This window comes from Candidatus Methylomirabilota bacterium, from assembly GCA_036005065.1.
In the GTDB taxonomy this organism is placed as follows: domain Bacteria; phylum Methylomirabilota; class Methylomirabilia; order Rokubacteriales; family DASRDR01; genus DASYQW01.
In genome coordinates, this window is record DASYQW010000137.1 from 1 (window position 1) to 42,334 (window position 42,334).

General features: G+C 71.6%; 36 protein-coding genes. 8 read left to right on the forward strand and 28 right to left on the reverse strand.

Annotation, left to right across the window (positions count from 1 at the left end):
• Together VGW35_09930 and VGW35_09935 are read right to left on the reverse strand one after the other, a co-directional pair.
• Positions 1 to 959: iron ABC transporter permease (locus tag VGW35_09930; GenBank protein ID HEV8307974.1), on the reverse strand; the 959-nt coding region annotated here is incomplete at its 3' end.
• A 27-nt stretch (positions 960 to 986) separates the two neighbouring features.
• Positions 987 to 2,009 carry an ABC transporter substrate-binding protein gene (locus VGW35_09935; GenBank protein HEV8307975.1) on the reverse strand — a complete coding sequence of 341 codons (1,023 nt, stop codon included), beginning with the start codon at positions 2,007 to 2,009 and terminating at the stop codon, positions 987 to 989.
• Positions 2,010 to 2,124: 115 nt separating this feature from the next.
• Here VGW35_09935 and iolD point away from each other — a divergent pair, with 115 nt between their 5' ends.
• Complete coding sequence (gene iolD / locus VGW35_09940; protein ID HEV8307976.1) at positions 2,125 to 3,975, forward strand: 3D-(3,5/4)-trihydroxycyclohexane-1,2-dione acylhydrolase (decyclizing); 1,851 nt, start codon at positions 2,125 to 2,127, stop codon at positions 3,973 to 3,975.
• 207 nt (positions 3,976 to 4,182) lie between these two features.
• Positions 4,183 to 5,082, forward strand: coding sequence for a myo-inosose-2 dehydratase (iolE, locus tag VGW35_09945; GenBank protein HEV8307977.1), 900 nt, complete (start codon positions 4,183 to 4,185; stop codon positions 5,080 to 5,082).
• Here iolE and VGW35_09950 read toward each other — a convergent pair.
• From VGW35_09950 to VGW35_10010, 13 genes are all read right to left on the reverse strand, one after another.
• Positions 5,069 to 7,492, reverse strand: coding sequence for an SBBP repeat-containing protein (locus VGW35_09950; GenBank protein ID HEV8307978.1), 2,424 nt, complete (start codon positions 7,490 to 7,492; stop codon positions 5,069 to 5,071). The two genes, iolE and VGW35_09950, sit on opposite strands and share 14 nt — an antisense overlap.
• Before the next feature lie 190 nt (positions 7,493 to 7,682).
• Entirely contained in the window at positions 7,683 to 8,783 is a 1,101-nt protein-coding gene (locus VGW35_09955) for a metallophosphoesterase (GenBank protein ID HEV8307979.1), read from the reverse strand.
• Between the two features lie 109 nt (positions 8,784 to 8,892).
• Positions 8,893 to 9,648, reverse strand: coding sequence for an SDR family NAD(P)-dependent oxidoreductase (locus VGW35_09960; protein ID HEV8307980.1), 756 nt, complete (start codon positions 9,646 to 9,648; stop codon positions 8,893 to 8,895).
• A gap of 6 nt (positions 9,649 to 9,654) precedes the next feature.
• The gene (locus VGW35_09965; protein HEV8307981.1) at positions 9,655 to 10,731 is read right to left on the reverse strand and encodes an ABC transporter ATP-binding protein; all 1,077 of its coding nucleotides are present in this window, start codon (positions 10,729 to 10,731) and stop codon (positions 9,655 to 9,657) included.
• Positions 10,732 to 10,881: 150 nt separating this feature from the next.
• Entirely contained in the window at positions 10,882 to 13,083 is a 2,202-nt protein-coding gene (locus tag VGW35_09970) for an iron ABC transporter permease (GenBank protein HEV8307982.1), read from the reverse strand.
• A 36-nt stretch (positions 13,084 to 13,119) separates the two neighbouring features.
• Complete coding sequence (locus tag VGW35_09975) at positions 13,120 to 14,166, reverse strand: ABC transporter substrate-binding protein (protein HEV8307983.1); 1,047 nt, start codon at positions 14,164 to 14,166, stop codon at positions 13,120 to 13,122.
• A 29-nt stretch (positions 14,167 to 14,195) separates the two neighbouring features.
• The gene (locus VGW35_09980; protein ID HEV8307984.1) at positions 14,196 to 15,245 is read right to left on the reverse strand and encodes an ABC transporter ATP-binding protein; all 1,050 of its coding nucleotides are present in this window, start codon (positions 15,243 to 15,245) and stop codon (positions 14,196 to 14,198) included.
• A 63-nt stretch (positions 15,246 to 15,308) separates the two neighbouring features.
• Complete coding sequence (locus VGW35_09985; GenBank protein HEV8307985.1) at positions 15,309 to 16,133, reverse strand: ABC transporter permease subunit; 825 nt, start codon at positions 16,131 to 16,133, stop codon at positions 15,309 to 15,311.
• Between the two features lie 119 nt (positions 16,134 to 16,252).
• Entirely contained in the window at positions 16,253 to 17,077 is an 825-nt protein-coding gene (locus VGW35_09990) for an ABC transporter permease subunit (protein HEV8307986.1), read from the reverse strand.
• Positions 17,078 to 17,344: 267 nt separating this feature from the next.
• A complete protein-coding gene (locus tag VGW35_09995; GenBank protein HEV8307987.1) occupies positions 17,345 to 18,499 on the reverse strand; it encodes an extracellular solute-binding protein in 1,155 nt (384 codons plus the stop codon).
• Between the two features lie 96 nt (positions 18,500 to 18,595).
• Positions 18,596 to 19,405 (reverse strand): Cof-type HAD-IIB family hydrolase, encoded by an 810-nt coding sequence (locus VGW35_10000; protein ID HEV8307988.1) that lies wholly within the window; start codon positions 19,403 to 19,405, stop codon positions 18,596 to 18,598.
• Positions 19,406 to 19,616: 211 nt separating this feature from the next.
• Positions 19,617 to 19,928, reverse strand: coding sequence for a BON domain-containing protein (locus VGW35_10005; protein ID HEV8307989.1), 312 nt, complete (start codon positions 19,926 to 19,928; stop codon positions 19,617 to 19,619).
• 233 nt (positions 19,929 to 20,161) lie between these two features.
• Positions 20,162 to 20,419 (reverse strand): hypothetical protein, encoded by a 258-nt coding sequence (locus tag VGW35_10010; protein HEV8307990.1) that lies wholly within the window; start codon positions 20,417 to 20,419, stop codon positions 20,162 to 20,164.
• Between the two features lie 589 nt (positions 20,420 to 21,008).
• On the opposite strand from VGW35_10010, the gene VGW35_10015 reads away from it, so the two are divergent.
• Both VGW35_10015 and VGW35_10020 read left to right on the forward strand, forming a co-directional pair.
• Positions 21,009 to 21,722 carry a hypothetical protein gene (locus tag VGW35_10015; GenBank protein ID HEV8307991.1) on the forward strand — a complete coding sequence of 238 codons (714 nt, stop codon included), beginning with the start codon at positions 21,009 to 21,011 and terminating at the stop codon, positions 21,720 to 21,722.
• Positions 21,723 to 22,465: 743 nt separating this feature from the next.
• On the forward strand, positions 22,466 to 22,648 hold the full coding sequence (locus VGW35_10020) for a hypothetical protein (GenBank protein ID HEV8307992.1): 183 nt from the start codon (positions 22,466 to 22,468) through the stop codon (positions 22,646 to 22,648).
• A gap of 343 nt (positions 22,649 to 22,991) precedes the next feature.
• On the opposite strand, the gene VGW35_10025 is transcribed toward VGW35_10020, so the two are convergent.
• The 11 genes from VGW35_10025 to VGW35_10075 all read right to left on the reverse strand — a co-directional run bounded on the left by VGW35_10025 (position 22,992) and on the right by VGW35_10075 (position 35,513).
• Positions 22,992 to 25,226: an LmeA family phospholipid-binding protein gene (locus tag VGW35_10025; protein ID HEV8307993.1), complete on the reverse strand. Its 2,235-nt coding sequence runs from the start codon at positions 25,224 to 25,226 to the stop codon at positions 22,992 to 22,994.
• Positions 25,227 to 25,228: 2 nt separating this feature from the next.
• Positions 25,229 to 25,378, reverse strand: coding sequence for a hypothetical protein (locus VGW35_10030; protein HEV8307994.1), 150 nt, complete (start codon positions 25,376 to 25,378; stop codon positions 25,229 to 25,231).
• Positions 25,379 to 25,669, reverse strand: a complete 291-nt coding sequence (locus tag VGW35_10035) for an AbrB/MazE/SpoVT family DNA-binding domain-containing protein (protein ID HEV8307995.1) — start codon at positions 25,667 to 25,669, stop codon at positions 25,379 to 25,381.
• A 185-nt stretch (positions 25,670 to 25,854) separates the two neighbouring features.
• Positions 25,855 to 27,339: a hopanoid biosynthesis associated radical SAM protein HpnJ gene (hpnJ, locus tag VGW35_10040; protein HEV8307996.1), complete on the reverse strand. Its 1,485-nt coding sequence runs from the start codon at positions 27,337 to 27,339 to the stop codon at positions 25,855 to 25,857.
• On the reverse strand, positions 27,336 to 28,349 hold the full coding sequence (locus tag VGW35_10045) for a lysylphosphatidylglycerol synthase domain-containing protein (protein ID HEV8307997.1): 1,014 nt from the start codon (positions 28,347 to 28,349) through the stop codon (positions 27,336 to 27,338). The genes hpnJ and VGW35_10045 overlap by 4 nt, the downstream gene beginning before the upstream one ends.
• A gap of 178 nt (positions 28,350 to 28,527) precedes the next feature.
• Entirely contained in the window at positions 28,528 to 29,784 is a 1,257-nt protein-coding gene (locus VGW35_10050) for a CDP-alcohol phosphatidyltransferase family protein (protein ID HEV8307998.1), read from the reverse strand.
• A gap of 145 nt (positions 29,785 to 29,929) precedes the next feature.
• Positions 29,930 to 30,616 (reverse strand): ABC transporter ATP-binding protein, encoded by a 687-nt coding sequence (locus VGW35_10055; protein ID HEV8307999.1) that lies wholly within the window; start codon positions 30,614 to 30,616, stop codon positions 29,930 to 29,932.
• A gap of 82 nt (positions 30,617 to 30,698) precedes the next feature.
• Positions 30,699 to 32,186, reverse strand: a complete 1,488-nt coding sequence (gene tcuA / locus VGW35_10060) for an FAD-dependent tricarballylate dehydrogenase TcuA (GenBank protein HEV8308000.1) — start codon at positions 32,184 to 32,186, stop codon at positions 30,699 to 30,701.
• Complete coding sequence (locus VGW35_10065) at positions 32,186 to 33,379, reverse strand: ABC transporter permease (protein ID HEV8308001.1); 1,194 nt, start codon at positions 33,377 to 33,379, stop codon at positions 32,186 to 32,188. The genes tcuA and VGW35_10065 overlap by 1 nt, the downstream gene beginning before the upstream one ends.
• Before the next feature lie 36 nt (positions 33,380 to 33,415).
• A complete protein-coding gene (locus VGW35_10070) occupies positions 33,416 to 34,585 on the reverse strand; it encodes a methyltransferase domain-containing protein (GenBank protein HEV8308002.1) in 1,170 nt (389 codons plus the stop codon).
• A 49-nt stretch (positions 34,586 to 34,634) separates the two neighbouring features.
• On the reverse strand, positions 34,635 to 35,513 hold the full coding sequence (locus VGW35_10075; protein ID HEV8308003.1) for a lysophospholipid acyltransferase family protein: 879 nt from the start codon (positions 35,511 to 35,513) through the stop codon (positions 34,635 to 34,637).
• Positions 35,514 to 35,929: 416 nt separating this feature from the next.
• On the opposite strand from VGW35_10075, the gene VGW35_10080 reads away from it, so the two are divergent.
• The 4 genes from VGW35_10080 (at position 35,930) to VGW35_10095 (ending at position 39,932) form a co-directional block, all read left to right on the forward strand.
• Positions 35,930 to 37,255: an amidohydrolase gene (locus tag VGW35_10080; protein ID HEV8308004.1), complete on the forward strand. Its 1,326-nt coding sequence runs from the start codon at positions 35,930 to 35,932 to the stop codon at positions 37,253 to 37,255.
• Positions 37,256 to 37,321: 66 nt separating this feature from the next.
• The gene (locus VGW35_10085) at positions 37,322 to 38,317 is read left to right on the forward strand and encodes a hypothetical protein (GenBank protein ID HEV8308005.1); all 996 of its coding nucleotides are present in this window, start codon (positions 37,322 to 37,324) and stop codon (positions 38,315 to 38,317) included.
• Complete coding sequence (locus VGW35_10090) at positions 38,206 to 39,102, forward strand: SDR family oxidoreductase (protein HEV8308006.1); 897 nt, start codon at positions 38,206 to 38,208, stop codon at positions 39,100 to 39,102. The genes VGW35_10085 and VGW35_10090 overlap by 112 nt, the downstream gene beginning before the upstream one ends.
• Positions 39,103 to 39,173: 71 nt before the next feature.
• Positions 39,174 to 39,932, forward strand: coding sequence for a class I SAM-dependent methyltransferase (locus VGW35_10095; GenBank protein HEV8308007.1), 759 nt, complete (start codon positions 39,174 to 39,176; stop codon positions 39,930 to 39,932).
• Positions 39,933 to 40,002: 70 nt separating this feature from the next.
• Here VGW35_10095 and VGW35_10100 read toward each other — a convergent pair whose 3' ends face one another.
• The gene (locus VGW35_10100; protein HEV8308008.1) at positions 40,003 to 41,286 is read right to left on the reverse strand and encodes an NAD(P)/FAD-dependent oxidoreductase; all 1,284 of its coding nucleotides are present in this window, start codon (positions 41,284 to 41,286) and stop codon (positions 40,003 to 40,005) included.
• A gap of 10 nt (positions 41,287 to 41,296) precedes the next feature.
• On the reverse strand, positions 41,297 to 42,058 hold the full coding sequence (locus VGW35_10105) for a glycosyltransferase family 2 protein (GenBank protein ID HEV8308009.1): 762 nt from the start codon (positions 42,056 to 42,058) through the stop codon (positions 41,297 to 41,299).
• Positions 42,059 to 42,334 lie beyond the last annotated feature (276 nt).

Sequence of the window (42,334 nt, forward strand, 5' to 3'; positions counted from 1 at the left end):
GCCCCGACGCCCAGCGGGCCGAAGAAGGCGCCGCTGTCGAGGCCGAGGAGCCCGTGGGTCACCGAGCCGCGCCGCCCGAAGAGGTAGATGAAGGCGAGGCCCAGGACGAACGCCGGCGTGATGATGGGCAGCACCGAGAGCGGGGCCAGGAGGCGGCGGGTCGGGAGACGGCTCCGCGCGTCGAGAAGCGCGAAGGCGAGGCCGAGGCCGGTGGCGATCACGCCCACCAGGAGGGCGAGGAGAAAGCTGTTGCGGAGGGCGCCCCGGGCCGCCAGGAGCAGGCCCGCCAGGCCGCCGATCGCGACGAACGCCACCACCCGCGCGGCGCCCGCGCCGCGGCGCCGGCCGTGGAGCGTCCACGCGAGAGCCGCGGCGAGGCCCGCCGCGCCACCCCACAGGGCCGCCACGCCGGGCGCCACCGGCAGGGCCTCGTGCGCGACCAGCAGGAAGATCGGTGAGCCGAGCGTCTTGAGGAAGACGTCGGGTGTGACGTGACCCTGGACCACCACGCTCGCGTGCAGCATCGCCACCAGAGGGTAGACGACGAAGAGGCCCACCAGCAGGCTCGCCCAGAGAATCGCCGCCCCCACGAAGCCGCCGCCCCGCACGAGCCCGGCCCGGGCCAGCCCGAGCCCGCTGACGGTGAGGAGGCTCAGCGTGGTGACGAGCGCCCCCACGCCGAGCGGCGCCTCCGAGGCCACGACCCAGCCGAGCGCCAGCAGTGTGCCACCGCCGGCCGTCACCACCAGGGCCCGGCCGGTCCGGCGCGTCGGACGGGCCAGGGCCACCAGGAAGGTCAGGAGGAGGGTGAGGCCGACCGTGGCGGCGAGCCGGTGCGACGCTGCGAGGGCGAGCCCCGACGCCACGGGTCCGCCGACGGCCGCGCCTCGTGACCAGGGCAGACCGGCGAAGGCCCCGAGGCCCAGCGCCGCCCACCAGGTGGCCGCGCGGCGGGTCATGGCCCGGGACGAGGCCCGGCGCGCCCGTCAGCGCGGGATGGGGAACACCTGCTCCGTCCAGCGCTTGATCAGCGCGTCCCGGACCGCCGGTGTTCCGTACTTGCCGAAGTCGTAGGCGATGACCTTGGCGTCCTCGAATCGCGGCACGTCCCTGTCGACGGCCGCGCGGCTGTGAGACTGGACGCTCACCTCGCCGTTCTGGGGCCCGAGCTTCTGGTTCTCCGGGTCCAGCGCCCAGTCGATGAACCGGAGGGCGCTGACCCGGTTGGGCGCGCCCTTCACCAGGCTGAGGGCGCCGATCTCGTAGCCGGTCCCGTCCCGGGGCGCGACGAAGCGGATCGGGAAGCCCTTCCGGGCCCGCTCCACCACGTCATTGGCGAAGGAGACGCCGACCGCGACCTCCCCCCGGCCCGCCAGGAGGCTCGGGTCGCCGCCGCTCCGCGTGTACTGGGCGACGTTCTTGTGGATCGCCTTCAGCAGCTCGAAGCCCGGCTCGTCACCGTAGATCTGCACGATCGTCGTCATCATCACGTAGCCGGTGCCGGACGTGTTGGGGTTGGGCATGGCGACGAGGCCCTTGTACTTCGCGTCGCCGAGATCCTTCCAGGTCTCGGGTACCGGCAGGTTCTTCTCCCGCAGAATCTGCTCGTTGACGCCGAAGCCATGGAGGCCGGTATAGAGTGGGATGTAGTGACCGTCCACCGCCCGGACGAGCTCCCGCCGCAGCTCCGCCCACGCCTTCGGCTGGAAGAACTCCAGGAGTCCGTCGGCCTGCGCCACCCAGTGGGAGTCGCCGCTGCCGCCGAACCAGACGTCGAAGGTCGGGCTCGCCTTCTCGGCCCGGACCCGGGCCAGGGCGGCTCCCGAGCTGAGCCGGACGAACTCCGTCTGGATCCCGGTCGCCTTGCCGAACTCGCGCTTGACGGCCTCGCACCAGGCCGGGTCGGGACTGCACAGGAGGTTGAGCCGCCCCTGGGCACGCACCGGGGTCGCGGCGGCCCCGAGCAACCCCAGGAGTACCAACGCGATCAGGCCGAGTCGGGTGCGCATCGTTTTGCCCTCCGCCCGGATGTGGGGAGTCGCCGGCGTTGAGGTTGCCACGATAACGCAATATAGTATCCGAAACCAGTGGCCTGGCGTACCGCCCCAACCCCGGAGGGCCGCGATGAGCACCGTTCGACTGACCATGGCCCAGGCGCTCGTGCGATACCTGTGCGCGCAGCGGAGCGAGGTGGACGGCGCCGAGGGCCCGCTGGTCGCCGGGGTCTTCGCCATCTTCGGCCACGGCAACGTGGCCGGCCTCGGCGAGGCGCTCTACGCCGTGCGGGGCGAGCTGCCGACCCTGCGGGCGCACAACGAGCAGGCCATGGCCCTCGCCGCCATCGCCTTCGCCAAGGCGTCGAGCCGCCGGCGTCTCCTGGCCTGCACCACCTCGATCGGCCCGGGAGCCACCAACCTGGTGACGGCCGCCGCCGTCGCCCACGTCGACCGCCTCCCGCTCTTGCTGCTGCCCGGCGACGTCTTCGCCGGCCGTGGCCCCGACCCCGTCCTCCAGCAGGTCGAGGACTTCGGCGACCCGACCGTCACCGCCAACGATTGCCTGAGGCCGGTGTCGCGCTACTGGGACCGGATCACGCGGCCGGAACAGCTTCTCAGAAGCCTCCCCGCCGCCATCGACGTCCTCACCGACCCGGCGGCCTGCGGGCCGGTGACGCTGGCCCTGCCCCAGGACGTCCAGGCCGAGGCCGCCGACTATCCCGAGTCCTTCTTCCAGCCGCGGATCCACCGCCTCCGGCGGCCGGGCCCCGACCCGGCCGAGCTGTCGGCCGCCGCCGAGTCACTGCGTCGCAGTGCCCGGCCGCTCCTCGTCGCGGGGGGCGGCGTCCACTACTCGCTCGCCTGGGAGGCGCTGCGCGCGTTCGCCGAGCGCCACGGCGTCCCGGTGGCCGAGACCCAGGCCGGCAAGGGGGCGCTCCCCTGGAATCACCCCTGTGCCGTCGGGCCCATCGGCGTGACCGGGTCGAGCGCGGCCAACGCGCTGGCGGCCGAGGCCGACGTGGTACTGGCCGCCGGCACCCGCCTCGGCGACTTCGCGACCGGGTCCCGCGCCCTGTTCCAGAACCCGGACCTCGCCATCGTCGGTCTCAACGTCACCGCGTTCGACGCGCGGAAGCACGGCGCCCTCTCGCTCGTCGCCGACGCCCGCCGCGGCCTGGCCGACCTCAGCGCGGCCCTCGGCGGCTGGCGGGCATCCGAGGCGTGGACGGCGTCGGCGGGGCGTCTGGCCGCCGAGTGGAACCGCGCCGTCGACGCTGCCACCACCCCGGGTCACGCCGTCCCGCCGAATGAGGGCCAGGTCATCGGCGCCGTGAACCGGGCCGCCGGGCCCGGCGGCATCGTCGTCTGCGCCGCGGGCGGCCTCCCGGGCGAGCTCCACAAGCTCTGGCGCGCGACCGACCCGAAGGGCTATCACCTCGAGTACGGCTACTCGTGCATGGGGTACGAGATCGCCGGGGGGCTCGGCGTCAAGATGGCCCTCCCGGAGCGCGAGGTGTTCGTGCTGGTCGGGGACGGCAGCTACCTGATGCTGAACTCGGAGATCGCCACCTCGGTGATGCTGGGGAAGAAACTCGTCATCGTCGTCCTCGACAACCACGGCTACGCCTGCATCCACCGGCTCCAGCAGGCGTGCGGGGGCGCGCCGTTCGGGAACATGCTCCACGGGGAGGGCGAGGACGGCTCGCCGCCCGCCATCGACTTCGCGGGCCACGCCCGAAGCCTGGGCGCGGCGGCCGAGCAGGTCAAGTCGATCGCCGACCTCGAGGCGGCGCTCGCGCGGGCCAGAGCCGCGGACCGAACGTCCGTCATCGTCATCGAGACCGATCCTGCCGCCCCCTCGGCGATCGGCGGGGCCTGGTGGGACGTGCCGATCCCCGAAGAGTCGGCTCGGCCCGAGGTGCGCGCCGCTCACGCGCGCTACGCGGAGGCCCGGCGCCGGCAGCGGCGCGAGGGGTAGGTCATTTCGGGGAGGTCTCGGAAGACCCCCCCGAGGCCCCCCCTTCGTGGCGGCGGCGAAGCCGCCGCTCGGAGCACCCCCCGACGCACCACGCGCTCGGTGGTCGGCCCCGGGTTACTCCGACGGAGATTGCGCGGGCGAAGCCCTGTACCGTGAGCGCGCGGTCAGGCTGCACACTGCACGCGGTTAACCCGAGAGGCTACTGATATGGCGGTACGGATCGGCGTCAACCCGATCGGCTGGACCAACGACGACCTCCCCGAGCTCGGCGGCGACATCCCGCTCGAGGTGTGTCTGCGGGAGGCGCGCGAGGCAGGGTACGAGGGCATCGAGCTCGGCCGGAAATTCCCGCGCCGGGCGAGCGAGCTCCGGCCGATCCTGGAGCGTCACGGGCTGGCCCTGGTCTCGGGCTGGTACGGGGCGGAACTGCTCACGCGCTCCGTCAAGGACGAGATCGCCGCCGTCCAGGATCATCTGGACCTCCTCGCCGACATGGGCGCTCCCGTCATGGTCTTCGCCGAGGTGAGCGGCTGCGTCCACGAGCGGCGGGGGATCCCGCTCTCCCGCCGCCCGACGCTCGAAGGCGACGAGGCGTGGCGACGCTTCGGCGACGCGCTGACCGAGGTGGCCGAGCACCTGCAGGGGCGCGGGGTCCGGCTCGCGTATCACCACCACATGGGCACCGTGGTCGAGACCGAGGCGGAGATCGACCGCCTGATGGGGGTCACGGGCGAAGCGGTCGGGCTCCTGCTCGATACCGGGCATCTCAGCTACGCGGGCGGCGACGTGCTCGGCGTGGCCCGCCGTCATGCCGGGCGGCTCCGACACGTGCACTGCAAGGACGTGCGCCCCGCCGTGCTGGCCGAGGCGCAGCGGAAGGATTGGAATTTCCTCGACGCGGTGGTGGCGGGCATCTTCACCGTGCCCGGGGACGGCATCGTGGACTACCCGGCGCTGATGCGGATCCTCGAGGCCGCCGGCTACGCCGGCTGGCTCGTCGTCGAGGCGGAGCAGGATCCGGCCGTGGCCCACCCCCTCACCTACGCCCGCCTCGGGTTCACGCACCTCCAGCGCGCCGTGACGGCCGCGGGCCTCAGCGGACCGTGAGCGTGACCGCCCGGTCCTCCCAGGTGTAGAGGGTGCTCCAGTCCGCGTCGAAGACGCCCACCTTGAGCGTGTAGCGGCCGTCCGGCAAGCCCGCGGGCACGCGCCAGGGCCACAGGTAGGGACGAGCCTGGCCGGGCGTGAAGCCCTGCCGCTCGTAGACGCGTTGGGCGACCCGCCTTCCAGCCGTGTCGTAGATCTCGAGGTCGACGATGATCCCCGACGCCGCGGTGCTCGCGCTCACACGCGTCCGGATCAGCAGGACCGACCCCGGGCCGGCCGTCGGGGGCACGGTCGTCGTCGGCCCGATGGCGAAGCTCGGCGCCCGCCGGCCGCCCGGCCCGATCTTCGCGACGAAGGCGTCCCGGCCGCCGCGACGTGTTCCCTGGAAGGCGCGGGCGGTCGGGAAGTTACCCGAATCGGTGAAGCCGGCCACATAGGCGTTCCCCGCCGCATCCACCGTGACGCCGAGCGCCTCATCGGCCGCGCTCCCCCCCAGGTAGGTGGCGTAGGTGAGCCTGGCGCCCGCCGGATCGAGCCTGGCCAGGAACGCGTCCGAGCAGGGCCCGTCGATGCAGGTCCCGCCCCCGAGCCTCGCCTGCACGGGGTCCGCGATCGGAAAATCGCTCGAGCGAGTGGAGCCCGCGACGTAGGCATGCCCGGAGGCGTCCACCGCGATCCCCTGGCCCCGATCGTCCCCTCGCCCGCCCAGGAAGGTGGCGTAGACGAGGGCCGACCCCCCCGCGTTCAGCTTGGCGACGAAGGCGTCGTACACGTCGAGGCGGCACCCACAGACCGGCTGGAGTGGATGGGCCACCGGAAAGTCGGGGGACTCCGTCAGACCGGTCACGTGGGCCTGACCGGCGCCGTCCACCGCGATGCCGAGGCCCTGATCGAAGCCGCTTCCCCCGAGGTAGGTCGAGTAGACGAGTCTGGTGCCGGAGGGGTCGAGCTTGGCCACGAACGCGTCACCGAACCGGCCACCGAACGTCGCCTGGAGCGCGTTCACCGTCGGGAAGCCCTCCCAGGCGACACCCGTGACGTAGGCCGCCCCGGCGCCGTCCACCGCGATGCCGTACCCCGCCCCGACGCCGAAATCGGCCGAGTAGGCGAGCGAGCCGCCCGGGGCGAGCTTGAGGACGAAGGCGCCGCCCCGGCCGGTCGGGTGGAAGTGGCTCCGGGCCGAGAACACGACGCGCCCTGTGCCCGAGAGGCTGCCGGTCACGTAGGCGAATCCCGCGCCGTCCACCGCGACCGCGTAGGCCGCGTCGCCGAGCGAGCCGCCCACGTACGTCGCGTAGACGAGCCTCCCGCCCGTCGGCCCCAGCTTGGCCACGAACGCTTCGCCGCAGAGCCCGTGGCCGCACGACCCGCTGCGGTTCCCGGACTGGAGCGCGTTCACGGTCGGGAAGTCGGCCGAGTACGTCTCCCCCACGACGTGGACGCTGCCGTCCCGACCCACCGCGATGCCGCGGCCCACGTCGAGGCCGCTTCCGCCGAGGTAAGCGGCGTAGACCAGGCCGGAGCCGTCGGCCCTGAGCTTCGCCACGAAGGCGTCGCCGCCGCCCGCCGGGATGCCGGCGCCCGGGAAGTCCGCGGAGGTGGTCACGCCCGTCACGTACGCGTACCCCGCCGCGTCGACCGCGATCGCGGAGGCTACGTCCAGCCCGCCGCCGCCGAGGAAGCTGGAGTAGACGAGCCGGGGATCGATGACGAGGGCTCGGCGCCGGTCATAGCTGCCGAGTCGGAAGCCGACCTCGCGCGGACCTCGGCGCTCGAAGCCCCCGGAGATCCGGCGCCGGGCACCGCCCACCTCCTGGTAGATCACGGGCCGCTCGATGCGGATCTCGCCGCCGGGGCTCCTCAGCACCAGATGCCCGGCGGCGTCGAGGGTCAGCGCGTCGAGGCCGTCGAAGGCCAGCCGGATGCCCCCGGCATCGGCCCCGGGGGCGACGACGAAGTCGTACTCGAGCTGCCCCTGGCGTCCGTAGTAGACGAGATCCACGCCGGGATAGACGCCCCGGTACACGACCCGGGCATAGGTCGGAATGTCGGTCCGCCAGCCGGCCGGGTCCCGCCCCACGAGATAGTGCGCTCTGGCGGGGAGCTCGTCCCGGCCCGAAACGACCGGCGCCGGGTTTGCCCCCAGCAGCCGCATCCGCACCACGCCGGCCGGGCCCCGACTCGTGGCGACGACGAGCGCCGCCTCGGTGGGCGTCAGGAAGAGCGTGTGACCGGGTGCGCGCGCGAGAAATCGGACCCGGGCGTCGGTCTGCCCCTCGTTCGCCTCGAAGAAGAGCGGGAGCCGGAGATCGTTCGCGGGCGGGCGCGCCGACGCCGTCCCGGCCGGGCCCGTCAACCCGAGGCCGACCGCGAGTGCCCACGTCCCGGCGATTCGACCGAAAGCTCGCATGGCACCTCCCTGGATGTGCTCCTCTCCAGAGGAGCAACGGCTGTGCCAGCTCGGCGGCCCGCGCGCTGGCACGCCGTCGCCGCGGCGGCGCTGCCCGCGACATGCTCGGGCCGGAGATCTCCTTAGAAGGGGCGGGACGGGATGTGCAAGTTTTGCCGGTCGGTGGAGCCGGGCCGCGGCCCGGGCCGTCTCACCGGCGGCGCCAGACGGGGACCTGCTCGATCTCCACCTGCCGGCCACGGACGCGGAGTACGGCCATGCGCTGGCCGTGAGTGGTGCCCTTGGGGGACTGGTACCCCTCGCCGCTGACGACGAACGGGATCCCTTGCTCGACCCAGAGGTGGTGGTCGTGAACGTGACCGGTCAGCGCCGCGTCCAGCCGCACGCGGACGAAGTCGCGCATGAGCTGGGTGGCGAAGGGCTCGTCGTCCAGGTACGCCTCGTGGGTGGGACGGCGGTCGAAGAGCGGCTTGTGCATGGCCACGAACAGCGGCCCCTCCCGGGGGACGTCCAGGATCGCGGCGAACCACCGGTACTGTGTGCTGCGCCGCCAGAACGTGGGCAGGTAGTTGCCGGCATTGTCCAGGACGATGAAGGTGGCGCCGCCCACCACGAACGCGTAGTACGGCGGGCCGAGGGCGCGCATGAACTCGATCCGCTCCGTATTCCGGTAGTCGTGGTTCCCTCGCACGATGAAGACGGGAATCGGCGACTGGGCGACGATCCGCGCGATGTTGGGCATCTGCTCGTCGCCGTAGATGAGGTCGCCCACGTGGAGCAGGAACTCGGCGCCGAGCTCGTCGGCCCGCCGAAGCGCTTCCGGGAACGTCGGGTCGTCCCCGGTGTCCCCGAGGACGGCGAAGGTGACCTCACGACCCCGGTCGACGAGCAGGAGCTGACGGGTCTCCCCGGGCGCGAAGCGGAGGATCCGCGTCTTCCCGGTGCGGTTTTCCTCGACGGGCCCCGAGGCGCGGAGACCGATCCGGCCGGGGACGTTCTCCAGCTCGATCGTGACCGGCCCGGCGCCCGGCTCCGCGACGTGGATCGTCGGGGTCGGCTGCCAGGCGCGGAGGACGAGCCGGTCGGGCCGCGCCTGCCTGACCAGGGCTCCCGTCACGATGAGCGTGTGCCCGGCGTACCGGACGAGGGCGTGGGCCGGCGGCGGATCGAGCTGGACCAGGGTCCTCAGCCGGATCCGCCGGTCCCGGAGGTGGTAGGCTCCGACTTCCACCAGGGGCGCGGCGGCCAGCGCGACCGCCAGGAGCAGGACGACCCACCGGATGATCCGCAAGGCCCGGGGCGGTCAGGCAGAGCGCGGCGGGGCCGTCGCCGGGCGACTGGCTGCCAGCGCGATGTAGCGATTGGTGGCGTCGAAATTGGTCACGATGATCCGGGGCAGGTCACATCATGGTGAGGCCGCCGGAGACCGACACGGTCTGCCCGGTGACGAACTCGGCTTCATCGGAGGCGAGGAACACCACCGCGCCGGCGACGTCCTCCGGCGTGCCCAGCCGGCCCCACGGAATCGCCTTCTTGAGGGCGTCGGCGAGGCCGGGCCGCGCCGCGCTGAACTCGCTCTGGAAGAGCGGCGTCTCCGAGGGTCCCGGGCACACGCAGTTCACGTTGATCCGGTAGCGCGCCATCTCGCGGGCCAGCGTCTTGGTGAAGGCGATGACGCCGCCCTTGGCGGCGGAGTACACGGCCTCGCCGGAGGAGCCGACCCGACCCGCGTCCGACCCGATCGCCACGATCCTGCCGCCGCCCTGGCGGATCATGTGGGGGAGGACCACCTGCGCCAGGTGGAAGTGGGCCTTGAGGTTCAGCGCGATGATCCGATCCCAGAAGGCCTCGTCCGTCTCGAGGAACGGCATGGGCCGGTCCCAGCCGGCGTTGTTGACGAGGATGTGGATGGCCGCCGAGCGCCGCACCACCTCGGCCACGGCCGCCTCGACGTCCGCGCGCACCGTGACGTCGGTCCGGATCGCGTCCGCCTCGCCGCCCGCGCCGCGGATGTCCTCGGCGGCCGCCGTCGCCCCCGCTTCGTTCGAGTCGAGGATCGCGACCCGCGCGCCCTCCCGGGCCAGCGCCCGCGCGATCCCCAGCCCGAGCCCGCTGGCGGCGCCCGTCACGATGGCCGTCCGATCCCTCAGACGCATGACGGTTCAGCCGGAGACGACCGTGACGCCGTGGTCGGCCAGCCGCATCCAGACCGGGCTGCCCACCGGGATGGGATGCGTCACGGCGCGGTCGACGACGAACAGCTCGCCGAGCGCGGTCGCCACGGTGTATTCCATGTGGGTGCCGAGGTACGCGGCCTTGGCCACCGACCCCTTGATCGCCGCTCCACCCGGGGACTCGGTGGCGAGCAGCAGCGACTCCGGACGGATGGAGACCTTCACCGGGCCGGGCGCCGCCCCCCGGTGCGGGAGGCGTCCCTCGACGTCCCCGATCCGCACGCGAGCCTGCTCGCCGTCCCGGGCCATCAGCTCGGCGCTCACCAGGTTGGCGTCGCCGACGAAGTCGGCGACGAAGAGGTTCGCCGGCGCCTCGTAGAGGTCGCGGGGCGTCCCGGCCTGGGCGATGGTGGCGTTGGCCATCACGATGATCCGGTCCGAGACGGCCAGCGCTTCCTGCTGGTCGTGAGTCACGTAGGCCACGGTGAGGTTCAGCTTTTGCTGGAGCTCCCGGATGTCATCCCGCACGCGCCGGCGGAGCTTGGCGTCCAGGTTCGAGAGCGGCTCGTCGAAGAGCAACACCAGCGGCTCGAGCACCAGCGCTCGGGCCACCGCCACCCGCTGCTGCTGGCCACCCGATAGCTCCGAGGGAAGCCGGCGGTCCAGCCCTTCCAGGCCGATGAGCGCGAGCTGCTCTCGGGCCACCGCGTGGGCCCGGGACCTGGGCATCCCGGCGACGATGGGGCCGTAGGCCACGTTCTCGACCACGGTCATGTGTGGGAACAGGGCGTAGGACTGGAAGACCATGCTCACGTTCCGGTCGGCGGCGGACAGCCGGGTCACGTCCCGGCCGCCGATCAGGATCTGCCCCTCGCTGGCGATCTCGAGCCCGGCAATCAAGCGGAGCGTCGTGGTCTTCCCGCAGCCGGAGGGGCCCAGCAAGGTCACGAGCGTGCCGGGCTCGATCGTGAAGGAGACGGCGTCGACGGCCACCACCGGGCCGTAGCGCTTCGTCACCCGCCGAAACTCGACCGAGGCGGCGGCGCGATCCCCGGGCTGCGCCATGATCCCTCCCACGTCCCGCTCCCAGCGCTCGATGCGGCCCCGGCGCTCGGCCGAGCGGCCAGCGCCCGCGACTCCGCGGTCAGCGCCCATCGTACCACTCGGGCGCGCGCTCGGGGTTACCGCCATGCTGGAATCGAGCCGATCGCTCGCTCAGCCGGCCCCCGGCTGGAGTGTCAGCTCTCCGGCGGCGCGCCGGCCGAGGCGGCGCTCGCCGACGGCGACCTGGATCAGGAGGATGGCCAGCAGCATGACGACGATCAGCGCCGAGGAGTACGCGATGGCGAGGCCGAACTCCCCGGCCTCGACCCGTCCCACGATGTAGGCGGTGGCCAGGTTGTACTGGGCGCTCACCAGGAAGATCACCGCGCTGACCGCGGTCATCGCCCGGACGAAACTGTAGACCAGCGCCGCCACCAGGGCCGGGCGGAGGAGCGGGAGCACCACCCGGCGCACCGTGGTGAGCGAGCGGGCGCCCAGGGTGAGCGACGCCTCGTCGAGACTCCGGTCGATCTGGCTCAGGGTGGCGATCCCGGACCGGACGCCGACCGGCATGTTCCGGAACACGAAGCAGATCACCAGGATGGCCCCGGTCCCGGTCAGCTCGACCGGCGGCACGTTGAAGGCGAGGATGTAGCTGACGCCGATCACCGTGCCCGGAATGGCGAAGCTCAACATCGTGCCGAACTCGAACGCGCGCTTGCCGGCGAACGACTGGCGGGCCAGGAGGTAGGCGGTGAGCAGCCCGGCCGCGGCCGTGAGCGGGGCCGAGATCGCCGAGATCTCGAGCGTCGTCCAGAAGGAATTCCAGGCGGCCCCCGTGAAGTGGAGGCCGCGCGGGGTGGCCTCGACCGCGAAGCCGGTCAGGTAGTGCTGGAAGGTCAGCGTGTAGTCGCGCCCGATGGCGCGGACGAAGCCGCCGGCCAGGATCACCCCGTAGATCCCCAGGGTGAACACCGTCCAGGGAACCGTGACCGCGTAGCAGACCCAGGTGAGCCAGCGGGGCAAGGCCGCCGGCAGGCCGGCGTCGCCCTTGCCCGTCACCGTGGTGTAGGCTCGCCGGCCGAGCCAGCGATGCTGCGCGTAGAAGGCGCCCAGCGTGAACCCGAGGAGGACGAGGGCCAGCACGGCCGCCCGGCCCTGGTCGTGGGCGGCCCCCACGACGGCGAAGAAGACCTTGACCGAGAGCACCTCGTAGTTGCCGGACAACACCAGGGGGTTCCCGAAGTCCGCCATGCTCTCGACGAACCCGAGGAGGAACGCGTTGGCGATGCCCGGCCGCATGAGCGGCCATGACACCGTGCGGAATGTCGTCCAGCTCCGTGCCCGCAGCGTCTGGGCGGCCTCCTCCAGGGACGGGCTGATCCCCTGCACCACCCCGATGAGGACGAGGAAGGCGATCGGCGTGAAGGCGAGGACCTGGGCCAGGAACACCCCGGGGAACCCGTAGAGCCAGCGCGTCCGGGGCAATCCGAAGGCGTCGGACAGGAAGGCGGTGACCGCCCCCGAGCGCCCGAAGAGCAGGATCAGCGCCACCCCGATCACGAACGGCGGCGTGATGATGGGGAGCACGGTGAGGGCGCGGAAGACGCCCTTGAGCGGGAACGCCGTCCGGGTGGCCACCAGGGCGAAGGCGAGGCCGAGGAGCGTCGTGCCCGCGCCGACGACGCTGGCCAGGAAGAGCGTGTTCCAGGCGACGCCGCAGCGGACCGGGCCGGTCAGGCAGTCGAGCCCCCACACCGAGCGGTCGAGGAGCTTCTCGAAGAACACCGACGGCGCCACCGCGCCGGCCTCGTCGCGGACGGCGCTCACCAGCACGCTGACGATGGGGAAGAAGACGAACAGGGTGATCAGGGCGACGACCAGCCCCGTCGCCCCGGTCAGGAAGGCGTCGCCGCGGAAGCAGCCCCGCGCCGCGAAGCCGTGGCAGAGCAGCATCAGGAAGGCGAGCGCGACCAGCCCGGCGCCGTAGCCCATGGCGGGCTGCTGCGGTCCCGGCCCGCCGAAGAGACCGGCCAGCCAGCCGGTAGACCACCCCCGGAGCCCGATGGCGAGCCCCTGGGCGGCCATCCAGGCGAGGCCGAGGGCGCCGGCGCCGAGGAGGATCGCGCCGACCCGGGGGTCGTCCCGCGGGCGCCGCCAGGCCAGGAGCGACAGGACCAGCGGCAGCGCCAGCGGGAGGAGCCAGGGCCGCCCGTGAGCCAGGCCTTGCCAGAGCGCGGGGGCGGTCGTGGGGCCGGGGTAGTTCCGGAGCCAGGCCGGGTCCGTCAGGCCGCCATGCGGCAGGCCGTACCATGGCAAGACGGCAAGGCCGAGCCAGCCGAGGACGGTCCACCAGGCGGCGACGCGGGTCATGGCCTCTCGCCGGCCGGAGCCAGGCGCATGCGCGGCCTACTTGGGGAGCGCTTTGACCTCGCGATCCCACTTCTGGAGGAGCCGCCGGCGCTCGGCCGAGGAGCCGTACTTGGCGAAGTCGTAGTTGATCAGCTTGATCTCGGAGAACTTGGGCGCCTGGGGCGGGGCGGCGGCCTTCTTGTTGGAGGGCACCTGGTAGGACCTGGCCTGGGCCCCCAGCGCCTGGGCCTCCGAGGTGAGCGCCCAGTCGTACCACTTCCGGGCGTTCTCGAGGTTCTGCGCGCCCTTGATCAGGCTCATGGAGCCGATCTCGTAACCCGTCCCCTCGCAGGGCGCCACGGCCTTGACCGGATCCCCCTGGACCACATACACGACGATGTCGTGCATGAACGTGATCGCGACCAGGGTCTCGCCGAGTGCCATCGCCTTGGCTGGAGCCGCCCCCGACTTGGTGTACTGGTTCACGTTCTTGTGGAGCTTCTTCAGGTAGTCGAACCCCTGGTCCTCCCCGAAGAGCTGGATCACGGTGGCCAGCAGCGTGTAGGCCGTCCCCGACGAGTTGGGGTCGGCCACCTGGACCTCGTCCTTGAAGCGGGGGTCGAGGAGGTCCTTCCAGCACCTGGGCGCCGGCAGCCCCTTCTGGGCGAGGAGCTTCGCGTTGTAGCCGAACCCGAGGGCGCCGGCGTAGACACCGATCGTCCGGTACTTCGCCTGCTCGGCCTGGCGGACCGCCCAGTCGTGCAGCTCGGGAAGCTTCGGGGACTTGTACTCCAGCGTCAGGCCTTCTTCGGCCGCCTGCAGGTGCGGGTCCCCGGTGCCGCCCCACCAGATGTCGCCCTTGGGATTGGCCGCCTCCGCCTTGACCTGGGCGTAGAACTCGCCAGAGCTCTTCCGGGTCATGTTGACCTTGATGCCGGTGGCCTTCTCGAAGGCCGTGACCATCACCCGACACCATTCCTCCTGGGGTGTGCAGTAGAGGTTCAGCTGCCCCTGGGCCTCGCCCGGCGTCACGGCAGCGCTCAGTCCGAGCGCGGCCACGACGAGGCCGAGAACGAGCGCGCCCATCGTCTTCAGAACAGGCATGGTCGCCTCCTTGGCGCCGGATGGAATGCTCATCGCGCGCCGTCGTACGAGTAGACCTGGAGCTTGCCGTCGGGGATCCGGACGGTGACCGGCCCCGGCTCGACCGGCTCGGACGCATCCACCATCAGCGTCTCGCCTTCGATCCGGACGTAGTGGCGGTAGACCGAGCCGAGGAACAGCCGCTCCTCCAGAACGCCGCGGAGCGCGGCGCCGGCGCCGGCCGCCCCTTCTCCGCCGCGGAGCAGCACCGCGTCGCTCGCCTTGAAGACGAGCGTCGCCGGGCCGCGGATCGGACCCCCGTAGGGAACGCGCTGGCTGCCGACCGCGAGCGCGCCGTCATCGGCGGTCCCCCGGAGCTGGTTGCTGACTCCCAGGAACTCGGCGGCGAAGGCGCTCCGGGGACGGAAGTAGATCTCCTGCGGGCTCCCGCTCTGGACCACCTGGCCGGCGTTCATGAGCACTACCGTGTCGGCGATGGCGAGGGCTTCCTCCTGGTCGTGGGTCACATAGATGGCGGTGATGCCGACGGTCTTCTGGAGCCGCCGCACTTCCACCCGCAGACGCTGGCGCACCTTGGCGTCCAGGTTCGAGAGCGGCTCGTCCATCAGGAGGACGCGCGGCTCGACGACCAGCGCCCGCGCGAGCGCCACCCGCTGCTGCTGCCCGCCCGAGAGCTCGGCGGGCTTCCGGCGCATGACCCCGGCGAGCTGACCGATCTCGACCAGATCCAGGACCTTCGCGACGCGGGCCCGGACCTCCGCCTCCGGCCGCCGCTTGAGGCGGAGCCCATAGGCGACGTTGTCGAAGATCGTCATGTGGGGCCAGAGCGCGTAGTTCTGGAAGACCATGGCCGTGCCGCGCGCTTGCGGCGGGACGCCCGTCACGTCCTCGCCGCCGAACAGGATGCGGCCCTCGTCCACCGCCACGAAGCCGGCCAGGCTCCGGAGCAGCGTGGTCTTGCCGCAACCCGACGGCCCGAGGATCGCGCTCAGCTCGCCGCTCGGGAAGCCGATGCTCACGCCGCCGAGCGCCGCCACCGCCCCGTAGCGCTTGGTCAGCCTCTCGACCTTGACCTCCACGAGACTAGCGGCTCCCTGTGCCGGGCCGCGAGCGCCGAGCGGCGACGGTCAGCGTCATGGCGCTCACAGGCGACCGAACATGGACAGATACTCCGACTTCATGTAACGCTCCAGGAGGACCAGCAACGCGATCCCGGGCAGCATGAGGATCAGGGCGGCGATCGACGCCACCTGGAGCTCGTAGCCGACCGAGGTCCGGTACATGTAGACGGGAAGGGTCAGGACGAACGGACTGCCCACGAGGAGCGTCCCGGTGAACTCGTCGAGCGAGTAGAGGAAGACGAGCAGGGTACTGGCGACGATGCCCGGGGTCGCCAGCGGGAGCGCCACGGAGAAGAAGGTCTTCGCCCGCGACGCGCCCAGGTTGATGGCGGCCTCCTCCAGGCTCTCCGGGATCGACTTGAAGACCGCGGTCATGGTCCAGACCGCGTACACCAGGGCGCCCACCAGATGGATGAGCACCACTCCCGACAGCTTGGCGGCCAGGTTGGCCCGGTAGAGCAGCGTGGTGGCGTTGACGAAGACCGGGAGCTGGGGGAAGGCGTGGGGCAGGAGGAAGATCAGCAGGATGACCGCCTTCAGCGGGATGGGGTAACGCGCCAGCAGATAGGCCAGGGGAACGGTCAGCACCAGGGTCAGCGCCGTCACGATCACCGCGATGAGAAAGCCCGAGTGGAGGGCTCGGAAGAGATCCCCCTCCAGCACCTTCCGCCAGTAGAACAACCCCATCTCCTGCGGGAACGGATGGGGCCAGAACCACTTCTGGGTGAACGACCAGATGACCAGGCTCGAGAGGGGGGCCAGGATGACGAACGACGCCAGGACCGTGCCCGCCATCCGGAGGCTGGCCCGCCAGAGGTCCTGGGCCGCGGGCGACGTGTCTCGCATCAGCTCAATTTGGGGCGGGAGCGCCTGCTGCCGCTCCCCCCCAAACCCCCCCACCAGCAGCCCGCCGCTCCCCGTCGTCCCCGCACGGCCATGTCCCCCGTCAATTCCGGCACCGGGCCTCAGGCGGCCTTGGCGGTGATGGTCCGGAGGTAGTAGCCGGCCACGCCCATCGCCAGAAGGTAGGAGACCATGCCCAGGGCGTTGGCCGTTCCGAGGTCGTCCTGGTAGTTGATCCGGTAGTACACGTCCACCATGAGCATCTGGGGAGGCTCGCCCGACCCGATCATGAGGGGGATCGAGAACGACGCGAGCATCGAGGTGAACATGAAGGCGGAGGCCACGACCAGCGAAGGCGCCGCCATGGGCAGCAGGATATCCGTGATCTGGCGGAAGGTCGACGCGCCCACGTTGCGGGCGGCTTCCAGGAAGGCCTCGTCCACGGCCCGATAGGCCCCGAGCACCAGGAGCACGGCCAGGGCCAGGTTCTTCCACACCAGCGAGACGACGATGCCACCCCAGCCGAACGCGATGGAGGGCGGATCGGCCAGATCGATCAGGCCGACCTGGGCCAGGGCCGAGTTCAACGTCCCCCGCGGCGCCAGCAGCACGCGCATCCCGTGGCCGACGACGACGAACGGCACGAAGAGGGGAACCTTGAACAGGAACTCGACGGCCCGGTGCCCGACGATCCGGAGGTACCCGCACAGGAGGACTGCGATCCCGATGACGAGGATCAGGCTGACGACCGACAGCCCGAGGGTGTAGAGGACGTCGAACTTGTAGAGGCGCCAGACCAGGTAGTAGTTGCGCAGGGTCCACTGCCCATCGCGGAGGAAGCTCAGGTGGACGGAGGAGAGGAACGGGATGAAGAAGAGCCAGATGATGATGGCCAGGGGGGGCGCCGCGATGGCCAGGCTCAGGAGCCGGGGCGACGACCTTCGCATCCCGTCGTCCTCAGTCGTCGGCAGGCCTCGGACGGCGGGTCCTCAGCCCCGCGACGTCCTGCGGCGCGCCCCTCGGACCTGCCTTCCAGGTGTGTGTCGGAGTAACCTCGGCGCCGACCACCGAGCGCGTGGTGCATCGAGGAGTGCTCCGAGCGGCGGCTTCGCCGCCGCCACGACGGGGGGGCCTCGGGGGGGTCTCGGAAGACCCCCCCGAATGACCTAGGGCTGCTCGGTCCTCGCCCCGGCCGGACGGTCACCCGTATTGCTTCAGTTCTCCTCGTAGGCCGTCATCAGGTCCTTGAAGTAGGGGCTCAGCGGGAACGAGAGCCCGTTCTTGGCCAGCGCGTCGGGCGGCACGTCCTGGAACAGGAGCCCCTTGGCCTTGTCCGACACGTGCGGCAACACATGCTGGCCGTCGATCCCCGGGTACCAGCCGTTCCGCTCCACGATCACCTTGGCCTGCATCTCCGGGGAGGTGATGAACTCGACGTACTTCTTGGCCACGTCGTAGTTGGCGGCCTTGCTCGGGACGACGAGGTACATGGGCTGGCCGGGGAAGCCTGGCGAGACCAGCTTCATGCGGATCTTGGGATCCATGCGGCCCTGGTTCTTCAGGTCGATCAGCATGTCGACCCAGACGGGGCCCATGGCGATCTCGCCCCGGTTGAGCCGATCCAGCGTGTCGTTGTTCCCGGTCGTCAGCGTGACCGGGAGGCTCTTCAGCTCCTTGATGGCCGCCGGCCAGGCGTCCTGCGCGTTCTTGTCGTAGGGTCCCTTGGCGTACTTGTCGTATTGCCCCGTCTTCCAGTACACCCAGGCCGTGGTGAAGGCGACGCCGCTCATGCCGCCCTTCACGCCGTTATAGCCGAACTTCCGGGGATTGGCCTTGATCCACGCGACCAGCTCGTCGAAGGTGCCCGGGGGGTTCTTCACCATCTCGGGATTGTAGGCGAGGACCACCTGACTGTGGAACATCGGCATCACGTAGCCCTCGACGTTGAAGCCGAGGGCGTTCCGGCCGTCGGGCGCGGTCATGAGCTTGTACGTCCCGATCTCGGGACCATACCGGGCGACCAGCCCCTGCTGGATCAGCTCCGGCATCACGATCTGGTGGACGATCGCCACGTCCACGTCCCACTTGGCCACGCCGGCGTCCTTCTGGCTCTTGATCTTGTTCACGATCACGCGGCTCCCCGCCTCCCCGGGGCCGCTTCCCACCGCGTTCACCTTGACGCCGGGGTTCCGCTTCTCGAACTCTGGCCCGAAGACGGTCCGCTGCAGGTCGTGCATGTTGGTGTCACCGGCCGTGACCACGTTGAGGGTCACCTGAGCCGCCCCCGGGCCCGACCACCCGAAGACGAGCACGACCAGGATGGCAAGCATCCAGCGGACTGGCCAGCGCACGGGGACGACGCTGCTCATGGGGGCCTCCTTAGCCGGCGCGGAAAGCGGTCGCGGATGACGCTCCATCCGGGTCGCCCGGATCGCCCCCACTCTATGCCACAGGCAGGGCGGGAATCAAGCGGGCGGCCCCTCGAGGACGAATCGCTCGATCACCTCCCGGAACCCCTCTTCCTCGCTGGTCCCGCACACGGCCGCGGCTCGCGCACGGACCCCGGCCGGGGCGTGTCCCATCGCGACCCCCAGCCCGGCCACCTCGAGCATCTCGAGGTCGTTCCAGTTGTCCCCCACCGCGACGACCTCCCGGGGCGCGATGCCGAGCGTCTCGAGCATGGCCTCGAGCGCCCGGCCCTTCGAGACCCCGGCCGGAAGGATCTCGAGGTAGGTCGGCTCGGACTGGACGGCGTGAACCGCCACGCCGTCCTCGCGCACCGCCCCGCCGAGGGCGCTCATGCGCTCCGGCGTCCCGATCACCAGCAGCTTGAATGGATCCTCGGCGAGAAGCTGCTCGAGTGCCGGCACCAGGTCGACCTGGACCCCGTCGTCCGCGGCGTAGGCGTCGGTGAGCGGATCGGGCCGCTCCACGTAGACCCGGTCGTTCAGGTAGAGATGGATCTGGGCCGTGGGATCGCGCCGCAGGACGGTGAGGACGTGGCGAGCGACGTCCCGAGGAAGCCGCCGCTCGTAGAGGATCCGGCCGGCGGTGAAGTCGAGCACCTGGCCGCCGTTGTAGAGGATGACCGGCGGGTCGGCCCCGAGCAGGCGGACCCAGGGGGCGGCCGACTTCCACATCCGCCCGGTCGCGACGCACACCCGGACTCCCTGCGCCTGAGCCCGGGCGACCGCCACCCGCACCCCCTCGGTGACGCCGAGCGCGCGCGAGCGCAGGGTACCGTCCAGATCGGCCACCACCAGCCGGTAGGGCACCGGCGATGACCGATCAGCGCGAGGCCGCCGGGAGCGGCCCCGGCAGCGGGAGCGGAAAAGGGCCGGCGCCGGCGAGCCGGAGACGACGCCCCATGGCGGGCTCCGAGCCTACCGGCGGCCGGCCCGATCGTCAAGGGGCCCGGGTCATTCTGTCGACACCTCGTCCCAGCCCGGCTCAGGCCGGCGTCAGCGCGAACGGGAGCCGGCGCCGCTACTGAGCCTGGATCTTGAGGTTGTTGACGACCTCGCGGACGCCGGCGACCTGCCGCGCGATGTCCGCAGCCCGCAGCCTCATCGACTCGTTCTCGACGTTCCCGGTGAGGTACACCGAGCCGCGGTTGGTGTTCACGCTGATTTTCGTCAGCGTGGCGACCTTCTCGGCGGCGAGCTTGGCCTTGACCTCGGTGGTGATGGTGGAGTCGTCGATGCTCTCGCCCATCGTCTTCCCCTTCACGGCGGAGCACCCGACCAGCAGGCCGACGATGAGCGGGACGACCCAGAGTGACCGCAAAGCGCGCGACATGGCGAGACCTCCTCGATCGAGCACCGGTAGACGGCCGGCTGCTCGGCGGCGTGAGGGTCCCCGGCCCGGGGCGCGGGCGGGTCTCTGCCGTCTCGCGCCGGGAGCGTGGGTTCCCTCAGTGTCACGATCTAGAGGAAAACACGATCCGCCGAGCGGGGTAGCAAGGCGGGTGCCGGGAGGGTCCAGATGCCCCCGCGCCGGGCGCGGCTCACTTTCGCCGGCGCGCGGTCAGCCTACCAGAGGCGCGGCAGCCAGGATGGGATCGGCCGGAGATAGATCGGCACCTCCGGCAACATGATGCGCGACGGGGCGTCACTCGGGCGCTCGGCGCCCGGAGGCGGGGCCGTCGGCGGTCCGAGCCGCTTGGGACGGGCCCGGCCACCCTGGAGGAGCTTCAGCTCGGGCCGGGGCCAGTCGACGCGGCGGTCCGGGTCGGATCCTGGGGTCGCGTCGGCGGGGCGGCTCACGAGGAGTTCCAGGTTTGCGCTCATGGCCCTCGGAGAGAGCAGGACCCGTGCCAGCGCGGCTGTCGGAAGAATCCCATGAAATTCACCACATTTCCGGCACTTCGCCCCAGCCGACTCGGCGGGAGGGCCTGCGGGCGGAGACTTTCTAGCCGGTGTCGTGGCCGGTTTCTGATCGGCCGAGGGCGACCGCGAGGCTCCTGAGGCAGGCCGGTATCAGGTCGTCGAGACCTACACCCACGTCCTGAACCGTGGTCCGGCTGCCGTTCGGAGCCCAGCGGACCGGATGTTCTCCCCCATGACCCCGCCCCCCTCTTCCTCAGCGAGATGCGCCAAGATACGCTGCCGAGCCACGTCGCGTGTCTTGGTGTGTCACCGTCCCGCCAATGGGCGCAAGGTCGCGAATCGCAAGGACCGGAGGTCCGTACAGGAAACTGGCGGACCGTCGAGATAGGCCGCGTGGCCTCGCAGCGTTTGCCGTCATACGCAGACCTGGGTATCCTGTGGCCGAATTCGAGTTAGCCGTAGCCACTTCTAGCGCGATACTTCTAGCGCGATAAGGACATGTCTAATGGGAAGGCCGTTGGGTCGCGCAAGTCGATACCTTCCGGAACCGTTGTCCAGCTGGACCGCACTGATTCTGGTGGTCGGTGCCTTCGGCCTCGCCGCGGCCTGCGTGGCGCACGGCGCCGGCGTTGAGGGTCAGGTCTTCGAGGTGGTGAACCCCGAGGCGCCGAGGAGCCAATGGACGCGCGTTCCTTCCGCCGACGCCTATGTGATCGTTCATTGGCAGGGTACCATCCCTCGGCTCGGACACGCAGAATCTGTGTGCCTGCACGCGGCCATCGGCAAGACGGACGCGCGCGGCCGTTTCGAGGTGTCGGGTTCGTGGGCCGCGCCACAGGGCTTCCCGGTCATTCGGAGAGATCCGGCCGTCATGGCGCACAAACCCGGCTTCGACCAGCAATCCGACTTTCGCAGCGGGGGCGCCCCGGTCGTGCGCACGCTCGTCCGCTCGAAGCTTGCTGCCGAGGAGCGGGTCGCGCTGCTCTCGATGTATGCGGAAACCGGCTGCCGGGATCACGATACTTTCAAGATGATCCCGCTCGGGGACCCGCAGGGGGTTGCCACCCGTTTCTATCGCGCACTCTACGAAGAAGCGCAGGCGCTCGGCCCGCTGCCGCCCGGGTTGAATCACCTCCTCGTGCCCCTTCGCGAGAAGGCGGGCGTCCCGCAGCCGGCGGAGCCGCCTTGGCAAATCCGCGCCATTCCCCCTCAGGGGGCACGTCCGGTCGCACCCGCGCCGGCCGCTCCGGCCGACCGTCCGTGACCCGGCGGGCGAGCGCATGACGGCTAACCCGGCGATCGAGCGGACCGCCCAACGGCGTTGCCGTTGGGTACCCTCGGCGCTTTGCGCCTCGGCGGCCGCTCATCGCGACCGTTGATATGACTTCCACTGTCAAGAGCCACGAAGACCCCCGGATCGCGGGTGCCGTTTGCCTTCATGGGGGTTGCTCGAGCCATCGGAAGAGGCGGAGCCTGTAACTGCGACGGTTGATCATGCTGATATCCGTGGGTTGGGTACCACCGTACAGGTGTCCGTCGCGGCGCCTGCTTCGCTCTTGGGGGCGAGGGTCGTGATGATGTCTCCGAGTTCGGCCATCAAGATGATGGCGCCGGTGAGCTCCACGCCCCGCAGCGCCTGGATCGCCTCGACCACTGACTCGCGAAGAATACGACGCCTGGCTTCTCTCTACCGTTGAATCGTCGTGCTGGGAATCCTATTCGCGCAACAGCCTTGATGACGATCGCTGGGCGTACTTTGCGAAGCTCGTCAACATCGTGGTCTATGAGATCGTGGCGAATCGCGAACTCTTCCCGAGTCAGACTGGCAGCGCCTGAGTGACCCGAGGAGGTGTGCGAGACATCGGCTAACAACATGGTGGAGCGGCCCGGCCCAGGGCGGCCGGCCGCTCACCATGCGCGTTCGCCGCATGGGCAGACCGTCCACGACGATCGGCAGCGGGGTTCGATTGTCCTGAACATGCTGCGCGATGCAGCTCGGAGGTTCCGATGCCGGACGGGAGCGTCAAAGAGAAAGTCCTCGAGGTGATCAAGAAACTTCCAGCCGACGCCACGCTTGAGGACGCCATCGAGCGGTTGGTGCTCTTGGCAAAGACGGAGCGCGGATTGGCGGAACTTGATGCCGGAAAGGGCGTCGACCACGCAGAGGCAAAGCGTCGCCTTCTCCGGTAACCCGTGTAATCTGGGCGCCTCAGGCGATCCAAGACGTCGAGGCGATACGTGCGCACGCGGCTCGCGACTCCCCTCACTATGCCGACCTCGTCGTTGAACGGATCATCACGACCGTGGAGCGCCTCACGGAGCATCCTCGCTCCGGACGTGTGGTGCCCGAGCTAGGCGACGACTCGATCCGCGAGGCAACTACGCACGCGGGAGGTGCCCCGCGTGGCCGGCGAGTTTCTAGCCGCCACCGTGGCCCGTTTCTGACCGGCCGAGGGCGACCGCCTGGCTCCTAAGGCAGGCCAGGATCAAGTCGTTGAAGGCCGCGGCCGGGAGCCGCGTCCGGGGGCCAGTCTCAGTGAAGACGCAGGAGCCCCTCCTCCAGCGTGACGCGGGGCACCTCGATGACGACCGGCTGGTTCTCGAGTCGGGCGAGCGGATCGAGGGACCCGAGGACGCGGTTCAGGAGGCCCGCGGGGAGCGGCACCGGCCCGAGCCGGAGCCCTGCCAGCCGGAAGCCGAGGCGCCCGTCGGCCCCCGGCCCGCGGTCCGGCGCCAGCGCGATCCGGAGCCGGACCGCGAGGACACCGCCCGCCACCTCGAGGCGGCCGGGCCGGATCGTCACCGATGGCGCCGTCACCCAGCGTGCGGCACCGGCCAGCGCCTGCTCGAGGTCCTCCTGGAGGATCGTCGCCCGCCGGATGGCGATGCGTGTCACGTCGAGCAGCTCGACCTCGCCCCGCGCGGCAAGCGCGTACGGGTTGAGCTGGACGTTCTCGAGTACGACCTCGACGTCCCGGACGCGAAGCGCCTGGGGCCGCCGCCGGAAGTCGCCCAGCCGCGCCGCGTCGGCCATGATGACGAGCCGTCTGAAGCGCCCGCGCGCGGTGTCGGCGGGCGACACCGGCTCCACCTCGACCCGCAGGCCGCGGCTGTCCGCGATGGCCCAATCGAGACCGAGCGGCGGCGTCGCCTGGAGACGCGCCATCACCGCCTCATCGGACAGCCCCGGCGCCGGGCGCGCCCCGACCCGGTAGAGCGTGGCGCGGGTGGCGTCCGGGAGCGGAAGCTCCGCCATCGGGCGAAGGAGCGGGACCAGCGTCGGGTCACCGGCCTCGAGACGCGCCATGACGGCCCGAGCCTGTCGGGTGGTGTGGGCCGGTCCCTGATCGCCGGTCTTGACGAGGACGTAGTCGACGAAGAGCGGGGCGTCCCCGCTCCACGCCTTGGCCACGTGGACCGGGAGCTCCTTCAGCCGGGCGTAGTAGCGGAAGGTCGACCGGGAGAAATAGGGATCGTCGGGCACGACGCTGAGTCGGAGGTGCTCGCCGGGACGGTCGCGGACCAGGAGGTCGAGGAGCTCCGCGGTCGGCCAGTGAACCGCCATCGGCGGCTCCGAGCGGAAGAGGAGCTGGCGATTCGTGCGGCCCCGGGCCCACTCCGGGGCCGGCCATCCCCACCCGAGGAACGCCATGTGCGCGAGGACGATCAGGGCGAGGCCCCCGAGCACGAGGCGCTCCCGCCGGGACCCCAGGCCCGCGATCCAGGCCGTGCTCAGCAGGGCGACCGCGGGCAGGATCGGCATCGTATGGCGGTAGTCCCGGTTCCGGAGGAGCGTCAGGACCACCATCGGCACCAGCACCCACACGACGAGCACGCCCAGCCCGCGGAGGCTCCGGCGCCGCCAGGCGGCAAGGAGCCCCAGGGCGAAGAGGGCCGCGAAGAGCCCGCCGAGCTGGTAGACGAGTGCTCGGACATAGTAGAGCGGGGACGGGTCGCCGTACGGCACACCGCCCGCGTACGCGTTGTGGAGGAGGGAGAGCGGGAGCAGGGGGTGCCGGAGATACCAGGGAGCCGCGACGACCGCCGTCACCGCCAGCGCCAGCAGGAGATGGCGACCTCGGCCGCGCCGCTCCGGGACTCGCTCCTCCGGGCTCTGGCGGGCCCCAAACCAGCAGTAGAGCCCGATCGGGAGGAGGAAGAAGGGATACGTCCACTTGGTGAGGAGGCCCAGGCCACCAAGCATCCCCGCGACCAGAGACCAGAACCGATGTGTGAAGCCCTCGCTCCGCAGGAGAGCCAGCACGGTCAGCGCCACGACCGCCGTGAGGGGAACGTCGAGCATGAAGACCCGTGACTCGAGGAAGATCTCCGGATAGCCCGCGACCAGCAGCGCCGCGGCCACCCCCGCCGCGGCGGACCCGAGGCGCGCGCCGATCCCATACGTCGCGAAGACCAGGAGTCCGAGGCACCCCTGGATCCAGAGCAAGGCGACGAGGTGGGAGGGGCCGAGGAGTCGGTGGAGAAGGCCGGCGGCGCAGTGGGTCAGCGGCGGGTAGTAGGGGGAGAGGTCCAGGATCTGCCGCCACGCCCCCTCCCGGAGGAAGCGGGCGCAGAGGAGCGCGCGCTCGAGATGGCCGGCCCGGTCCCAGCTCGGGGGGCGCCCGTCCCCCGCAGCCCACAGGAGGTGGCCGGTTCCGACGAGGAGGACGAAGGCCAGGAGGCCACAGATCGGCCCCCACCACAACTCCGACGGGCCCCGTTGGGCCCGACGAGCCGCCGGCAGGCGAGCGGCCGGCCGGGGGGCCATGGCTATTTCGTCTCGTCGTATTTCTTGGCCCGGAGAGAAGGGTGGCGGAGGTTGGCGAGGAGGAGCACGAGCTTCCGATCGAACGCGCGCCGGGCCTCGAGGGGAGCACTCTCGTAACTCTGGACGAAGCGCTCGGAGAAGTGGGCGCGCATTTATGAGGCTTTGGGCTTCTTCGACCTCCTGCGCTTTACCTCGGCATGCAGAAAGCGAGCCGCCTCCTTGGCCGAGCTGAACGGCCCGTGAGCGCGGCCCCGCCGGAAGTCCTCGAAGCTCTCACGAAGACCCTGCTCGATTCGCTTGTCCACGAGGGTCTTCGGGGTGAGGACCAGCTTGCCCTTGTCGAGCTCGACCTCGAGGTAGTCGCCGGGGCTGAGCCCGAGCTCGTCGTGGAGCTTCTTCGGGATCACCACCTGGCGGCTGACGCCGATCTTGACGGCCGGCATGTGCAAAAGGCGCTCCCTTTCCCGGGATTGTATTTTCATATATTTGGATGATAACCGGCCGGCAACGCCGGCGTCAAGATCGAAGGGAGAAACCCGCGAAGGCGTGTGGTGAAATGAAAGGGAAATCGAGTACTCGGGCCATCGCGCTGAACCTAAGGCAGAAGGCCGGCAAGCCGGCGCCCGGATCAGGCTGTCGTGCCCGAGCCGGGCACGGGCGCGAGCGGCCGGCTCGGCGTCTTGCGCTCCCGGAGGAATCGGAAGAACTCCACGCCCTCGCGCAGGCGCCGGCGCATCACCGCCGGATCCCGGAGCATCCCGCCGACCATCGAGACGATCTTCCGCGGCCGGAAGTAGAACCGCCGGTAGAAGTCCTCGACCGAGTGGAAGATCTCCGTCTGGGAGAGCCCCGGGTAATCGAGCGCGGCGACCTGCACCCCGTGGGTGTCGACCAGCTCGCCCGACTGGATCGCCAGCCACCCCTGCTCCTGCGCCTGGCGGTACAGCTCGGTGCCCGGATACGGCGCCGCCAGCGAGACCTGGATCGTGTCCGGCTCGATCTCGCAGGCGTAGCGCACGGTCTCCCGGATCGTCTCGGGGGTCTCGCCGGGAAGGCCGAGGATGAAGGTCCCGTGGATCGTGATCCCGAGCGCCTTGGCGTCCCTGGTGAACCGGCGGGCGATGTCGAGCCGGATCCCCTTCTTGATGTTGTTGAGGATCTGCTGGTTGCCGGACTCGTAGCCCACCAGGAGGAGCCGGAGGCCGTTGTCGCGCAGGACCTCCAGGGTCGAGCGGGGCACGTTCGCCTTGGCGTTGCAGGACCAGGTGAGGCCGAGGCGGCCGAGCCGGCGGGCGATCTCTTCCGCGCGCGGGAGGTCGTCGGTGAAGGTGTCGTCGTCGAAGAAGAACTCCTTCACCTGCGGGAAGTAGGCCTTCGCCCGTGCCATCTCCGCCTCGACGCTCTCGGGGCTGCGCACGCGGTACCGGTGACCACCGAGGGTCTGCGGCCAGAGGCAGAAGGTGCACTTCGAGCGGCAGCCGCGGCCGGTGTAGAGCGAGACGTAGGGATGGAGCAGGTAGCCGATGAAGTAGTTCTCGATCGTGAGGTCACGCTTGTAGACATCGACGACGAACGGGAGGGCGTCCATGTCCTCGATCGGCGGGCGAGGCGGCGTGAACCGGACCCGGTCCTGCTCCCGGTAGGCGATCCCGCAGACGTCCTTGAGCGGCCGGCCCGCCGCGATCTCGCCGCAGGCGTGGTCGAATTCCCCGACCGCCACCCAGTCGACGGCGGGGGCCGCCCTGAGGGACTGCTGGGGCAGGACGCCGACGTGGGCGCCGACCATCCCGATCAGGAGCCGTGGATTCTCGGCCTTGAGGCGCTCGGCGACCCGCGCATCGTTCCCAAAGGACGGGGTGCTGGTGTGGAGCACCGCCAGCTCGTACTCCTTGGCGAGGGGAACGACCTGCTCGATCGTCAGCCCGTCGGGCGGCGCGTCGACCAGCCGGCTCCCCGGAACGAGGGCCGCGGGCTGAGCGAGCCAGGTCGGGTACCAGAAAGACCGGATCTCCCGGCGAGCCTGATAGCGGGCACCGGCCCCGCCGTCGAAGCCTTCGAAGGACGGGGGGTGTAGAAACAGGGTTCGCAGCACTGGCTCGTGGGATCGCGTCATGACGGCTCCGATTGATGTAGGAGAGCGGGATGAACGGAGGGGGGCCGCTGAAGCGCGAAGACGCCGAGCGCCGCCAGGCCGAGCCCGGCGTAGGTGAGCTCCCGGATGCGCCGCACCACGCCCACGGTGAAGCCGCGGGCCGGGTCGAGCCCGAGGGCGGCGAAGAGCACCACCTTGCCTCCCTCCTGGGTGCCGATCTTCCCGGGCACGAAGAAGAGGATACCATCAATCAAGACGGACCCGGTCTCCAGCGCCAGGGCCGTCGCCCAGTCGACGGGCGCCGCCAGCCAGGTCATGATCAAGTAGATCTCGGCGGCTCCGACGGCCCAGCCGCCGACGAAGCAGGCCAGCGACCCCACCAGGCGCCAGCGTCCCAGTCGCCGCAGCGCCGCATCGAGGTCCCGGCCGGGTCCGGCCCAGCGGGCGGGCAGCCGCCGGCCGAGCCCGAGTCGGCGGGCGACGTCTTCGAGTGTCGCCCACAGGCCGCGATCGAGCAGCCACGCCAGCGCGACCCCGACCAGGACCGCGGCGGCGGCGCCGGCCAGCCACGCCGCCCACGGCGAGATCCCCGTCAGGCGCGGCAGGACCAGCGCGAGGCCGAGCAGGATGAAGACGGCCTGGGCGACGGTCTGGCCGAGCTTCGCCACGCTCACCGATGCCCAGCGGAGGCCGAGCGGCACCGCGGTCCCGAGCAGGCGGACCCGGAGCAGCTCGCCGCCGACCGTCCCCGACGGCGTGAGGTAGTTCACCCCGTCGCCGGCCAGGCGGGCGGCCAGGAGCCGCCGATGGCTCACGGTCCGCTCCCCACCGGGAAAGGCCAGCACCCAGCCCCACGTGTTGAAGATCACGTTGACGCTCTCGACGAGGAGGATCACCGCGAGGCCCCAGCCGAGGATCCGCAGATCGCGGACCAGACTCTCGAGGCCGATCCGCCACGCGGTGCCCACGAGGAGGGCGAGACCGAGCAGCAGGCAGCCGAGCTCGATCCAGTGGGCGCGGATCCGGCTCACGGGGACTCCATTGGACAACCGAGACAGCATGCGCCTGTCGATGGGACCGGGCCGAGGCCCGCGGCCCCCCCACCCCGGTAGGACGCAGGGAGGAGGCGGGCCGAAGCGTATGCCGCATACGTTGAGGCCCGCCGACGACCGAGGACGACCCGGGGCGACGGGCATCGGCCCGGGCCGCTCACGGGGACTCCACGGGCCTGGGCGACGCCCACCGCATGTAGCTCGAGTATCCGACGAGGCCCAGCACGAACGCCCACGCGCCCACCGCCGCCGCGTACAGGAACCACTCGAGATGCCCGGCGAGGGCGAGGACGAGGAGGACGTACGTGTAGTCGCGGCTGGCCAGCTTCTCGACGACGGCCGCCACCGGCGTGCCCTGCCAGCCTTCCGCGTCGCCGGCCCAGTGAAGGTCGCCACCCTGGGACAGGGCCGGCTGGACGAACAGGCGATGCATGGTGACCATCGCCGCCGCCACCCCGCCAATCAGGGCCCCCGCGGCCCAGGCGCCCCCCGGCGGGAGCCCCTGGCGCAGGAGCCCGACGCTCAACCCGACGAAGACCGCCAGGTGCACCGTGTAGTCGCCGATCACGTCGAGGCGCGCGCCCCGCGCGCTCTGCTGATAGCGGGCTCGGGCGATCTCGCCGTCGACGCAGTCGAGCACGATCGACGCGACGAGCGCGAGCACGCCGGCGAGACGTCCGCCATAAGAGACCGTGGCCAGGCCCACCGCCCCCACGAGGCCGAGCAGGATGCTGGCCAGCGTGATCTGAGACGGCGTGACGGGGACCCCGAGGAGAAGCCGCGTGACCGGCCGCGAGAGCCGCCGGTCGATCAGCGACGCCAGGTAGCTGTCCTTGGCCGTCGTCCGCCGCGCCAGGTTGTCGAGGAGCGCCCGCTCGAGGACGGCCGGCCGGCGCGCCTGGTCGAAGGGAAGGAAGAGTCCATCGGCGAGGCAGACGGGCGGATCGGGGGGTGCCCCGGCCCTCCGGCCGAGGGCGGCCGGACGGAGATTGGTGGTCCGCCCGAGCTCGGCGAGGAGCGCAGGCATCGCGCTGGCCGGGTAGACGGCGGCGTGGACCTCGCCCGGGGGCGATCCCGCCGCGATGCCGAGCCGGATGCCGCCCGGTCGGGCGCTCGCCAGGAGGGGCGCCAGGGCGGCCCCGTCGAAGAGGACGTCGCCGGCGACGACGAGAACGGGATCCTGCCAGCTGAGGCCCTCGGCGTCGTCGACGGCGCCGAGGCAGGGCACCTCCGGACAGCGCCGCGCCAGGAGCGCGGCGACCCGTCGCTGCTGCGGGCCTGCGAACACGGCCACCTCCGCCGCGCCCGCCGCGCGCAGCGCGAGGACCCCGCGGACGCAGAGCGGCACCCCCGCGACGACCGCCAGCGCGCCGGGCCCGGTGGCCACGACGAGCCCCATCCTCAGCTCGGACACAGGGCGCCCCCTCTCTTCACAAACCCCCCGAAGGGTATCAGAGCCCGGGGACGCTGTCACCCTGTGCCGGGGGGCCGTCAGCGGGGTGACGCCCCCTGCGGGGCGCCGGCGGCGAGCAAGCGCGGCGCCAGGGCGGCGGGTGGTGTCAGGGCGGCGCGGCGATCAGGCGGCCGTCGGTCAGGTGGAGCGTGCGGTCGGCGGCGCGGGCGAGCTCGGCGTTGTGGGTCACCAGCAGCACGCTGACGCCACCGCTCCGCGCGCGCTGGCGGAGCTCGTCCAGGATCACGCGGGCGTTGTCGTCGTCGAGGTTCCCGGTCGGCTCGTCCGCCAGGATCACGGCGGGATCGTTGAGGACGGCCCGGCAGAAGGCGACGCGTTGCTGCTCGCCGCCCGAGAGCGCCGCCGGGTAATGCTCCTTGCGGGCGTCGATCCCGAGGCGCTCGAAGAGCTCCGCGGCTCTCCGGGTCGCCTCGGCCCGGTCGCGCCCCACGTAGCGGGCGGCCAGGAGGACGTTCTCCCAGGCCGTGAGCGACGCGATCAGGTGGAAGGCCTGGAAGACGAACCCGAGGTGGCGGCCGCGGAAGCCGGCCAGGGCGCGGCGGCTCGCCTGCGTGAGCGAGAGGTCCCGGAACCACAGCTCGCCGCCGTCGGCCCGGTCCAGGCCGCCCAGCACGTTGAGGAGTGTCGACTTGCCGGAGCCCGATCGCCCGACGACCGCCACGTGCTCACCCGGCGCCAGCTCGAGGTCGGCGCTGCGCAGGATCTCGATCGCCCGCCCGTCCGGACCGCGGAAGGTCTTCCGCAATCCGACGGCCCGGAGCGTCGCGGTCAATCCACCTTGGGGCGGGAGCGCCTGCTGCAGCCCGCTGCTCCCCGTCGTCTGCGCCGGGCCCGGATCGATTCCTTCACGGCTCTCACGTCCGGCGCGCGAACGCCGCCGCCCCGGTGCCGGCGAGCCGGCCGAAGGTCGCGCCCGCCATCAGTCCGGCCCCGCCCGGGTAATTGTGGTAGAAGAGCCCTCCGACCAGCTCCCCCGCGGCGTAGAGACCGGGGATCAGGCGATCCTCGGTATCCAGCACCGCCGCCTCCTGGCTCACGCGGAGCCCGCCGAAGGTGAACGTGATGCCGCAGGTGACACCATAGGCGACGTAGGGCGGGCTGTCGAGGCGCTGGGCCCAGTTCGACTTGGGGGGCATGATCCCGCGGGTCCCCCGGCCATCCAGGATGGCCGGGTTGAAGGGTCCCTCCTGCACCGCCGCGTTGTAGGCGCGGACCGTGCGGACGAGTCCCTCGACGTCGATCTCGGCCTTCCGCCCGAGCTCCTCGATCGTGTCGGCTTCGACCTTGGTGACCTCGCGAATCCGGTACTCCTCGCGCAGGAGCGGCACGACCTTCTGGTCGAAGAGCTGCCAGGCCGTGCGCTGGGGCTGCCGCATGATCTCGCGGCCGTATCGGGCGTACGTGTAATTGCGGAGGTCGGCGCCCTCGTCCACGAACCGCTCGCCGCGGATGTTGACGATGAGCCCGAGCGGATAGGAGTGCTTCTGGAAGAGGTCGAGCACCTTGCGGTCGCCGAACTCGGGGGCGTTGAGGTCCCAGGCGACCGCGTGGCAGGAGGACCAGTGCCCGTAGGGCTGGGCGCCGATCTCGAGGGCCATCCGGAGGCCGTCGCCGGTGTTGTGCCGGGTGCCCCGCACGCGGGCGAGCTCCCAGTCGGGGCCGAGGTAGCGGGCCCGCCACTCGGGGTTCGCCTCGAATCCCCCGCAGGCCAGGACGACCGCCCGCGTCGGGATCTCCTCCAGGCCCTCCGGGCCGCGCGCGACCACCCCGGCGAGCGCGCCGTGGCGGTCCACCAGGAGCCGCCGGGCGCCGGCCCCGTACCGCACCTCGACGCCGACCCGGCCGGCCCGGTCATAGAGGGCCTGGACAAGCCCCGCCCCGCCGCCGACCGCCTCGACGGTGAGGCCGCCCCAGAAGCGGTGGCGGTCCCCTACCCGGAACGACTGCCGGTTGAACATGAGGATCCAGCGCACGCCCTGGCTGCGCATCCAGACGACGGTGGCCCGCGAGCGGCGAACCAGCAGGTCGGCGAGGTCGGGGTTCGCGCAGTGCTCGGTCAAGCGCATCAGGTCGTCGTAGAACGCCTCCTCGGGGTACGGTGGCACCTCCACCGCGCCGGCCTCGGCCTCGGTCAGGTCGACCAGCACGTCGCCCCGGAGGTCTTCGAGGCCCTGGTGGGCGAAGCGGAAGCCGCCGGCCGTGAAGAGCGAGTTCCCCCCGCGCTCGCCCTCGCGCGCCTTCTCGAGAAGGAGCACCGCCCCGCCCGCCTCCCGGGCCGCCAGGGCCGCGCAAAGCGCGGCATTGCCGCCTCCCACCACGACGACGTCGTAGCGTTCGGCCATCATGCCCCGCGGCGGATCGCCTCGGCCGGCGGGACGCGCAGGATGCGCGCCGTCGCGTAGGCCCCCGCGATCGCGCCCAGCACCGTGGCGAAGGCCACGGCAAACCCGAGGAGTCGGCCCGAGAAGAGGAAGAGCTGCTGGCCCGCGTGGGCGGCCCGCGTGTCCACGGCCGTCCCCGCCGCGAGCGCGGCGAGAGTCCCCAGGACGCCGCCCGACAGGCTGACCAGCAGGCTCTCCCGCACGACCTCGCCCAGGAGCTGGAGATCGCTGGCCCCCACGGCCTGCTTGATCCCGAAGTCCCGGATCCGCTCGAAGGTGGACGCCGCCACCGTGTTGGAGAGCGAGAGGCCCCCGATCAGGAGGCCGATGCCGCCGACGCCCCCCAGCAGCCATGAGAAGAACGTCGTCGAGGCGGCGAGCTGGCGTGCGACCTCGCCCGGCGGCACGACGTTGACGCCCGGGACCTCCCGCGTGATCCGAGCCGCCAGCGCGTCGGGATCCACGCCGGCTGCCCAACCGACCGCGGCTCCCGTGTTCAGATCCTGGCGGGCCAGCGTGCTGCCCGGGGTGAAGAGGGATCGAAGGGTCGGCTCGAGGCCGAGCCAGAGATCCCGCGCGTCCTCGATGGGGACGAAGGCGAATCGATCCGGAGCCGTGAGCAACCGCTCGAGGATCCCGACGACCTCGAAGGCGATGGGGCCGAGCCGGAGGCGGTCGCCGACGCGGAGGCTCCGGGTCGCCGCGAAATCGGCCCCGACCGCGGCGCGGCCCCGCTCGCCGGGCTGCAGGAACCGCCCGCGGGCGACGGGGAGCGTCGGGTAGTTGCGGTTCGGCGTCGGGACGCCGAGATCCAGGCCGAGGACCAGCTCCTGGTTGACGGTGAAGAGGGGCGAGGTCTTCGGGTCGACCGGGACCATCACCTGCGCCTGGACGGCCGATACGCCCGGTATCCGCGCGATGGCTTCGAGCGTCCGCCGGGGAAGCAATCCGCCGGCCGTGAATCCGGCTCCCGCCCCGATGCCCGCGCCCGCCACCGAGATCTGACCGAGAACGAACCGGTGGCCGCCTTCGATGAAGCGGCTGATGCGTTCGGCGAGCCCTCCCAGGGCCACCAGGCCCGCGACGCCCACGGCGATACCGAGGATCGCGAAGGTGTACCCCCGCGGCCACCACGACCCCGAAAGGCGGATCACCGGGAGGGCTTCCCGGCCCCGGTCGGCGCCGAGCGGTCAGCGAGGGCGGGTCGCACCGACGGCCGCGACGTTGAACGTCGGGAATTGCGTCCGGAGGCCCACGACGTCCGGGAAGAAGCGCACGTCGACGAACCCTGCCGCCTCCATGGCGCCCGTCCACTGCTCGGGTGTGAGGAATCCGCCGTTGGGGCGATAGGTCGGATGGAGACGCGGCGACCGGAACGTCTCCATGAGATTGAAGATGAACTCCACGTAGATCGCCTGCCCCGGTAGCAGGCGGACGCATTCGGAGATGATGAACCGCCCGCCCGGCTCGAGGGCCCGGAACACTTCGCCGAGCGTGAAGGCGAGATCGTGGGCCACGTGGAGCGTGTTGACGGCGTAGACGACCGAGATGCTGCCGGGCGCGACCCCTTGCGCCTCGAAGGGGCGGTTCATGTCCAGACGTCCGAAGGTCAGGAGCGAGGCGTGCGGAAAGCGGGTCCGGAGGACGCGCTCGCCACGCGCGAGAAACACGGGGACGAGCTCCGTGAACCGGTACTCGCGGATCTCGCCGAGTCGCCCCGGCGTCTCGAATCGCTCGAGAAGGGCCGCGGCGGCGCTCGCCAGCCCGCCTCCCAGCTCCAGGATCGTCCCGCCGCCCCGCGGCATCCACTCCTCCACCGCGAGGGCCCCGACCCGGTTGTTCACCGCGTAGAGACCGTTGTCGTTGGAGAAGTACGCGAGCCACAGCCGGAAGCGGCTCGGCGAGAACAGGATCTCTTCGCCGACCGCCTGCCCGCGCAAGAACGCCGGATAGTCCCGGGCGACCGTCTCGGCGAGAAGATAGGAAGGCATCCAGGCGGGATCGTGACGGCGCTGCTCCTCGCGAACGAGCGAGGGATCCAGCTCGGGAAGGGACCCGCGCGCGCGGTATCGGCGGATCCCGTCGCCGGCCGTCTCCTCGGCGAGCACCTGGCGGGCGGCGAGGTACCGGAGCATCCAGTCGAGGGGAACGAGCGCCCGCCCGGGCTCGAGACCCGCGCGGGCCGCGAAGTCCTCCGCGGTGCCCGGCTCTCGCAGGGCCGCCTCCAGCCCGCTGGCCCGGCAGACCGCCAGGACCAGCCGATGGACGAACTCGTCGTAGAGCGCGGACGAGCGGATGAAAGACGCGTCGAACAACGGGACGAGCGCCGGGGGCAGGACGCGCTCCAGAGCGGCCGCCATGCCCCCGTCGTCGCCGCCGGCGACCTCGGCTGCGCGGGCGGTCAGGCTCTCAGGCGCCGAAGGGCTGCCAGACATCGAAAAAATTGAACCACTGCGTCGGCCGCTCGCGCACGACGCCCTCGAGGATCGAGACCCAGGTCCGCAGAGCGTCGCGCTCGTCCCCCGGCCCGACGACGAAGGGCTCCGGTACCGTGACCCGGTATCGGTAGTCGGCATCCAGGAGGCAGAACGCCGGGACGATCGGGGCTCTCGCCGCCCGCGCGAGCAGGAACGGCCCCATCGGAAAGGGCGCCGGCCGCCCGAAGAACGGGACCATCATGTCTCCACGGTTGCCGAGTGCCCGGTCGCCCTGCAGGGCGACCGCCTCGCCGCGCCGCAGCGCGCCGATCAGCCCGACCGTCACCGTCGGACGAGAGCGGGGCACGAAATAGAGACCCTCGCCGTTGCGACGCACCCAGCGCTCCAGTGCCCGGGCCTCGTCCTCGGCGACCACGACGTGGGTCAGCCGGGCCGAGTGCCGAGCGAGCAGGCGACCCGCCAGCTCCCAGTTTCCGACGTGCGCCGTCAGCGAGATTATACCCGCCTTCAGCCCGGCCAGCCGCTCCGCCCCATTGACCGTCCGCACGAGGGCCGTGAGACGGGCGGGCTGCTGCCGGTTCGTCGACACCAGATCGCTGAAGCACATCGCGAAATCGCGGAACACGCCGACGATGAGGTCGTCGAGGCGGGCACCGGTCGCGCCGGTCACCCGCTCCAGGGTCTTCCGAACCACTGCGCGCTCGGCCGGGAGGAGCCGGGGCGCCAGCCGACCGAGCTGTCGGGCCGCCGCCAGGCGGGCCCGGCGGGGCAGCCAGCCCATGGCGGCGGCGAGGCGGTAGAACTCGGCGCGATTGTACGGGTGCAGGTACCAGCGGGGCCGCGAGACCACGGGGGCATCGGGGCTCTCACGCGTCAGCATCGTCAAGGGGCGGTATGGTCGGGCGAACTCGCGTCGTCCGAAGGGGGCATCGAGGGGAGTATATCCCAATCGGCGAATACGCGAAGCGGGTCGCGCCCCCTTTTCCCTCTTCCCCTATGGGGAGAGGGTCAGGGTGAGGGGGAAACCACGCGCCCCTATACACCCTCACCCCAACCCCCTCCCTGGAAGGGAGAGGGAGCGGGGTGGGAGCGGCTCTCGGAGCGCTGGCGCGGGTACTGTATTCGCCGTTCAGGGTATACTACCCCTCGCTCCAGGAGTGGACCGGAGGCGCGCGACTCACGAGACCCTGGTCTTGTCAGCGCGCCGTCGGGTGCGGTATGGTCGCTCGCGCGGGCCGACGCGAGCGGCCCCCCACGGAGGCGTCAATGGCGACGACCGATGAGCTGAAGGCGCGGGTGTGCGCGGAGATCGACCGGCGGGCCGACGACATCGTCGCGATCAGCGACCACATTCTCCGCCACCCGGAGAGCGGCTACCGGGAGGTGCGTACCGCCGCCTACGTGGCAGCCCAGTTCGACCGGCTGGGCCTGAAGTACCGCGACGGGCTGGCCCTGACCGGGGTCAAGGCGCGGCTGTCGGGTCGCGCCTCGGGACCGACCGTGGCGGTCCTCGGTGAGCTGGACTCGCTGATCGTCGCCGAGCACCCGTTCGCCGACCCGGTGACCCACGCCGCCCACGCCTGCGGCCACAACGCCCAGGTCGCCTCGATGCTCGGCGCCGGGATGGGGCTGCAGACCGTGATGGACGAGCTGGACGGGGACGTCGTCCTCTTCGCGGTGCCGGCCGAGGAGTACATCGAGGTCGAGTGGCGGATGGGGCTCCGCGAGCAGAAGAAGGTCGAGTTCCTCGTGGGCAAGGCCGAGCTGATCCGCCTGGGCGAGTTCGACGACGTCGACATGGCGATCATCACCCACACCAACGCCCGGCCGGACGACGGTCTGTCGAGCGTCGGGGACACGCACAACGGGTGCGTCGTCAAGTTCATGCGCTTCCTGGGCAAGGGGGCCCACGCCGGCAGCGCGCCGCACCTCGGGATCAACGCGCTGAAGGCCGCCCAGGTCGCGCTCCATGCGATCGACGCCCAGCGGGAGACCTTCCGGGACGAGGACACGATCCGGGTCCACCCCATCATCACCCGGGGGGGCGAGGCGGTCAGCGCGGTGCCGGCCGACGTCCGGCTCGAGACGTTCGTGCGGGGCAAGACGGTCGAGGCCATCGCGGAGGCGGCCGCCAAGGTGGACCGGAGCCTGCGGGCGGGCGCGCTCGCGCTGGGCGCCCGGGTCCAGATCACGACGCTGCCCGGCTACCTGCCGCAGAAGATGGACGCCAACCTGGTCGCTCTCACGCACCGGAACGCCGCCGCCGTGGTCGGTGAGGCGAACATGGGCAAGCCCCGGCATTCGACCGGCTCGACCGACATCGGCGACCTCGGGTTCATCATGCCGGAGGTCCACCCCCGGGCCGGCGGCGTGCGGGGCAGCATCCACGGCGCCGACTACGTCATTGTCGACCACCGGCTGGCCGCGGTGAACCCGGCGAAGTTCATGGCGACGACGGTGGTCGACCTGCTCCACGACGGCGCCCGGGAGGCTCGGCGCGTCAAGGCCGAGGCCGGCGCCAAGCTCACCCGCGACGAGTACCTCGCCCTCGTCCGACGGTTCACGTCGTTCGAGGAGTTCCCGGCGACATAGGCCAGCCCAGGAGCGCATGCGGGTGACACGGACGGCCGTCGGAAGCCGGGCACGATAGGAGTCCCGATGGGCAACCTGCCGGTCACGCTGGCGACCCGTGACTACGACTACGTGGTGCCGCTGGCCCTCGGCGACGTCACCGTCGAAGGGATCGACCTCACCGTCATCCGGGAGTTCGGCGCGCTGCCGCGCGTCCTCCAGGACCCGGCCGTCCACGGCGGCGAGGCGTCCTTCAGCCGCCACGTCCAGCGCCTGGCGGCCGGCGACCGGAGCTTCGTGGCGGTACCGGCATTCCTCATGCGCGAGTTTCGCCATCGGAACTTCTTCGTGCACCGGGATGCGGGCCTCCGCGCGATGGGCGACCTGAAGGGCACCCGCATCGGCATGGACGCCTGGCCGAACAGCGGGAACACCTGGAGCCGGGCCCTCCTCCGGGCCGACGGCGTCGGCCTCGACGCGGTTCGCTGGATCGTGGGGCCGATCAACCCCGGTGACGCGGGGCCGCGGCCGGACGCGCTCCCCGGAGGCGTGGAGGCGGCGCCGGCCGGCCGGTCGCTCCAGGAGATGCTCCTGGCGCGCGAGCTGGACGTCCTGATCGCCGCCTGGCCGCCCGCGGGCTTCGGGGAGCGCGGCAGCCCGATCGTGCGGCTCTACCCGGACTTCCGCGCCGTCGAGCGCGACGACTACCGGAAGACGAAGCTCTACCCGGCCCACCACATCGTCGTCGTCCGCCGGCGCCTGGCGGAGGAGCATCCCTGGGCCGTGCGGAGCCTCTATGCGGCGCTGCTCCGGGCGCGGGAGCATGCGGCGCGCACGCGGCGACTCCTCCACGAGTCGAGCGCCTGGCTCCTGGCCGACCTCGAGGAGGAGGCGGAGGTCCTGGGGCCCGGCTTCGAGCCGTACGGCGTCCGGGGGAACCGGGCGATGATCGCCGCGTTCTGCGAGGAGCAGTGGGCCCAGGGCCTGGTCCCGCGGCGCCTGGACCCCTCCGAGATCTTCGCCGACTTCGAGCGGCTGGCGGCGCTCGAGCCGGGCGGTCGGCCGGCAGGCGGCGCGACCTGACGCCCACCTCGGGCCCGTCCGCCCGGCCCGACCCGATCGGGCCCGAGGCCGGGTCCGAGCGAACGCGGCGCGCCCTGGTCACCGGCGGCACCGGGGGTCTCGGGCTCGCCATCGCCTGCACGCTCGCCCGGGACGGCCTCGCGGTGGTCGCCACCTATGCCCACGACGACCGAGCCGCTGAGGCCGCGGTGGCGTCGGCGAACACGCACGGGGTGGCGCTCTCGGTCGTCCGCTGCGATGCCGCCTCGACCGCGGCCGTGGCGGGGCTCTTCGAGGCGGAGCCCGCCGGCGGGTACGACGTGTTCGTCCACGCCGCCGGCTTCACGCGGGACGGGCTGATGATGCTCATGCCGGACCGCGACTTCGACGACGTCGTGGCCGTCCACCTGGGCGGCGCCTTTCTCGGCTCCCGGCAGGCGCTCCGCGGGATGACGGCGAGGCACTGGGGCCGCCTCGTCTACGTCGTCTCGCCCACCGCGGTCCTCGGCCGACCCGGCCAGACGAACTACGGCGCCGCCAAGGCCGGCCTCATCGGCCTGTGCCGGTCGCTCGCGCGCGAGGTGGGGGGCTTCGGAATCACGGTCAACTGCGTGTGCGCGGGACTCGTCGACACCGAGCTAACGGCGCACCTCCCGGCCGCCACCCGGGCCGAGCTGATCGCCGCCATCCCGCTGGGTCGGCCCGGCCAGCCGGGAGAGATCGCCGCGCTCGTGAGCTTCCTCTGCTCCGAGCGCGCCAGCTACATCACCGGTCAGGTGATCGGGGCCGACGGCGGGTTGACCTGAGCGCGAGCCGATCCCGGTCGCCCGGGTCCGGAGTGTTGAACCCCGAGCGCACGACGGTATAGACTGCGACCATGCCGCCGGCGCCCCGCGTGTCTGGAGAGGTGCCGCCCCTGCCGCCGCTCCCGGCGTTTTACGACGGGGACGACCAGCGCCGGCAGTGGCTCTCTCGCCTGTTCGATCACGCCGCGCCACACTACGACCGGATCGAGGCGCTGATGTCCTTCGGGTTCGGTCCCCGGTTCCGCCGCTCGACCTTGCGACGAGCCGGGCTCACGGCGGACATGACCGTCCTCGACGTGGCGGTCGGCACCGGCGCCCTGGCCCGGGCCGCGCTGGCGCTCCTCGACGCTCGGGGTCGCGTCGTCGGCGTCGATCCGAGTTTCGGCATGCTGGCCCAAGCGCAGAAGCTCGGGCGGATCGCGCTGGCCCAGGGCCTGGCCGAACACCTGCCCTTCCGCGACGGCGCCTTCGACTTCGTCACCATGGGATACGCGTTGCGCCACGTCGCGGACCTGCGGAGGACGTTCGCCGAATACCACCGCGTCCTGCGGCCGGGCGGGCGGCTCGTGATCCTCGACTTCGCCCGCCCCGCGAGCCGGGCCGGCTTCGCGCTGGCGCGCGGCTACCTCGGCCTGGTCGTGCCGTGGATGGCCGGGAAGTGCGCGCGCCACGACGCACCCCGGCTCTTGATGCGATACTGCTGGGCCAGCCTCGAGCACTGCGTATCCCCCGAGACCGTTCAGGCGACGATCGCGGAAGCGGGGTTTCGCGTCAGCGCGTCGCGGCGGTGGGTCGGGGTCCTGAGCGAATACGTCGCGGTCAGGCCCTAGGAGCGTGTCGGACTAACCCGGCGCCGGCCACCGAGCGCGTGGTGCATCGAGGAGTGCCGAAATGACCTCGTCACCACGTCATTCGCGATTCCACCGGCAGCTTCCGCCACATCCGCTTGCGGCGCCGGAACCACACCGCCGCGAACACCACCGCCAGCCGCGCCCGCAGCCAGAGCGGTCGCCGGAGGAACACCCCGCCGGCCAGGACCGTCGTCACGGCGTCCCGGAGCGTCGGTGGCGGGCTCGGGGAAAGGAAGACGTCCAGGAACGCCGGCTCGTAGTATCGGTCGATGAAGCGGAAGAACAGTGCTGCGCCGCGCTCGATTCGCCTCCGGACGCGGATGAACGCCGAGGCCCGGAACTGCCCGCGCCGGAACGCGTCGAGAATCGCCGCGCAGGCGAGCTCCGCCGACTGCATGGCGATGTAGACCCCCGTCGAGAAGATGGGGTCGACGAACGTGACCGCGTCACCCACGGCGACGAACCGGTCTCCGGCGGCCGGCGTCGTCCGGTAGGAGAAGTTGGCGGCACTCCACACCTCGCTGACCCGCGTGGCGTCCCGGAGCCCCGCCGCCACGCTCGGGCAGGCGGCCACCATCTCCTCGAAGAGCTCGGACCGCGAGCCCTGGCGCCCCTTGGCCACCCGCTGGTGGAGGACGCAGCCGATGCTGGTCAGGTCATCCGCGAAGGGGATCCACCAGAACCAGCCGTGCTCGTACAGATAGATGCGGATGTGCCCCTCGGTGCGTCCGGACCAGCGCTCGGCCCCCCGGTAGTGGGCGAAGAGGGCGACCTTCCCGAGGCCCGGCATGGGCTCTCGCCGGCCCAGCTGCCGACTGACCGCGGCGTCACGCCCGCTGGCGTCGACCAGGAAGGCGGCCTCGACCGGATAGCGCTCCCCGTCCTCGCTCCGGACGTCGAGCCGGACCCGGTCGCCCTCGACGGTCACCCCGCCGACCTCCGCGCCCTCGAAGACGGCCGCCCCTTGCTTTCTCGCGTGGTCGAGCAAGAGCCGGTCGAAGTCGGCGCGGGGCACGTTGTAGGCGTGGTCCGCCCAGGTCGGGCCCGACCGGAAGTTGAACACCACCTGCCGTCCCTCGACGTCGTCGATGAAGGCGGCGCCGTGCTTCCGCATGAAGCCGGCGGCCTCCAGATGGGGCGTGAGACCCAACCGATCGAAGAGCGGCACGTTGGCCGGCAACAGCGACTCGCCGACGTGGAAGCGCGGGAAGCGCTCGCGCTCGAAACAGGCCACCCCGAGGCCCGCCCGCGCGAGCAGCATGGCGGCGGTCGACCCGGCCGGACCGCCACCGACGACCGCGACGTCATAGCGAGGCGCGATCCGATCCGCCATGCGCTCCGCCTCAGGCGTGCGGCAGCGGGAGGAAGGTTCGGCGCCGGACCCGCGCGGCGGCCAGCAGCCGGCGCGGCGCCTCGCGCAGCACCTCCCGGGCCAGGTACCAGCCGATCCGGGTGCCGTCGACGAGGGCGTGGAACCGACTCGCCCGGCCCGGTGGATAGATCGCGCGCACGGGCACCGGCACGATCGCGTACCCCGAGCGGGCCGCCGCGAGGAGGGCCTCGGACTCGAGCACGAACCCCTCCTCCCGCAAGCGGACGAGGCGAAGCAGGGCCGCGGGGTAGACCCGGAAGCCGCACTGCGTGTCGCGGACGGCCCTCTGGGTCAGCCATCGGATGAAGCGGTCGGCGACCCGGATCGCGCCGAGCCGTGTCCGGGGGATCCGATCCCCGCCGACCCCGGCGAGGCGATCACCGAGGACGAGGGCCCGCGGCGTCCGGCGCGCGGCGGCCAGGAGCCGAGGGAGGTCGGCGGGGTCGTGCTGGCCGTCGCCGTCGAGCGTGGCGACGGCGGCGGCCCCACGGCGCAGGGCCTCCGCGAACCCCGCTCGCAGCGCGGCGCCCTTGCCGGCGCGCCGGCCCGTGCGGATCACGCAGACAGCCCCGGCCGCGACGGCCCGGGCGCTGCTGTCGTCGCTCGAGGCATCGTCGACCACGATGACGGGGCACACCGTGCGAGCCCGCTCGATCACCCTCGCCACCGTCGAAGCCTCGTTGAAGACGGGGATGACGGCCACGACCGCTCGGGTCCCGACGCGCTCGCTCATGCGGGCCCCTTCGGACCAGCAGCGTGATCGGGCCCGGCGATCGGCCCGGGCCGAGCCCCGAGCAGCCCTAGGACGCAGGGAGGAGGCGGGCCGAGACGTATGCCGCATACGTTGAGGCCCGCCGACGACCGAGGACGCAGAGCTGCGACGGTTATCGTCACGGCACTCACAGGCGACCGAACATGGACAGATACTCCGACTTCATGTAACGCTCCAGGAGGACCAGCAACGCGATCCCGGGCAGCATGAGGATCAGGGCGGCGATCGACGCCACCT

What these genes read in the sequence shown, in the direction of transcription:
- iolD (HEV8307976.1), top strand. Translation starts at nt 2,125, where the DNA reads ATGAGCACCGTTCGACTGACCATGGCCCAGGCGCTCGTGCGATACCTG.
- VGW35_09985 (HEV8307985.1), bottom strand. Translation starts at nt 16,133, where the DNA reads ATGCGAGACACGTCGCCCGCGGCCCAGGACCTCTGGCGGGCCAGCCTC.
- VGW35_10085 (HEV8308005.1), top strand. Translation starts at nt 37,322, where the DNA reads ATGGGCAACCTGCCGGTCACGCTGGCGACCCGTGACTACGACTACGTG.
- VGW35_09975 (HEV8307983.1), bottom strand. Translation starts at nt 14,166, where the DNA reads ATGCCTGTTCTGAAGACGATGGGCGCGCTCGTTCTCGGCCTCGTCGTG.
- VGW35_09935 (HEV8307975.1), bottom strand. Translation starts at nt 2,009, where the DNA reads ATGCGCACCCGACTCGGCCTGATCGCGTTGGTACTCCTGGGGTTGCTC.
- VGW35_09960 (HEV8307980.1), bottom strand. Translation starts at nt 9,648, where the DNA reads ATGCGTCTGAGGGATCGGACGGCCATCGTGACGGGCGCCGCCAGCGGG.
- VGW35_09970 (HEV8307982.1), bottom strand. Translation starts at nt 13,083, where the DNA reads ATGACCCGCGTCGCCGCCTGGTGGACCGTCCTCGGCTGGCTCGGCCTT.
- VGW35_10030 (HEV8307994.1), bottom strand. Translation starts at nt 25,378, where the DNA reads ATGCGCGCCCACTTCTCCGAGCGCTTCGTCCAGAGTTACGAGAGTGCT.
- VGW35_10010 (HEV8307990.1), bottom strand. Translation starts at nt 20,419, where the DNA reads ATGAGCGCAAACCTGGAACTCCTCGTGAGCCGCCCCGCCGACGCGACC.
- VGW35_09995 (HEV8307987.1), bottom strand. Translation starts at nt 18,499, where the DNA reads ATGAGCAGCGTCGTCCCCGTGCGCTGGCCAGTCCGCTGGATGCTTGCC.
- iolE (HEV8307977.1), top strand. Translation starts at nt 4,183, where the DNA reads ATGGCGGTACGGATCGGCGTCAACCCGATCGGCTGGACCAACGACGAC.
- VGW35_10080 (HEV8308004.1), top strand. Translation starts at nt 35,930, where the DNA reads ATGGCGACGACCGATGAGCTGAAGGCGCGGGTGTGCGCGGAGATCGAC.
- VGW35_10035 (HEV8307995.1), bottom strand. Translation starts at nt 25,669, where the DNA reads ATGCCGGCCGTCAAGATCGGCGTCAGCCGCCAGGTGGTGATCCCGAAG.
- VGW35_10020 (HEV8307992.1), top strand. Translation starts at nt 22,466, where the DNA reads ATGCCGGACGGGAGCGTCAAAGAGAAAGTCCTCGAGGTGATCAAGAAA.
- VGW35_10005 (HEV8307989.1), bottom strand. Translation starts at nt 19,928, where the DNA reads ATGTCGCGCGCTTTGCGGTCACTCTGGGTCGTCCCGCTCATCGTCGGC.
- VGW35_09990 (HEV8307986.1), bottom strand. Translation starts at nt 17,077, where the DNA reads ATGCGAAGGTCGTCGCCCCGGCTCCTGAGCCTGGCCATCGCGGCGCCC.
- tcuA (HEV8308000.1), bottom strand. Translation starts at nt 32,186, where the DNA reads ATGGCCGAACGCTACGACGTCGTCGTGGTGGGAGGCGGCAATGCCGCG.
- VGW35_10105 (HEV8308009.1), bottom strand. Translation starts at nt 42,058, where the DNA reads ATGAGCGAGCGCGTCGGGACCCGAGCGGTCGTGGCCGTCATCCCCGTC.
- hpnJ (HEV8307996.1), bottom strand. Translation starts at nt 27,339, where the DNA reads ATGACGCGATCCCACGAGCCAGTGCTGCGAACCCTGTTTCTACACCCC.
- VGW35_10095 (HEV8308007.1), top strand. Translation starts at nt 39,174, where the DNA reads ATGCCGCCGGCGCCCCGCGTGTCTGGAGAGGTGCCGCCCCTGCCGCCG.
- VGW35_09965 (HEV8307981.1), bottom strand. Translation starts at nt 10,731, where the DNA reads ATGGCGCAGCCCGGGGATCGCGCCGCCGCCTCGGTCGAGTTTCGGCGG.
- VGW35_09950 (HEV8307978.1), bottom strand. Translation starts at nt 7,492, where the DNA reads ATGCGAGCTTTCGGTCGAATCGCCGGGACGTGGGCACTCGCGGTCGGC.
- VGW35_10070 (HEV8308002.1), bottom strand. Translation starts at nt 34,585, where the DNA reads ATGGCGGCCGCTCTGGAGCGCGTCCTGCCCCCGGCGCTCGTCCCGTTG.
- VGW35_10025 (HEV8307993.1), bottom strand. Translation starts at nt 25,226, where the DNA reads ATGGCCCCCCGGCCGGCCGCTCGCCTGCCGGCGGCTCGTCGGGCCCAA.
- VGW35_10100 (HEV8308008.1), bottom strand. Translation starts at nt 41,286, where the DNA reads ATGGCGGATCGGATCGCGCCTCGCTATGACGTCGCGGTCGTCGGTGGC.